This window comes from Nostoc sp. LEGE 12454, assembly GCF_056620565.1.
The window spans coordinates 1-41,832 of the sequence record NZ_JBWQXL010000054.1 but is presented as its reverse complement, the minus strand read 5'-3'; the positions used below and the strand labels follow the sequence as shown (position 1 = coordinate 41,832).

The window sequence follows — 41,832 nt, the reverse complement described above, 5'->3', positions numbered from 1 at the left end:
ACTGATGGCGCTCAACTGGTAACTATTACTCGTGGAGCATCTGCTACCCAGCCAGCAGGACAGGGGGATGCAGGCAATGTCAATGTTAAAGTAACAGGTGCTGTTGACATCTCTGGGGAGAAAAACGATTTTTCCAGTGGGATTCGCAGCAATGTGGAAACGGGGACAAGTGGCAATGGAGGTAACATTTTCATCGATTCTGGTGACTTTTCATTACGAGATAGCGCTCAACTTTCTGCCTCAACTTCAGGAGTGGGGAATGCAGGGAATGTGACAGTAAGTGCAAAAAATGCTATTTCCCTTGCAAATGGTGACATTTTCAGCACAGTGTCAGCGGGAGGCGTAGGTAAAGGAGGCAATATCAACATCAATGCTACAACACTGTCACTTACTGATGGCGCTCAACTGGTAACTATTACTCGTGGAGCATCTGCTACCCAACCAGCAGGACAGGGGGATGCAGGCAATGTCAATGTTAAAGTAACAGGTGCTGTTGACATCTCTGGGGAGAAAAACGATTTTTACAGTGGGATTGGCAGCAATGTGGAAACGGGGACAAGTGGCAATGGAGGTAACATTACCATCGATTCTGGTGACTTCTCTCTAAGTGATGGCGCTCGACTTTCTGCCTCAACTTCAGGAGTGGGAAATGCGGGGAATGTAACAGTGAGTGCAAAAAATGCTATTTCCCTTGCAAATGGTAACATTTTCAGCACAGTGTCAGCGGGAGGCGTAGGTAAAGGAGGCAATATCAACATCAATGCTACAACACTCTCACTCACTGATGGCGCTCAACTGCTAACCATTACTCGTGGTGCATCTGCTACCCAACTAGCCGGACGGGGGGATGCAGGCAATGTCAATGTTAAAGTTACAGGTGCTGTTGATATTGCTGGGGAGAAAAACGGTTTTCCCAGTGGGATTGGCAGTTTCATGGACACAGGAACAAGTGGGAATGGGGGTAGCATTACCATCGATGCTGGTGACTTTTCTCTAAGTGATGGCGCTCGACTTTCTGCCTCAACTTATGGACAGGGAAATGCAGGGAATATTCGCATTAATGCAAAAGATACAGTAACTGTTTCTAGAAGTAATCAACAGAGCAAATTTTCTAGTGGTTTATTCACATTTACTGATTCTAATTCCACTGGCATTGGTGGCGATATTACCATAAACACCAATATTTTTCGCATCTCCGACGGCGCTTTACTGGATGCACGCACTAGAAATAATCAAAAGGGCGGCGATATTACGGTAAATGCAAATGTCTTTGAAGCACTCAACGGCGGACAACTCACCACCACTACCTCAAGCAATGGACGTGCAGGTAAAATAACTGTCAATGCTATTGATAAAGTCATAATTAGTGGTAGTGACTTTAGTTATGATGACCGAGTTACTAACTTTCCTGAAAACGTAGCAAATATTGGCGCTAACAGTGGCTTCTTTGTCAGTTCCACTGGTTCAGGAATCACAGGCGACATCGAAATCAACTCACCTAAAATTACCTTAGACAACCAAGGCAAACTCAATGCCGAATCTGCATCTGGCAACGGTGGTAACATCAACCTCAACAGCGACTTACTCTTACTCCGTCGCAACAGTCAAATCTCCACCAACGCAGGAACAGAAAAATTAGGTGGCAATGGTGGTAACATCAAAATCAATTCAAGATTTATCGTTGCAGTCCCCAAAGAAAATAGCGATATCAGCGCTAACGCCTTCACAGGTATTGGTGGTAGAGTTGACATCACAACAAACGGTATTTTCGGTCTTGTCCCCCAAAAAAGCCCAACCCAAAAGAGCGACATTACAGCGAGTTCGGAATTGGGAGTGAGTGGGGAAGTAACTATCAACAGTCCAGATACTGACCCCAGTCGCGGCTTAATTCAACTACCCTCTAACCTCATAGATGCATCTCAACAAATTGCCCAAGGTTGCACTCCCAGAAGAGGACAAAACGCCAGTCGTTTTATCGCCACCGGACGCGGTGGATTACCCCAAAGTCCTAATGAACCGTTGCGAGGACGAGCAGTGATTACAGGTTGGGTAGATTTGCCCGCACAAGCAACAGCGATCGCGGATAAATCATCTATTGCATCTATGACCAAATCTACCGATCGCATTGTGGAGGCTCAAGGATGGGTTGTCGATGCTAATGGTGATATTATCCTAGTGGCTCAATCTCCTCAAAGTTTTTTTATTCCCTCTGCCATATCCTGTAGTCAATAATTCATTACTCCACGAGTCGGGGGAGGAATTACGATGAAACCCAAGAGCAATCAAAACAATCAGATACATTACCTAATTTTAAGTTTTAAAAAGTTTACTCCGATCTAGTTACAATATCTGCTGAAATTAATTGTAGAAAAATTGATCGGGACGGCTAGCTGAAAACCCTTGAAGATGTGGCTCAAAGCTGTGGCGTAAGAAAATTGCATATTCACAGGTAGGAAATGAGCAAGCGAGGCTGGTTCTGATATGACAACCTGTAAAGATAGGAATTGGCACTCAGATTTATTAGAAGTTTTTGGGATTATTGGAGTGCTTGCTCACGGCATATTTTGTTCTGAAAATCACGCCTTAGCCCAGATTACGCCTGATGGAACATTGGGTAATAACTCTTCAACGATCGCTCCCAATGTCAATATTAAAGGTAGTGCTGCTGACCGCATTGATGGTGGAGCAACTCGCGGTGCAAACCTGTTCCATAGTTTCCAGGAATTCAATGTCGGAGAATCCCAACGTGTTTATTTTGCCAATCCCACGGGAATCTCCAATATTCTCACACGGGTGACGGGAAGTAATATCTCCAATATTCTCGGCACATTGGGGGTAGATGGTGGTGCAAATTTGTTTTTGATCAATCCCAATGGCATTTTATTTGGAAACAATGCACGCCTGGATGTAGCGGGTTCCTTTGTAGGGAGTACGGCGAATTCTTTTGTGTTTGGCAATGGGTTGGAATTTAGTGCAACTAATCCTCAGACTCCTTCCTCATTATTAACAATTAATCCTTCCGCTTTGCTATTCAATCAACTTCAGGCTGGCAGAATTGAAAATAGGTCAATTGCACCAGCAGGAGATAATATCTTTGGTCTACGAGTACCAGATGGTCAGAGTTTACTATTAGTGGGTGGAGAAATTGCCATCAACGAAGGTAAATTGAATGCTCCGGGTGGGCGAGTGGAATTGGCAGGAATTGCAGGTGAGGGGACAGTCGGACTGAATGTGGATGGTAATAATTTGAGTTTGATTGTTCCTGATAGTGTAGCTAAAGCCGATATCTCACTCAGTAATCAAGCTTTGGTTAGTACCAGTGGCGAAAGTGGCGGCGCTATTCAGGTGTGGGGTAAAGGAGTTACAGTCAATGGAGGTTCCCAGATTGAAGCCAGCACTTTAGGAGCATTACCTGGAAAAGGATTGAGTGTAAATGCTTCCGAATCAGTGCAAGTCGTTGGAGAATCACCTATTGGAATTCGCAGTGGTTTATTTGCTGAAAGTTCTGGGACAGGAGATGCAGGAGACCTGACAATTAACACCAGACAGTTACAAATCTTAGCAGGAGGCAAGATTTCATCTAGTACAACGAATGCAGGTGTGGCAGGAAATTTGACCGTGAATGCCTCAGAATCAGTACAACTAATCGGTATTCCAGATAATCCCAATTTAGGTACTGGTATATTTGCTGCATCTAATGGAGTGGGAGACGCCGGAGACATCACAATTAACACTAGACAGTTACTCATCCAAAATGGAGCCGGAATCATAACCGATAACGAAGGTAAAGGGGTTGGAGGGAGTATAACCGTAAATGCCGAATCAGTGCAGCTAGTCGGTACTGCTATTCTTCCCCAGTTTCCTAATAGATGGTATCCTAGCAAAATAAGTTCTAACGCCTATGCCACAGGGCCCGCAGGAAAGATTACGATTAACACCAATCAGTTGTTAATCCAAGATGGAGCAGCGATTTCAGCTCGAACTAACGGTAGTGGGGCTGGAGGAAGTTTGACGGTAAATGCCTCCCAATCAGTTAAACTGATAGGATTTGCTACTAATAGTAATAGTCTTTTTCCCTTTCCCAGCAGCTTGGTGACTCAAACATCGAGTACAGGAACAGCAGGAGATTTGGCAATTAATACCAATCAGTTGATTGTCCGAGAAGGACAACTATCTGCCAGTACTTTTGGACAAGGGAATGCTGGCAATATAAACATTGAAACTGTCACGATGAATATCATTGATAGTCAAGTGGGAAGCAGTGTTTACCGCAAAGGGTTTGCAGGAAATTTGACTATTCACGCTGCCGAGTCAGTGGAAATCAGTGGAAAAATCAAATCATTTACATCTAATCTTGAAAATCCTGCTGGCTTATTTGCTCAGGTAAACCCTAGAGGTGAGGGTCGCGGTGGCAACTTGACCATTGAGACAAAACGCTTGAGTGTCAGTCATGGAGGCAAAGTGCAAGTCGCTACTTTTGGTCAAGGCGACGCTGGTAATCTCACAATTTGGGCTTCTGAGGTAGAGGTATTTGATACACCTGTTGATAACCTCTTTGCTACAGGTATCAATGCAGGTGTTGAAGTAGACGCAGACGAAACAGTGATTCCACCCAGAGGCAACGGTGGCGATTTAACAATCGAAACCGATCGCTTGAGTGTGAGAGGTGGTGCAATAATATCGGTTGGCACTGCTGGAGTGGGCAATGCAGGTAGATTGCGAATTCATGCATCGAAATCTGTCGAAGTCGTTGGGAAATCACCAAATGGTAACTTTAACAGCCAAATCAGCGCTGCGGTGACGCCAGAAGGTACTGGTAGTGGGGGAAGTTTAAAGATTGAAACTGAGCAGATGAGTGTTCGGGATGGAGGTGAAGTCACTGTCAGTAGTACCGGAACGGGGACGGCAGGCGACCTTGACATCCAAGCTCGTTCTCTGAGCCTGGATAACCAAGGAGCGATCGCCGCCATAACCAGAGCGGGGAATGGTGGTAATATTATCCTGAAGTTGCAAGACTTATTATTACTACGCAATCATAGTCAAATTTCTACTACTGCCGGCAGTAGCGAATTCGGTGGGAATGGCGGTAATCTGATCATCAATAGCCCTTTCATTGTCGCCGTTCCTAAAGAAAATAGCGATATCAGCGCTAACGCCTTCACTGGAACTGGTGGTAGAGTTGACATTACAACAAACGGTATTTTCGGTATTCTGCCGCAAAAACGCCCAACCGAAAACAGTGACATTACAGCGAGTTCGGAATTGGGGGTGAGCGGAGAAGTAACTATCAATAGTCCAGATACTGACCCCAGTCGCGGATTAACTCAACTACCCTCTAACCTCGTGGATGCATCTCAACAAATTGCCCAAGGTTGCACTCCCAGAAGAGGACAAAATGCCAGTCGTTTTATCGCCACCGGACGCGGTGGATTACCCCAAAGCCCTAATGAACCGTTGCGGGGACGAGCAGTGATTACTGGTTGGGTAGATTTGCCCGCACAAGCAACAGCCATCACCGATAAATTATCTACTGCATCTATGACCAAATCGACCGATCCGATTGTGGAGGCTCAAGGATGGATTGTCGGTGCTAATGGTAATGTTATGCTTGTGGCTCAATCTGTGCAAAGTTCTTCTATTCCTTCTGCCATATCCTGTAATCAATAATTCCTTACTCCAAGATTCAAAGGAGGAATTCCGATGAAACCCAAGAGTAATCAAAACAATCAGATGCATTATCTAATTTTAAGTTTTAAAAACTTTACTCTCATCTAGTTAAAATATCTGCTGAAATTAATTGTAGAAAAATTTATCAAGACGGCTAGCTGAAAACCTTTGAAGATGTAGCTACGAAGCAGTGGCTTCAGGAAATTGCATATTCATAGGTATGAAATGAACAAGCAAGGCTGGTTATGATATGGCAATTTGTGGAGATAAGAATTGGCGCTCTAATTTCTTAAGAGTTTTTAGTATTATTGGAGTGCTTGCTCATGTCATATTTTGTTGTGAAAATCACGCCTTAGCCCAGATTACCCCTGATAGAACATTGGGTAATAACTCTTCAAAAATCACTCCCAATGTTAATATTAAAGGACTTCCGGCTGACCGCATTGATGGTGGAGCAACTCGCGGTGCTAACCTCTTCCATAGTTTTCGTGAATTCAATGTCGGAAAATCTCAGCGAGTTTATTTTGCCAATCCCGCAGGAATTAAAAATATTCTCACAAGGGTAACGGGAAGTAACGTCTCGAATATTCTCGGCACATTGGGGGTAGATGGTGGGGCAAATTTGTTTTTTATCAATCCCAATGGGATTTTATTTGGGGATAATGCACGCCTAGATGTTGCAGGTTCATTTGTAGCAAGTACGGCGAATTCTTTTGTATTTGGCAATGGGTTGGAATTTAGTGCAACAAATCCTCAAACTCCTTCCCCATTACTAACAGTTAATCCTTCCGCTTTGCTATTCAATCAAATTACTGCTGCACCGATTCAAAACAACTCAGTCGCACCAGCAGGAATAGATCCCGCAGGTTTTAATGCATCTGGTTTACGAGTAGGAGATGGTAAAAGTTTGCTGCTAGTGGGCGGTAATATCAGCATGGATGGCGGGCAGTTAAATGCTTATGGTGGGAGAGTTGAATTAGGGGGGTTAGCAGCACCTGGAAATGTCAATCTTGTTTTTAGTGGGGATAATCTCAGCTTGAAATTTCCTCTTAATGTGACTCGTGCTTCGGTATCGCTTACCAATCAAGCAGTTATATATGTCGAAGGGGCTGGTGACGGTGATATTGCAATCAATGCCCGTAATTTAGAGATTTTAGGAGGAAGTGGGCTATCTGCTGGTATTGGGGTAGGTTTGGGTACACCTGAATTTGTTGCTGGGGATATTACGCTAAATGCTACCGGGGAAATCAAGATTGCAGGTTCTAAGAGCGGAATTCGCAATTTTGTAGGAGAAGGAGCAAAAGGTAAAGGAGGCAACATTACTATCGATTCTGGTGAGTTCTCATTACGAGATGGCGCTCAACTTGAAGCATCAACTTATGGACAGGGGAATGCGGGGAATGTGACAGTGAGTGCAAAAAATGCTGTTTCCCTTACAGGTCGGCAAACTACCATCTTTAGTAACGTGAAAGCAGGAGGTGTGGGTAAGGGTGGTAATATCGACATAAATGCAGCCACCCTATCACTAACTGATAGCGCTCAACTGCTAACTAGTACTAGTGGTGCATCTGATACCCAACCAGCAGGAAGAGGGGATGCAGGTAATGTCAATCTGAAAGTGACAGGTGTTGTTGATATTGCTGGGGAGAAAAACGGTTTCAAGAGTGCGATTCTCAGCGCAGTGGGAACGGGAACAGTTGGCAATGGTGGTAATATTTTCATCGATTCTGGTAACTTCTCATTACGAGATGGCGCTCAACTTCAAGCATCAACTTCTGGAGTGGGGAATGCGGGGAATGTGACAGTGGGTGCAAAAAATGCTGTTTCCCTTGCAAATGGTTACATCCTTAGCACAGTGGAAGCAGGAGGTGTGGGTAAGGGTGGTAATATCGACATCAATGCAGCCACCCTGTTACTAACTGATAGCGCTCAACTGTTAACTGTTACTCGTGGTGCATCTGCTACCCAACCAGCAGGAAGAGGGGAGGCGGGGAATGTCAATGTGAAAGTCACAGGTGCTGTTGATATTGCTGGAGAGAAAAACGGTTTGAAGAGTGCGATTTTCAGCAGAGTAGAAACGGGAACAGTTGGCAATGGTGGTAATATTTTCATCGATTCTGGTAACTTCTCATTACGAGATGGCGCTCAACTTGAAGCATCAACTTATGGACAGGGGAATGCGGGGAATGTGACAGTGAATGCAAAAAATGCTGTTTCCCTTATAGGTAGTGGCATCTTAAGTACGGTAGAAGCAGGAGGTGTGGGTAAGGGTGGTAATATCGACATCAATGCAGCCACCTTGTCACTAACTGATGGCGGTCAACTGCTAACCATTACTCGTGCATCTGATACCCAATTAGCAGGAAGAAGGGATGCGGGGAATGTCAATGTGAAAGTCACAGGTGCTGTTGATATTGCTGGAGAGAAAAACGGTTTGAAGAGTGGGATTTTCAGCAGAGTAGAAACAGGAACAGTTGGCAATGGTGGTAATATTTTCATCGATTCTGGTAACTTCTCATTACGAGATGGCGCTCAACTTTCTGCCTTAACTTTGGGACAAGTTGGCAATGGGGGTAATATTTTCATCGATTCTGCTAACTTCTCATTACAAAATGGCGCTCAACTTGAAGCATCAACTTATGGACAGGGGAATGCGGGGAATGTGACAGTGAATGCAAAAAATGCTGTTTCTCTTGCAGATACTTACATCCTCAGCACCGTGGAAGCAGGAGGTGTGGGTAAGGGTGGTAATATCGAGATCAATGCAGCCACCCTGTCATTCACTGATGGCGCTCAACTGCTAACCATTACTCGTGGTGCATTTGATACCCAACCAGGAGGAAGAGGGGATGCGGGAAATGTCAATGTGAAAGTGACAGGTGTTGTTGATATAGCTGGGCAGAAAAACGGTTTTAGCAGTGGGATTTTCAGCGCAGTGCAGACGGGGACTGTTGGAAATGGGGGTAACATTACCATCGATTCTGGGGACTTCTCATTACGAGATGGCGCTCAACTTGGAGCATCAACTTTTGGAGTGGGAAATGCGGGGAATGTGACAGTGGGTGCAAAAAATACTGTTTCCCTTGCAGGTCAACCAACTGCCATCTTCAGCACGGTAGAAGCAGGAGGTGTAGGTAAGGGTGGCAATATCGACATCAATGCAGCAAACCTATCACTAACTGATAGTGCTGGACTGTTAACCATTACTCGTGGTGCATTTGATACTCAACCAGCAGGAAGAGGGGATGCGGGGAATGTTAATGTTAAGGTAACGGGTGCTGTTGATATTGCTGGGGAAAAAAATGGTTTTGCCAGTAAGATTGCCAGTAATGTGGAGACGGGGACTGTTGGCAATGGGGGTAACATTACTATCGATTCTGGTGACTTCTCATTACGAGATGGCGCTCGACTTTCTGCCTTAACTTCTGGACAGGGAAATGCGGGGAATATTCGCATTAATGCAAAAGATGTGGTAACTGTTTCTGGAACTAGTCAAGAAAGCGGAGATTCTACTGGTTTATTCACATCTACTAATTCCACTTCCACTGGCATTGGTGGCGATATCACCGTAAACACCAATATATTTCGCATCTCAAACGGCGCTTTATTAGATGCACGCACTAGAAATGATCGCAAGGGTGGCAATATTACGGTAAATACAAATATTTTTGACGCCTTCAATGGTGGACAACTCACCGCCACTACCTCAAGCAATGGAGGTGCAGGTAAAATTACTGTCAATGCTGACGATAAAGTAATAATTAATGGTATTGACCCTAGTTACAATAACCTGATTACTAAATTTCCTAACAAGGTACAAAATATCGGCGCTAACAGTGGCTTATTTGTCAGTTCTACTGGTTCAGGAATCACAGGCGACATCGAAATTAACTCACCCAAAATTACCTTAGATAACCAAGGTAAACTCAATGCCGAATCTGCATCCGGCAACGGTGGTAACATCAACCTCAACAGCGACTTACTCTTACTCCGCCGCAACAGTCAAATCTCCACCAACGCAGGTACAGAAAAATTAGGTGGCGATGGCGGTAATATTAATATCAACTCAAGATTTATCGTTGCAGTTCCCAACGAAAATAGCGATATCAGCGCTAACGCCTTCACAGGAATTGGTGGTAGAGTTGACATTACAACAAACGGCATTTTTGGCATTCTCCGGCAAAAACGCCCAACCGAAAACAGTGACATTACAGCAAGTTCGGAATTGGGAGTCAGTGGCGAAGTAACTATCAACAGTCCTGATACTGACCCCAGTCGCGGCTTAATTGAACTACCCTCTAACCTCGTGGATGCATCTCAACAAATTGCCCAAGGTTGCACACCCAGAGGAAGACAAAACGCTAGTCGTTTTATCGCCACCGGACGCGGTGGTTTACCCCAAAGCCCTAACGAGCCGTTGCGAGGACGAGCAGTGATTACTGGTTGGGTAGATTTGCCCGCACAAGCAACAGCGATCGCGGATAAATCATCTACTGCATCTATGACCAAATCTACCGATCCGATTGTGGAGGCTCAAGGATGGATTGTCGATGGTAACGGTGATATTATGCTTGTGGCTCAATCTGGGCAAAGTTCTTTTATTCCCTCTGCCATGTCTTGCGGTCAATAATTCGTTACTCCAAGATTCAAGGGAGGAATTCCGATGAAACCCAAGATTCATAAAAACAATCAGTGGCAACGGATATGTGACGGATTTAATATATGGTTGATTCATCTCTTTAAAATCCATAAGTTACCTGTTTTCATGCTTTTGGTTGTGGTGACAGCTTTTTTGTGCGTTACTGCTTTTCCTGTCGCTGCAACTATAGAGACACAAAATATCGTAACTCTTGGAGTGTCAATCAAAAATCCTCCCGCACAAACGCAAGACTTGCTGCAACAGGGTAAAGTGCTGTATGAGGCAGGACAATTTGCAGAAGCGGTTAAAGTTTTACAACAAGCAGTTAAAAGTTTTAGCAGCCAAGGCAATGAATTGCAGCAAGCTGTGGCATTAAGTAATTTGGCGTTGGCATATCAAAAAATGGGTAATTTGCCACCAGCGCAACAGGCAATTACAGATAGCTTGAAGTTGCTCGAAAAATCCTCTAATTCCCAAAATCTTCAGGTTTTGGCTCCAATTCTAGATATTCAAGGTAGTATTCAACTAGACTTAGGACAAGCTCAACAGGCACTTAACACCTGGCAACGTGCGGAAGTTAGCTATAAGCAATTAGGCGATCGCAATGGCATTATCCGCGATCGCATCAATCAAGCTCAAGCATGGCAAGTTTTAGGATTTTACCGTCGGGGTTTGACAATCTTGACTCAATTGCAGCAGGAGTTACAATCAAAACCTAATTCAGTCAGTAAAGCAGTAGAATTACGGTCTTTCGGGAATGCTCTGCAATTAGCAGGAGATTTGAATCAATCCCGTCAAGTATTACAGCAAAGTTTGTCAATTGCCCAAAAATTGGATTCTCCCCAGGATGTCAGCGCGGCTTTATTCAGTTTAGGTAACACGGCACAAGTACAGCAAGATTTTAAGGGTGCAATACAGTTTTACCAGCAAGCTGCTGCGATCGCTCCTAACCCGATTAGCAAAGTTCAGGCTCAAGTTAATCAGTTGAATTTACTAGTGAACGCAAGACAAACAGCCGCCGTGCAGACACTATTGCCGCAAATCCAAACTCAACTGACACAACTACCTGCTTCTGTGACAACTATTTATGCGCAGATTAATCTAGCTCAAAGCTTGATGAAATTCGGAACTACACCCGAAGCGATCGCTCAAATCTGCGCCAGGGCCCTGCAACAAGCTGAAGATTTAGCAGATAAACGAGTCGAGAGCTTTGCCCTTGGGACTCTAGGCAGTGTATACGAACAAACTAAACAATGGTCAATTGCCCAGAACCTCACCCAACAGGCATTGAACATCGCCCAAACAATCAACGCCCCAGATATCGCTTATCGTTGGCATTGGCAGTTAGGACGCTTGTTAAAACAGCAGGGAGAGATTGAGGGGGCTATTGCCAGCTATGATACTGCGATCGGTGAGTTGCAGACTCTCCGTAGTGACTTAGTAGTTGTGAATCGAGATCTCCAGTTTTCCTTTAAAGAAAGTGTAGAACCTGTATATCGAGAGTCCGTAGAATTATTGTTGCAGTTTCAGCAAACTCATCCGAGCGAACCAATCCTAGACAAAGCTAGACAGAGAATTGAAGCACTGCAACTAGCTGAATTAGACGACTTTTTCCGGGAAGCTTGCATTAATGCCAAAACTGTTTTGCTTGACACAGTGGTAGATAAAGATAATCCCACAGCCGCGATCGTTTATCCAATTATTCTGCCTTCTCAACTGCAAGTAATTGTTAAAATTCCTAACCAACCACTGCGTAATTATACAGTAAATAAGTCCCAGAATGAGGTAGAAGGTACTATAAAAAAACTCAGAGAGTATCTATTAGAACCCGACCGGACTGAGGAAGTGCAAGCGTTATCACAGGAAGTCTATGGGTGGTTAATCAAGGAAATTGAGTCAGATTTAAAAGATAGTGGAGTCAAAACCCTTGTATTTGTACTGGATGGAATATTGCGAAATGTGCCAATGGCCATATTGTATGACGGTCAGCAATATCTGGTAGAAAAATACTCTGTAGCATTAAGCTTAGGACTCCAGTTACTCGCACTCAAACCCTTGACACAAACAAAACTCAATGTACTAGCTGCCGGGTTAGTGCAACCACCACAAGGCTTTCAACAGCAATTTCCACCCTTACCAGAAATTAAATCAGAATTCAATTCTATTTCCCAAGCGATCGCGTCTACCACCCAGTTACTAAATCGAGACTTCAACAGCAAAAACCTAGAGAGTAAGGTAAATACCGTACCATTTAATGTGTTACATCTGGCAACCCACGGTCAATTTAGCTCTAGTGTTGAGAATACTTTTATACTTGCAGATGATGGGCCGATCAACGTTACGCAATTTGATAGCTTGTTGCGCCGTCGAGATCAAACTCGCTCAGAAGCCTTGGAAATGCTGGTGTTAAGTGCTTGCCAAACTGCGACTGGTGACAATCGCGCCACGCTAGGGCTAGCAGGAGCATCCGTGAAAGCTGGCGCTCGTAGTACCTTAGCTTCACTATGGCATATCAGCGATAAATCTACTGCTATCTTAATTGGTGAATTTTATCGTGAGTTAGTTAAAACTGAGGTGACAAAGGCTGAAGCCTTGCGTCGTGCCCAAGTAAAGTTGTTAAAAGATTATCCCAATTACAGTCGTCCTGGCTACTGGGCACCTTATGTTTTAGTTGGTAATTGGCTTTGACAAATTCTATTCACTTATTGAAGTTTCTAGAGGTTGCCCTTTTGGAGAGTGATAGAAGCTGTTCATGAGCGATCGCCGCCTAATTGCAACGAGTTCTTATATCTGCCAACTACGGTGTACACACAAGTCTGAAATAACTGAGTAACCAAGGTTTTACCCCACCCTAACCCTCCCCTTATAAAGGGGCTACGGTGTACACACAAGTCCTAAAAACCTAGCTTGATAAGACTTTCCTCGTTTTTCCTCGTTCCCAGTCGGAGACTGGGAATGCATTCATTGAGTCTCTGACTCAATATCTGACTGGAGGCAGAGCCTCTAAATCAGGCATTCCCATGCAGAGCATTGGAACGAGATCAACGAGAAAACAATGGGAAATCAAGCTTTTTTCGACTTGTGCGTACACCGTAGCCCCTTGCCAAGGGGAGGGGTTCTTGAGGTTTAATAAGTAACCAAGCGGACATGATATTACTCAATAAAGAGTCAAGTTTCCTTGGCAAAATAATAGTAAAACGCGATACCGTTTAGGAGTAATATCTTTGATGAAAAATATCTTCATCTGTGTAGTTGTCATCTGCATAACTTGTATTTATCCAATTAAGACATTAGCAGGAGAAAAACCTTCTGCAATTTTTCATGCATTTGACCAGCAGTATACTGATATCGAAAAGTTTGTCTGTGAAATAGGGAAGCAAGGATATTCTCACATTCAAATTTCTCCAGCTCAAAAATCTAATCCTGCTCCAGAATGGTGGGCACGCTATCAACCTGTAGACTATAGCATTATCGAAGGTAGAGGTTCACTCTTAAATTTAAAAAAACTTATTAGTCAAGCCCACAGTTGTCAGGTCAAAGTGATTGCTGATGTTGTTTTCAATCACATGGCTAATTTAGATGGCAATGATGATTTTGAAGATTTAACTAAATTTCCAGGTCTTTCTATAAATGACTTTAATTCGGACTCAAACCGTCCAGGTAAAAAATCTTGTAACATTAATTATAGTGATGGCAACAGAGATTCAGAAATTAATTGTTGGTTAGGTGGACTTCCTGAATTGAGATTTACCAATAATGTTAAAAAAATCCAAAAAGCTCATTTAAAAAAATTGCTAGACTTAGGGATTGATGGATTTCGGTTTGATGCTGCCAAGCATATCCCAGCAGATGTTCTTAAAGAGTACATCAGCTATGTGGATCGACAAAGTCAAGGAAAAGCATGGAATTATCTTGAGGTAATCACAGATAGCGACACCAGTGCAGAAAATTATAACTGGATTGCTGCTGTCACAGATTTTGTTCTCTACAATTCAATGAAAAATGCTTTCAGCTTTGGTGGAAATTTGCGTTCTCTGCGAGTTCCCACAGCCATAAACGATCCGCGTAGTGTCACTTTTGGCAGAAACCACGATACTATCCGCGAGATTAATTCTAATGCCATTAACTCCTATAGCGATCCTTCTGACTCTTTCCTCGCAACAGCATATATCTTGGCGAGAGAAAGTGGCACTCCTTTAATACTGAACTGGGATAATAGAAATGCTGCTTTTATCAAATATGGTGTCAAATTCCGCCAAATTATGCATCAACGAGGAAATCAGGGAAGAAATACCAAAGAAAATATTTTAGCAGCAATTGATAGTCCGACTGTATTGCTAATGGAGCGGGGCAGTGAAGGATTTTTTGTTGTCAATAAAGGGGAGAATAAATTTAATATCCCAGCACTGGATTTGACTTTAACGAATTTAGATGGATGTTATCGGGAACTCCGTAATAATTTTACTGTTGCGATTGAACGTCGCGATCGCAATAAAAAATTTATAACTCGTTGGGGAAGCTGGAATAGAGGAGGTATGGAAGTTCAAAAACGCGATGCACTCTATTTTATTCGAGAACCTTTTAATCAATGTCAAGTGTAGATGCTCCCTCCTGCTCTTAGGCAAGAGACGCGATGAATCGCCGTCTCTACAATAATTAGTCTGGCAATTTATTGCGTCTTGGTGATGATTTATGATTATTGCAAGCGTACAGATACACTACCTGCATGGGCTGGCAAACCTTCTGCCTCTGCTAAAGTGACAGCTGGTTTGCCTATTGTCTGTAATGATTGTTTGTCACATTCTAAAAAAGTAATTCGTTTGAGAAAGTCGTAGACACTCAAACCAGAAGCAAAGCGGGCAGAACGGGCAGTTGGTAGTACATGGTTGGGGCCTCCTAAATAATCGCCAATCGCTTCTGGAGTATAGCGTCCTAAAAACACGCTGCCGGCACACTTAATTTGATTGGCAAGGAGTTGTGGGTTGTCCACACACAATTCCACGTGTTCTGGAGCTAGTTGATTGAGCAGTGGTATACTCTCGGCTAAATCGCTAACCAGAATCACGGCTGCATAATTTTGCCAACTAGCCCTGGCAACTTCTCTAGTAGGTAAATCGGTGAGAATTTTCTCAACAGCTTTTATTACTTGTTGCGCGAAAATTTCGGAATCAGTAATTAAGATTGACTGGGCACTAGGATCGTGTTCTGCTTGCGATAGTAAATCCCAGGCAATCCAATCTGGGTTGTTCTGGCTGTCGGCTACCACTAAAATTTCAGAAGGGCCAGCGATGCTATCAATGCCAACAGTGCCAAAGACTTGACGCTTGGCTTCAGCAACATAAGCATTACCAGGGCCAACAATTTTATCTACTGGGGCAATGCTTTCTGTACCATAAGCTAATGCTGCGATCGCTTGCGCCCCACCAATGCCATATATTTCTGTAACACCAGCAACTTGAGCAGCAGCCAATACAACGGGATTAATCTCACCACCAGGCATCGGTACTGTCATGACAATTCTTTCAACACCAGCAATTTTGGCTGGTAAAGCATTCATCAACAAAGAACTCGGATAGCTAGCCCGTCCCCCTGGTACATAAATTCCCACTTGCGACAGCGCTACCCAATTCAATCCCAGTTTTACCCCGACTGCATCGGTGTAGCCAATATCTTGCGGTAGTTGTTTTTGATGGAAAGCCACAATCCTCTCAGCAGCAAATTCCAGCGCCGCCAAGACATCGGCAGGACATTGGGCGGCGTGTTCGGCAATAAAGGTTTCGCTTAAATGCAAAGACTGAAGATTGTTGCGATCGAAACGGCTAGTATAGTCCTTGACTGCGGCATCACCACGCACTTTCACATCAGCTAGAATCTCGCGTACTGTCCCACTAACATCAACTGTAACTTCCCGGCGATCGCTTACAAGAGTTTTGAATTTGACAGAAAAATCTTTGTCGGTAGTTTGAAGTAGCTGCATGGACAGTACCTTAAAAGCAGTGAGGTCAATAATTAGTTTAACTCCTGATTAACTTGCTATATATGACTGTGGCTTATATGCATCACTCTTTTTCAGATGTAAGCTAAAAGCACAAAAGATTATGAGTTAACATCCTATGCAGCAATCCACAAGAGGCAATTACCGGGATCTTTGGCGGCAGCTTGTTACTTTGGCTGCAATCTTTGCTGCTTTCTTTATCAACGTAGTATCGAACGTTTTTCCGCTCAATGGACTTAGCATCGGGGAAATTTCCAATACTCTGTTTAAAAATGTCCTGATTATCCCTGCCAATTACGCCTTTGCGATCTGGGGGCTGATTTACCTTGGGTTGTTTGCTTTTGGGGTATACCAAGTTCTACCTAACCAACGAGATGAGCCTGATTTACGTAAGACAGGCTATCTGTTGGTAATTGCTTGTGTTGCTCAAAGTATTTGGGTGTATCTGTTTCTGTCTCGGCTTTTTGCTCTTTCTACAATTGCAATGCTCTTGATTCTGTTGCCGCTAATTGGTGTTTATGTGCAGTTAGAAATTGGCAAATCGCGTGTACCTCAACAAAAAAAATGGTGTATTCACTTTCCGATTAGCATTTATCTAGGCTGGATTAGCGTGGCGACTATTGTCAACGTAGCGTGTGCCTTAGATTTTCACAGGTGGAACGGTTGGGGAATTTCTGCCGTAATCTGGACTCTCATCATGGTATTAATAGCAACAGCAGTTGCAGCAGTTATAGTCATCCAGCGTCGAGACATCGCTTATGCAGGAGTAACAGTCTGGGCACTAGTAGCGATCGCACTTAAACACTTTGATAACTCAATGCTCAGAAATACCGTATTGGTTTTGGCAATTTTCCTAGTTTTAACCGCAACGATTAACAGCTTACGCACCCAACAAGAACATATTTAAGTATGATGACGTAGCTGTTGTGCATACAAGTTGCACAATTTCAATTGTAGGTAAAAACTTCAAACCCTCTCCCCTGTTCCCCTGCTCCCCTGCTCCCCTGCTCCCCTGCTCCCCTGCTCCCCTGTTCCCCTGCTCCCCTGCTCCCCTGCGGTCTCAACGTGTAAATTAAGTACTTAACAGCTTACCCACCCAGCGTTTCTCAAGAGAAAACTTTTAGAAGCGTTCGTTAAGCACGCACAATAATGGTCGGTTGTTACACACACCAGTCTGATTGTTATTAGCCAGAATAGATAGTTAGAGCCATAATCGTCTGACAAATTCAAAATTTATAAAAATGAAAAATATTATCTCGATTGGTTGGAATAACTGGTTAAAACGGCATAAAGAATCTGTTTTACTATTTGACTCAATTGCTGCTGCTAATGAGATTGCTCTAATGCTTAACGGTCAATGGGATGGCTGCAATGGTGTAATTGTGGCTTCTAGTGATGAGGTAGCTGTTAACACTGCTGCCAAACTATTACAAGCTACGTGGTGTTATCAAGGCGCATCAAAAGCCGTTTTAAACAGAGTAACAACTGATGAAATTTTACGCCGTTATGCAATCGGAGAAAGAAATTTTGTTAATGCTAATTTGAGGTGTGCAGTACTTGCGACCATGAAGCTGAGTGAAATTAACCTAAGTTATGCCTCATTGAGTTGGGCGGACTTAAGTCAAGCTAATCTAACTAAAGCTGATTTAACAGCAGCAGACCTCAGTCAAGCGAATTTAAGTGGAGCCGATTTAAGTAAAGCATACCTGATGAGGGCTAACCTAAGCGAGGCAGACCTGCAACAAGCTTCACTTCAGGGAGCTAACCTCAGTGGTGCTAACTTAAGTGAAGTCAATTTCACTGGTGCAGATTTAACAGGAGCTAATCTCTCACTAGCAGACCTAAGAGGGGCAAATTTTCACTTGTGTAATTTGAGTGGGGCTAACCTAACAAATGCCAAGTTAATTGAAAGTGACTTAGCTTTTGCTCAACAATAGACCTTTTGTAAAAATATATTTTTGTAAGAGAAGGAAAAGGGTGCATGTTGAAGGGAAAGGATTTTGATCGCTTGTGGTGTGGACGCGTTCGTGTAAAGTTGTGCCTTCAATTGTGTATTGATTATCGGTAAATTCGCCTGCACAAAACATCCGCCAACAGCGATGCGGACAACAGGCATATTGATTCAATGCTGCAATGGAAATATATTCAGTTTGATTCATAACTTAGGTGGTTTTTAAATGATGTTTGAAATTAGGGAGAATACAGGCGTCGCGTCATTCCCATACCCATTGTTGTTTTTCTGCCGACACCAGTATATAAAGCAAAGTCAGCTAAAGCGTTAATTTGCTTAATTTGTATTGGTTCAACTGCCCCTAAAACTTTATAGGTAACTTCGCCAAGAATGCCAATAAATTTGCTGCGGGAGTCAGCTAATATTTCTGTATGAATGTTGACAAAAGAAGGAAAGATTGACTCGATCGCAATCTGAGTAAATTCTATACCACTGTATTTATTCCACCGCGAAAGCAAGGAATTAAACACAGATTCTCTGCTAGGAAGGGTAGTATCATACTGTCCTTGACGGAAGGCGGTAGGCGTGCAGAAGCTAAGGTTAATCGAAGAATTGCGATCGCTAGCTTCTTCGTATAATTGAGCGTAAGTAGTGGCATTTGCCCAAGGTTGAATAGATTGGGGTGTGCCTTGAATGCTGGTAATATACAAGTCAGCCGGGCCAAGATGCCAAGAGCGATTGGGATTAAGATTTAACCAGAGTTGGGTAAGTTTGCCAAATAGAGTGTCATCTAATAAAGAGATGCGCCACCAACAAGGTGTCCCGGCGGGAATGAGTTGTTGATGTGAGTATTGCAATTTAGATCCCCCCTTACCCCCCTTCAAAAGGGGGGAGTTAGTTTGGAGGGGAGAAAGAGTGAAGGCTTTGTCTGCGGTGGAATCGTGCAAGCGATCGCCTAATGTGGTATCTACAGAACTAACGAGGGTTAAAAATAGGGCGTGTAGATGTCTACCTGTGAGATATTGTGGTGGAATGGGCGATTGAGGTAGCAAATTCAACACTAAACTATGAGGCATACTTTCTCTTTTTGGTTGTAGACTGAGTGCTTCTTGACTCTACAGTGAACTCAGGGATTTCCTGGAGTTCAGCATCACTCAAACTATACTGTTCGCAAACGAGACTTAGGCGATTTCCTGGGGTTTTGACAGCGTTAACCGAATGAGTTAAATCACCTTGAAAATAAACTAAAGTATTGAATTGGGGCTTAATTTGCCCAAGTTGGCGTTTGTGCGATCGCAATACCAGTTCTCCCCCTTCCATATCTGCTGGTACTCGCACATAAAGAACACTAACAACCGCAGGCGGTTCAATGGTTTTGGAGTAGGAACGTAAGGAGCGATCGATATGCGGATCGACGCGAGAGCCTTCCTTTAGCTGTAAAGGATTGAGGTAAAAAGCATTACAATCGGGCTGGAGAGCTAAATCTAGGTAAGGTTTGAAGTAGGGAAACTGCTGTTCTACTTTTGCTAATCCAGAACGCTGAAATACTACGGAAAATCCTTTCGTGGCGACAAAATCGCGGTTGAGGTTGTTGATAGCAAAGTAAGGACAAGCTTGGATTTCTCCCCACAAGTTATTTAGGTAATCGCTGGGGAAGGCGTTGGTTTGTTGTTGATAGTGTTTCACGATGAGTGTGGGGAGCGTACAGAACTAACAGGGGCTAAAAATTGTAACGTAATTTGTGGCTGGACGCTAGAACTTGCGAAAAAGAAAAAACGTGGTAAAGGTTTTAAAAAGTTATTAATTCCGAAAACGATATTCTATCCGAACTGGAATTTTTAAGTTTTGAATGCCATCAAATTGATAGTATTGACCTCGCATTTGGACATTAAAAAAATTCGCAAGTATCTCGAATTAAGTTGAGTTGACGACCTGCTAAACGAGCGCGATCGCCTCAAACAAAAACTCCTCACTCTATGCCAGTTATACGATATAGAAACCAGGAGTTAAGTCTTGTGGGATAGGCCGAAAAGTCTCCTCTGTTAATTAGTCAATCTAGGCGGCTAGAACCTATGAAAAGAAATCGGTTCGGCAGGGCAGAAATCCTCACACCCGATCGAATTAATCTCCTATTTACTGAGGGCTTTGTCAACCCCGCGATCGCCTACGGCGGAAAGCCTCTCTCCTCTTAGGAGAGAGGTTTGGAGAGAGGTCAGACTGTATTGCACCTAAACGAGAACCGCTATATTATGTTCCCGGACGAGAGCGAATACTATCGGGTATATGATGGCGATCGCCTAATATTTCTAATAAAGGGCCATTAACGTCAAATTTAACCATACTTACCGACGCGACCAAAATATTTACCCGATAGCGATAGCGTCCCAAATCAATTCCCAGTAAACTGCAAAGCATAATCCGAATCGTAGCTTTATGAGAAACTACTAAAACATTACCTTGGGGATGTTTTTCTTGAATTTCAGCAATTACAGGCATAGAACGGTTAGCAATATCTACCGCAGTTTCTCCACCTAGTGGTGCATTCCAAGCGGGTTCTGTCACCCATTTTAGATAGTTTTCTGCGTAATTCTCTTGGGCAAACGATTTACTCTTAGTTTCCCATTCGCCGTAACTACCTTCTCTAAGTCCGTCACGCAACTGCATATCTATACCGATAGCATCACAAAATGGCTTGGCAGTGGCAATTGCACGCTTCATCGGGCTAACATAAACCCCTTCCCACTTCAATTGTTGATAAACATCGGCAAAAGCGGATGCCATCTGCATCCCCTCTGTTGTCAACTCCGCATCAGTTTCACCGCAGAAATTACCACTTTGACTAAAGGTAGTTTCTCCATGTCGCAGTAAATATAAATTGAGTGTCATAGCTTGTATGCGATTGGGATAAAGGAGTTTGTGCAAAAATAAAGTACCATCAATCTCGCAATCGAGTCTGTGACACCAGGACAAATTCAGAAGGCAGAAGGGAACCCACGTTTTTAAGCGTGGGATTGAAGTAAGGACGCCGCTAGATGCTCCACTTGGGGCTTTGCCCAAGACCGCACTGGCTCCCTTGTGTCTCGTGGCACTTTCCGCGACGCCGTGTCACTAGTTTTACACTTTATTTAATCCGCATCCCTTATCGTAAAATCTGGTCAATCATCCTATTGGCTTGCGAATCGTAACTACCCCCAAATAAATTGAAGTGATTCAAAATGTGATACAGATTATAAAGCGTTTTTCTCTGCTCATAGCCTGCATCTAACGGAAATACCTCGTTGTAACCCTTATAAAACGCTGCGGGGAAACCACCAAACAATTCTGTCATGGCGATATCAACTTCTCTATCCGCAAAATAAGTTGCTGGATCGAATATCACTGGTTCTCCCGATGCAGTACACCCAGCATTTCCACCCCATAAATCGCCATGTACTAAGGATGGTTGCACTTGACGATCTGCCAATAGTTCAGGGATAGCTGCTAATAACTTGTCTTCTTTAGGGAAATTACCTCCCCGCCGCCTTGCCAACTGAAATTGATAACCCAGGCGATGTTTAATATAAAATTCCGTCCACTCTGCTGTCCAAGTATTGATTTGGGGTGTGGAACCAATGGTATTGTTAATTTTCCAACCAAAAACTTGACTATTGCTAGCTTTGTGCATCGCTGCTAACTTGCGTCCCATTTCTAGCCACGAATTGCTGTTACCGCTACCAAGTTCCAACCATTCCAGGACGATGTAGCTAGAATTATCAGCAGTACCCCAGCAAATTGGTTTGGGGATGCGAATACTAGCTGTTGCTAGCATTTCCTTTAAACCCAACGCCTCAGCTTCAAACATCGCAACTTGGGATGCAAGGTTTTGTTTGACGAAGTAGGTTATCTCACCATTAGAGACAGCATAACCTTGGTTGATGCACCCGCCACCAACCGATCGCCGTTGCTGACTCTGGAATTTTTCGCCAGTCACCTGGCTAATATGGGTGTCGATTTGAGTCCACATGATTAAAAAAAAGTTAGGAATTAGGAGTTATGAGTTAGAAGTAAGGAGCTAAATAAAAGTTAGGAGTCACAATCATGGCTTTTTACTCATAACTCCTCACTCTTAACTCCTAACTCTAAAAGGGCTTGACGAAAATTACACCATAAGCATCTGGAGATAGATACTCTTTGGCTGCTTGCATCAAGTCTGTTGCATCTTGGCTCTGAATTATCGCTGGGTAGTTAAAGGCGGGTTCCAAATCTCCCACCAAAGATTGATAATAACCATACAACCCAGAGCGATCGCTTGGTGTTTCGTTACCAAATATAAATCTGTTAGCTACTCGCTGCCGTATACGAGCAATTTCTGATTCTGCGATCAACTCTGTTTGTAGTTTGCTAATGTGTTGAGCGATCGCATTCTCTACAACTGGTAAATTTTCTACTGCGCATTTAGCTGAAATATAAAATACCCCTTGTAGCTCGTTGCTCATGTTGCTCACAGAAATTGAAGAAACTAATCCCCGTTCCTCCCGTAAATCCCTCACCAGTCTTGATGTCCGTCCGTGTCCCAAAATTCCGGCTAAAACATCCAATCCATAGGTACGATCTAACTGAGTCATTCCTGGAACCCGCCAAACCATTACTAGCCTTGCTTGTTGCAGACTTTCATCGATAAATTCTCGACGAACAATTTCTGTAAATGGTGACTCAGGATTGAGGGAGGAGTGAGGAGTAGGCTTGCCGTGACTTGTGCCGAGCGGAGCCGAGGTAGCGTAGCCGAACGGGAGTGGGGAGTGGGGAGTTTTAGTAGCTTTTGTAAATCCTTCCGCAACAGTTGTAATTAATTCTTCCACGGGCAAATTGCCCACAGCCACAGCCGTAATTGACTGGGGTTGATACCAATTAGCATGAAAATCTCGCATCTGCTGGGGTTTAAGTCCGGCAATCACTGATTCTGGCCCCAATACTGCACGGCGATAGGGTAGACGATCGAAAGCTGTCTCCATCGCCCGCCGATATGTACGCCGTTGGGGATTATCCTCTGAACGCCTAATTTCTTCCAAAACTACCAATCGCTCGCGTTCAAAGGCATCATCAGGAATACTCGCATTCGATACTACATCTATTTGTAATGGCGCAAGCTCGGCAAAATCTTTGGGGGCAGTAGTTATATAGTAATGAGTATAGTCTTGGCTAGTAGCGGCATTGGTGACAGCACCCCGTTCTTCAATTCGACGTTCAAACTCGCCGCTTGCCAGTCGTTCTGTTCCTTTAAAAATCATGTGTTCTAAAAAGTGAGCCATGCCGTTAATAGCATCAGGTTCAACAGCAGAGCCAACTTTTATCCACAAGTTGAGGTTTACGGCTTCAACTGGCATTTGCTCGGCAATGATTGTCAAACCATTGGGCAACTTGTGTAGCGTCGGAGCATTGAGACGGGGAAATTTCCGCAGGGTTGAGGTCATTGCTACTTGTGTGTGAGGAGCATGTTACTCTCTTATCTTATCTGCGACTATAAAATAAGCACTGCGATCGCTTCTCTACAAAAAAAGAAGCGATCGCATTAGCAAGATACGCAAAGAAGACTTGACAGCTTGTGTACTTCATCAACTTGAAATTAGCTGTATATACCCGAAACATCTATCCAAAGTTTTGAAACTTTGGATAAATGCCTACTAAACACGCACTCGAAAGCAATGTCTGATTAACATACATAGAAATCAATACCCTCTTAGAGTTGATAAGGGCTTTACTTATAAAAGTTAGCAGAAGTAAGTTTCTTAATTTCTGCCTAACTATCTATATTGATGCAATGCCCAGTCTCCTATCTGTCATATCTATCGTTGCGATCGTATCTGTCATATCTGTCGTTTCTATCATATCTATCGTTTCGATCGTATCTATCATTTCTGTCATATCTGTCGTTTCTGCGATCGCCAACTGAAAACTCAGCTCGGCAACCATTTCTCACCCAAATACGATTTCTCCGATAGCCCCAATTTCCTCTACAACTGGTGTTAGACAATTGCCTGACAAGCCTCACTCTGCCTCTTGTATCTACCGAACAAGTATTCCTTCGATTATTTTGGCTTGAACAAGTTATTATCTCTTCAGCCGAAGCTGGAGCAGCAATACTCAAAAGTGTACCGATACCAAGACTAGCAACCAGAAAGGTCGCAGCAATTGTGGGAAGGCGCATAATCATAATAATAAAATGCTAGATTTCTTCCAGATTTCAGAAACAAAAACTATAGTAATTCTAGCAAATTGCATTCAGAGCCAATGCATAAATCAGATTAAATGCAAAAAATATTTGCACTCCAAACTTCATCAAAGATAACAGGTTCTATCAAGCACTTAACCATTCTAAGGATTTGAAGTTTTTTGTGCTACAATATCTATTTCAAGTATTCTACAAAAATAGATACTATTAATTTTTATAAAGCTTTAAGAGGTGAAAAACTATCTAGTTCAATTGGAGATATTACATTTACAACCCATTATGTTGGGGAATTAATTATAACTTCAGGAAGATTAGTAGCTTGCGATCCACTTGCTTTTCCTGATAGTGAAGCTTTTCAAAAGTCTTTACCAATTGGTAAATATCCTGTTTTCTTAATTGTTGCTCATTATCCAAGAAATAATGACCAAAGAGTGGCTTATGCCATAATTCGTATTAGCGAAGAAACTCCCGTCAATTGGAAATTAGGTATTTGCTCTGATGAAGAACTAGCTTCGCTTACAGAAAATGACACCTTGGGTTATCCAGTTGATTCTGGAGTCGGTTGCTTTATGGATTTTGATGCAGTAAAAATTCTTGACGATTCAATATATAGCAGTCCTAAATCATTTGTGAAAATTATATATCTCTTTCTTTTTTCTTCCCTTTGCGTCCTTCTCTAACGAGACGCTACGCGATGGCGTTCTTGGCGGTTCGTTTCCTTATCATCTATATTTTTCACGACTCATTTAGGATTGCTATACTATGCATACATTGCTAATCCCCAAGAAGAAAGCTTGATAGACCTGATTCAAGATGAATTAAGAAAAAATTACAGACCTACATGGGATTGGGCAAATATTTGTATAGATAAATCTACCCAATTCAATATAATTGCCTTTTCATCAGGGTATGGAGATGGTATTTACCCAACCTACTTTGGATACGACACCGAAGATAAAATTGTTAACATTGTCACTGAGTTTTGAATATTAAAATAATCAAAATTGCCATTGGATTATACAAGTAGTACTCCAACCCAAAGAGCGCTCCAAAACACTGAGTGATAGAGCGCACCTTGGGTTGGCTTGTTTGGTATTGGCAATGAAACAAACGATATTGCTGTTTATGCCGCCTAATTGGATAAAGTCGAGTTAAGACTTTGGTTTATAAGTCGAAGCAACGTGTAATTCTTTCAACTGTTTAGCATCTACACTCGAAGGCGCATCTGTTAACAAACAACGTGCTTGTTGTGTCTTTGGAAAAGCAATGACATCCCGAATAGATTCTTCTCCAGCTAGCAACATTACCAAACGATCTAAACCGTAGGCGATGCCACCATGCGGCGGTGTACCATATTCAAATGCTTCTAAAAGAAAGCCAAATTTACTTTGTGCTTCTTCAGGAGATAATCCAATCGCTTCAAACACTTGCTGTTGAATTTCTCGCTGATAAATCCGCAGACTTCCGCCGCCAACTTCTACCCCGTTGAGTATTAAGTCGTAAGCTTGGGCGCGTGCAGTCTTTAAATCGCTCAAATCATCAGGATGTGGTGCTGTAAACGGATGGTGTAATGCTTCTAGACGCTTTTCGTCAGCATTCCACTCGAACATCGGGAAATCTGTGATCCACAGCAAGTTGATTTTTTCGGGATCGATTAAGTTAAATTCTCTAGCGATCGCTTGTCGTAATCTATCTAAAGTTTTATTAACTGTAGCAGCTTCCCCTGCCCCAAACAACAGCAAATGTCCAGCTTTTGCACCTGTAAGGCGTAAAATTTCTTGTTTTTGTTCTTCGCTTAAGTTGTCTTTAATCGCCCCAATGGTGTCAATTTCGCCATCATCCCTGACGCGGATATAAGCTAAACCTTTAGCACCGGCTTCGCTGGCTTCTTTAAATAAGTCGCCACCTGGTTTAATGCGGACATTAGAAATTACATCGTTACCGTTGGGAATGGGCAGAATTTTGACGATACCACCATTGGTAACAGTGTCCCGAAAGACTTTGAAACCAGAATCTTTGACGATATGTGAGACATCAACTAATTCCAAACCATAGCGTGTATCTGGTTTATCACTACCGTAGCGTTCCATCCCCTCAGCATAAGTGAGACGCGGGAAAGGGCGCTGTAACTCAATGCCTTTAACTGTTTTGTAGATATGGCAAATTAAATTCTCATTTAGTTCGATAATTTCTTCTTGGGACATGAAGCTCATTTCCATGTCCAACTGAGTGAATTCTGGTTGTCTGTCGGCGCGTAAGTCTTCGTCACGAAAACAACGGGCAATCTGATAATATCTGTCTAAGCCGGATACCATCAGCAATTGTTTAAATAGCTGGGGTGATTGCGGCAAAGCATACCATTCACCAGGATTGACACGACTGGGTAGAACATAATCCCGCGCTCCTTCTGGGGTAGAACGGGTAAGAATTGGGGTTTCGACTTCGATAAAACCTTCCAAATCTTCTAAATAACGACGCATGGCTTTGACAATTTGATGACGCAGTTGCAAATTTTGCGCCATACGTTCGCGTCGCAAATCCAAATAACGATATTTCAGGCGTAAGTCTTCTCGTACTGTCTCGGTGTCAGCTACAGAAACTTGGAAAGGTAACTGTTTGCGAACAGCATTGAGTAGTTCAATTTTATCGGCGTAGATTTCTACCTCGCCTGTGGGGATGCGGGTATTCAACGATTCTTCGGGACGTTGTGTTACCCTACCAGTGATTTTGACAACATATTCATTTCGCAGGGCGTTTGCATATTCGTAAGAATCTGGGGTGCGTTGCGGATCGCTGACGATTTGGACAATTCCAGAGCGATCGCGTAAATCTAAAAATATCACACCACCATGATCGCGGCGACGGTCTACCCATCCGTAAAAGGTAACAGTTTCTCCAATATGTTCTTTTCGGAGTTCGCCGCAATAGTGAGTTCGCATAAGTCTTAGTTATTGTTTCCGGGCTAGATTGGCAAGAAAATGTCAAAGCCTTCCCATTATCTAGCATCAATAGTAATTGTAGTAGTTCTGGTGAAAGAAAAAATCAAATAATCTCACACTATATATACAGCATCTTTCATGTATTTGAACTACACCCAATACTTGTAGGGTTTTGGGGGAAAGGGATTCATGTTAAAGGGGAAAAACCTTATATATTTAGCCTTCCACTCCTTTTTCCCTTTAACCAAGCAGCATTGGAACCACACCTGAATGGCACTAAGAAAAGCGTAAATCCCTGGTATTCCTGGATGAAAGGGTGTAGGGTGTCGGGTGTCGGGTGTGGTGAATTAAAAAGATGTTGAGCTCCTTGACGTACCTCGCATTCAATTATCTTAAGCACTACACCCTATACCCTACCCCCAACACCCTGCCCTCACTAGGTTTCACCTTTTATTCGTGCCATTCGAACCACACCTGTCGTAGGGGCGCAAGGCCCATTGGTGTCAACTTAAGCCGAAAACTATATCGGACAGGCGTTTTGCAAATCCCTCACGCCCTCATTCCCTAACCCCTTCTCCCAAAGAAGAAGGGGAATTGAATGTCTAGCTCCCCTCTCACGGATGCTACGGTGTACACAATAAGTTTGTTGACCTGCACCTTTAATGCATTGACCTGCACCTTTAATGCATTGACCTGCAAAAATTAATCTTCCCTACGTTACGCAACAACTCTAAAAGACTTGTGTGTACACGGTAGCTCACGGATGGGAGAGAGGCTGGGGTGAGGGCAAAACGTTCTCACCAAGCGGGTTTAGCGTTAAGTTGACACCTATGTGCAAGGACTTGCGCCCCTACCGCGTAGTCTATTTACTATTTTGGTTGATTAGGACGGTTTCCTTGGGGAGACGCTCCGCCATCGCCAGGAGGATGAGGTGGAACACCTAGCGCGTCGATCAACTGTTGTTCGGTGACACCCAGCTTTGCTGCTGCGGCTTTAAAATCAGGTCTGGGTGGGCGTTGACTGCGATCGCCTGGATTTGGGGGATTGGTTGGAACTCCTAACGCCGCTTTTAACTGGGCTTCTGTAACTCCTAATTTTGTTGCTGCGGCTGCAAAATCAGGTCTGGGTGGGCGTTGATTGCGATCGCCTGGATTTGGCGGATTGGCTGGAACTCCTAACGCCGCCTTTAACTGGGCTTCTGTAACTCCTAACTTTGTTGCTGCGGCTTTAAAATCAGGTCTGGGTGGGCGTTGATTGCGATCGCCTGGATTTGGCGGGTTGGCTGGAACTCCCAATGCTGCCTTTAACTGTGCTTCTGTAACTCCTAATTTTGTTGCTGCGGCTGCAAAATCAGGTCTGGGTGGACGCGGCCGTTCGTTTGATGGTTCGTTGGGCGGTTGTTGCGCCTGTGCAATTCGATCGAATTGATTAGCAGCATTTGCTTGATTGAGTGAAATAAAACCAAATGTGCCAACCACAACAGGAATCGCTGTTACTACTAGTACTCTACGAATATTCATCATTAAATCTCCAAAGGTTTATATTTCTAATTAAGTCTTCTCAAAATAACAGTTTGCCCTGTTTATAAATTACAAAACTGTAATTTATAAACAACAATACTCTGACGAGATCGCCGCTGAGGGCGAGGCGAAATGCAAGGGTGCATAAATTAACGGTTATTGCGTTCTACCCGGTTTTGAACTGCTTCTTGATTATGAGCCTGGGGACGTTGGTGAGTACGCTTTTTCTGATGGGGACGGGGTTTAGAATGTCTGATTTGTGGTTTTTTCTCAGATATTTCTGGTTTGTTGGGCTGTTGTGAAATCTCGGCGTTCCGATGAGATAGATTAGCGGCATTTGCCTGATTGGGTGCAACAAAACCGAATGTACCAATCAAAAAAGGAATCGCTGCTACGGCTAAGACTCGACGAATATGCATAAAAATCAACCTTCAAAAGCTAGGGTGTTCATATTTCTAATTAAGCCACCTCAAAATTACAGCTTTCTTATTTTCTAAATTACAGTTTTGTAATTTGAATAAAAAATAATGAATTTAGAATAGAAGAATATATGAATTAATAAATGCTGTGAATGTTCTGTTTGTTGAAGATGAAGCGAAAATTGCTAACTTTGTCCGGGCTGGACTAAAGGAGCAGGGATTTGTTGTAGACTACTGCGATAACGGTGATGACGGATATCTGCGGGCATTAGACAACGAATATGATGCGATAATACTCGACATTATGATGCCGGGAAAAGATGGACTATCAATTCTAAAACTATTACGGCGGCAAGGTCGGAATGCTCCGGTGATTTTGTTGACGGCTCGGAATGAGCTAGACGATCGCTTGCAAGGACTAAATTTGGGAGCGGATGACTATATCGCTAAACCGTTTTTTGTGGAAGAGTTAGTGGCTAGAATTCATGCAGTTGTGCGCCGGAGTGTGAGCGATGTCTACGACGGGCTACGCCTACGCCAAAATCTACTTTGCGTTGGCCCGATCAAACTCGATCGCATCACCAGGGAAGTCACTTGCGATCGCCAAGCGATAGAACTCACCAGCCGCGAGTTTAATCTTCTAGAATATCTCATGCGTTCTCCCGGACGGGTTTTCACTCGTACCCAAATTTTGGAACACGTTTGGGGCTACGACTTTAACCCCAACACCAATGTTGTGGATGTTTGTATCCAGCGAATTCGGAAAAAGATTGACCCCCTTGATGAAGCAGTCTGGATTGAAAGCATTCGAGGGGTTGGATATCGATTTCGCAAGCCAGATTCATCATCATGAAACTTCCTTCGTTTCGACTCCGCATTGCTCTGTTGTCTGCGGCTCTAGCTGGCAGCACATTAGTCGGATTTGGCGCGGTTTCCTGGTTTCAGATTTACAATGCTAAGATTAGCCGCCTAGATGCAGAACTATTAAATCACTTGATGCGGGCAACTCCGAACTTCCCTCCACGAGAGGAACCTCCCCCTGGCGCAGCCTTTCCCAGAAGAGAAAACTCACGAGAACGCTCCCGATGGCAGTTTTACGAAGATTCATTATCTTATGCTTTCGGAACCAATACAAAAACCCCCGTCGCCCTGGTGGTGCTGGACGCAAATAACAATATACTTTATCAATCCAACTCCCTACCTACCGATCTTGAGGTGAATCGTCTGTTGCTGAAGCGTCTTGAGTTGACACCTTTACCACCGCCCCCAAAGAGAGAACCACCACCTTTACCCTCCAATAGAAATCCATCCTTTGAGCGGCCACCACTGATTCGTCCACGCCCACCTCAATTTGTCACAGAGAATACGGCAACAGCAGTCTGGCGGATTGGCGCAACTAAATTTCCCAATGCTCAGGTTGCTATTGCCGTTAGCTTGCAAGCCGTAGATCGAGATATGGCTACCATTCGCAATATCTTCCTGGTTTCAATTCCGGGAGCGCTGCTGTTGGTTGCGGTGGGGGCATGGTTGGTTTCTGGCGGTGCTTTACGTCCCATTCGTCAATTAACTGGTGTAATTCAACAGGTAACTGTCAAAGGGCTAGATCAGCGAATTCCCATTGGGACAACTGATGTTGAATTTATCGAACTGATTCAGGTGTTTAACCTGATGCTGTCACGCTTGGAACGTAGCTTTACCCAAGCTTCCCGCTTTAGTGGTGACGCAGCTCATGAACTGAAAACCCCACTAACTATTTTGCAAGGCGAACTAGAACGAACACTCCAACAGGTCGATCCCGGTAGTGAAGTACAACAGCGCTTAAGCAATCTGTTAGATGAGGTGCGCCGCCTGAGTGGAATTATGCGAAAACTCTTGCTGCTATCTCTGGCAGATGCCGGAAAAATGAGCTTGTATCTAGTTGAAGTGGATATGTCTGAGTTAGTGATGGAGATGCTAGAAGATGTGGAAATGCTAGCTCCCCAGTTGACTGTACAAACTGACTTTATTGATGAGTTGTGGGTAAAAGGCGATCGCGATCTTTTAATTCAAATTTTGCAAAACCTATTTAGTAATGCAATTAAATACAATCTCGCCAACGGCTGGATACAGATTCGCACTCATCAAACTTCAACAACTTTTCACGTCACCATTGTCAATGCATCAAAAGATATTCCCCTAAGCGATCGCGATCGCATTTTTGACCGATTTTATCGCGGCGATCCCTCACGTAACCGCAAGGTAGAAGGAATCGGACTAGGACTGAGCCTAGCCCGAGAAATTGCCAGGGCACATCGAGGCGACCTTACCCTTGATTTAACACCTTCTGGTCAAACAGCGTTCACCCTCACCTTATCGATGAAGTAATCCCTCTTTTGTTACTACAGGAAGTCGGAAAAAATAAGTACAATACCGCCTTTGGGAGGGCGATTGATTCTCCGTGTCCTCTGCGCCTCTGCGGTTCGTTATTTTGTAACTCGCGCGTAAGTCCTAAAAGCGATCGCCTGGCACTTGCATTGATTAATTCAAAGCATCAGCGATCTTAATACCAAGGTGCTGCAATGCTTTTTCTTTGACAAATTCAGCTGCACTACGAGCCGATTCCGCCAAAATAGTATCGGTGTTTGGAGTCAGCTTCAGCGCTCCTCCCAGATATCCCAAAGCTTTGCAATAATCATCAGTCAAGTTGGTAGATGCCAGTCTCTTTACAGTTTGATAATCGCCACTTTGAAAAGCTGTTAACGCTTTGTGGTGTAAATCATTTTCTGGCTTTCCTAGTACTTCAAGAATTGCGCTCACAGCTTTATTGACTTTTTCTTGTGTTAGTTCTGTGGATACTGTTGCTTGCATATTTATCTCCTTTTGTTCATGAATTTGCAAGTTGTCGGTAGCGTTCTTGAACTTCCTGAATCGAAAACAAAGTTTCAAACTTCAACCCCGCTGACTGGTACAACTGACCTCCCCCTTGTTGTCGATCTACCAGTGAAATTACTTGATTTACGGTATAACCTGCATCTTTAAGACGCTCAACCGCTTTTAGAGCAGATTGCCCAGTTGTTACTACATCTTCCAAAACTACTACTTTTGCGCCCTCTGGTAAACTGGGGCCTTCTATATAAGCTCTTGTCCCATAACCCTTAGCTTCCTTGCGAATAATCAGCGCTGGTATTGGGCGGTTTTCATAAACAGAAACTATACTCACTGCTGTCACAATTGGATCGGCTCCCATTGTTAAACCACCTACAGCCTGTGTATCTACAGGTAATAAAGGAAATAGTAATCGTCCGACTGCTAAAGCACCTTGAGGATGGAGTGTTACCTGTGTCTTATTGACGTAATAAGAACTACGCAGCCCAGAAGATAGGAGAAAATCACCCTCTTGATAAGCAAGTTGGCAAAATAAATCTAGTAGCTTGTGGCGTAAAGTGGTCAAATCAGAAGTGGTTGCCCAAATATCTGAGTGGGTAAGAGTTTCAGTAGGATACGTCATTACAAAACATTAAAAGTTGTGCTACACCAAAGGTTGAACTCATAAGAGTTCTGAACTTCAGCATAAATTAAGATTCGCCCAAAGCAAAAGTTGAGGAGTCAAAAACGTGCGTATAAAATTTAAAACCTTTGGTGGTTTATTGGTGCTGCTTGCTGCTGGTATTGCTTTTCCCTCTATTGCATCCGCCCAAACGGCAACACCCAATTCTGAAACTTTGAATGATGTATTTGAACGAGCTTATTTTCGTCACGATCGCAATTTCTACGAAAATAGTAGCAGCCTCAAGCGTCAGCTAGACTCATTTTTTGGATCTGGTTCTAGTTTCGGTGGTTCCTTCCCAGAAAATGAAATTGCCCGCGATGCTAATTTGGTTAATACTTTATATCATGATGCCCTGACTCAGCAAGTTGGCAACGATCCTTATATTCGTACTCCTGATTTACCAAATCCTTATGACACATCGTTGCTCGTGTCTCCTCGCTATAGCAACAAACTTAAAGTAGGAACAGAATTCAGGTTTGAAACTTTACCATCTCGGTAAGATTGGGGAGTGGGGAGCAGAGGAGCAGAGGAGCAGGGGAGCAGGGGAGCAGGGGAGCAGAGGAAGAAGAACTATTAATTATTGATCGATTCCCAATTCCCAATTCCCAATTCCCACTTGCCCTGAGCGTTCGCGCAGCGTCTCCGTTAGGAGAAGCCGAAGGGATGCCCAATGCCCCATGCCCATTTTTGATGATTCAGTGCGCCCTGCTGGAATCGAACCAGCCTGAAAACGAATTATGAGTTCGTTGCCTCCCCAATCGGCCAAAGGCGCTTGTTTTTTTGGGTTGTGGGTTGCTACGAGAAAATTACTTCAACTCTTAGGTCAACCTTATTTACTAAATTTAGAGTGAGCAAAATACCTCACTCACTGAGTTTAGCCAATTCCATGAATATAGCACAAATTTACCACGTGTGAATACTGGACAATAGTTTATTAGATTTTTATACTACATAATTTGATCATAGATATAGTGCAAACTAATATTGATTAAGTTCCTTTAAGGATTGAGGTCAAAAGCTTCACTATTCTTAAATAGACCAGCATTCTATTGCGATCGCTTGTCAACGATGAAAATAAATTCTACTGTACTTCTTACTTTGATTTTGTTAATTCTGATGATGGGAGCAGGTTCTGTGAGCGCGTTTTTGGGCTTTGAACTGGGGAGTTCAGCACTTAAAGGCGTGACTACACCAGATGGGCGTCCTACAACTAAATTTGCCAGCAATAAGGCAAATAGCTCTCAACAAGGAGGGCTAGTGCTATTAAAAGAGGAAGAAATTCTGAAAATAGTCAAGGCGCGAATTGAGGGTAAGACCAAAGCCGCTAAATCGGAAAAACCCGAAGAAGATGATGAAGAAACCAATAGCAGCAAGCAGAAGCCAGAGGAAAAACCCCCAGAAGTAGTTGAAGAAAAGCCCCTACCAGGTTTTCCAGTTACTGCCCAAAGTCAGGGTGTAACAATGACTGTGCAATCTGCTCGCTACTCTGGTGGTGATTTACTACTGAAAGTGAAAATGCAGAACAAAGGTAAGGATTCTGTGCGCTTCCTGTATAGTTTTTTAGATGTTACCGATGACAAAGGACGAACCCTAAGTGCTAGTACAGAGGGTTTACCAACAGAATTGCCTGTAAATGGGCCAGCATTTTCAGGTACAGTGAGCATTCCTACAGCTTTACTTGATGATGTCAAGAAAATATCACTTGCTCTCACTGATTATCCCGCTCAACAATTGAAGTTAGAGGCATCGAATATTCCTGTAGAAAGGTAGATTGGCATTGGGCATTGGGCATTGGGCATTGGTAATTATCTACTATTCCCTATTCCCCCTAAATGGAGGACGTGAGTTTTACACGAGCTTTGGCGGTGAGTGTTTTTCCTAATTTAAGTTTGATAGAAGTGGCGCTGCGGTTGTTATCAGTGCTACTACTGATTGCCATAAATGCCTTTTTTGTGACGGCGGAATTTTCGATGGTGAGCGTGCGGCGATCGCGTATTCACCAGCTAGTTAAGGCTGGGGATATTCCCGCGATCGCTGTAGAAATGTTACAACGCAGTATTGACCGACTGCTATCTACCACCCAATTAGGCATTACCCTCTCTAGTTTGGCACTGGGATGGATTGGCGAAAGTACGATTGTTGTGCTAGTGAATGCCTGGTTAAGATCCTGGCCTTTACCCAGTGGTATGACTACCTTCCTCGCCCATTCCCTATCAATTCCTATCGCCTTTTTCTTAATTGCCTATTTGCAAATTGTGATTGGAGAATTATGCCCCAAATCCTTAGCCATGCTGTACTCAGAACAGCTAGCGAGATTTTTGGGGCCTCCGGTAAAAGCGATCGTGCGTTTTTTTGGCCCCTTCATCTGGATTCTTAACCAATCAACTCGTTTTTTATTACGGATTTTTGGCATCCAATACACAGGCCAAGGCTGGCGACCGCCTGTAACTCCTGAAGAATTACAACTGATCATCTCTACAGAATGGGGGTCTACTGGGTTACAGCGTGCAGAGCGAGAATTGCTCAATAATGTCTTCGAGTTTGGGGATGTCATGGCGCAAGATGTGATGATCCCGCGCACCAGTATTATCACACTCCCAAAAGATGCTACTTTCCAGACATTACTCAAGGAAATGGCTTCTACTGGTTACTCTCGCTATCCTGTGATTGGTGAATCTTTAGACGATGTTCGCGGTATTGTTTATTTTAAAGATTTGGCACAACCTTTGGCAGTCGGCAACCTTAGTTTAGAGACACAGATCCAACCTTGGATGCGTCCTGCTCGGTTTGTTCCCGAACACACGCCCTTGAGTGAACTTTTGCCCATGATGCAGCAAGAGAAACCCGCTATGGTCATGGTAGTGAATGAATTTGGCGGTACTGTGGGACTAGTGACAATCAAAGATGTGATTGCCGAAATTATTGGCGATCCCAGCGACCTTGAAAGCAGTGAAGACTTACTGATTCAGATGTTAGGTGAGCAAAAATTTTTGGTGCAAGCACAAATCAACCTTGAAGACCTCAACGAAGTTTTGCATCTCAATTTGCCCCTGACCAGAGAATATCAAACACTAGGGGGCTTTTTGCTGTATGAGTTACAGAAAATTCCTGCTAAAGGCGAAATCTTTTGTTATCAAAATCTCGAATTCACCGTGGTATCGATTGTTGGGCCACGCCTGCATCAAATTCAACTGCGGCGGTTAGAGGAAGAGGGGAGAGCAGAGGAGCAGAGGAGCAGGGGAGCAGGGGAGTAAGAATTTTAGATTTTAGAATTTGGGTTTTAGATTGAAATTTCATCCAAAATTGTCAATCCAAAATCTAAAATTGAATTGTCCAATGCCTCTACTGTGCATAGGCCACAGGATCGACAAGTCCCAATTCGGCAAAAGCTGCTAGCCGTAAGCGACAAGAATCACATACGCCGCAAGCAACATCATTACCAGCATAGCAAGACCAAGTTAGTTCCCAAGGAACTCCCAATTGGTTCCCCAGTTGGATGATTTCGGTTTTTTTCAGGTTGATTAGGGGTGCAACAATCTTAATTGGTTGTCCCTCACGCCCTTGTTTGGTTCCCAAGCGAAAAACTTCCTGCATTGCTTGAATATAGTCGGGGCGACAATCAGGATATCCTGAATAATCGAGGGCATTAACGCCGATATAGACGCGCTCTGCTGCGATCGCTTCGGCGTAACTAAGAGCAAAGCTTAAAAATATGGTATTACGAGCCGGAACATAAGTGACAGGAATATTTTGAGACATTTCATCAAGCGATCGCTCCTGGGGTAAATCAATGGCATTATCAGTAAGGGCCGAACCGCCCCATTGTCGTAAGTCAAAGTTAACTACCTGATGTTTTGCGATCGCAGCTTTTTGAGCGACACTGAGCGCTGACTGTAACTCTCGTCGATGTCGCTGCTGGTAATCAAAGGAAATAGCATGACATTCACAGCCATCAGCTTGAGCTTTGTACAGAATTGTGGAAGAGTCCAATCCCCCAGATAACAAAATTACAGCTTTCATCTCGGTTGCAAATTTTGGATTTCAAATCACTGCATCAAACCTTAACAAGGCGCCAGAAAGCGATGCCAAGGAGAATTTATACTTAAGTCTTACTGAAAGGTTTAAAATTAATAAAAATACATATATTTTTGTAGAAAGTGCAAAATCCAAAGCAAACTCGAAATATCTATACAAAAGATATTTAGATTACGGGAACCGATCGCAAACTTTGAAATTCTTCATAAACATAGGCTCTATGTTACCATCTGGATGGTTTTAGACGGATCGTAACCGGCTTTCGAGTATAAACGCCAACGGCCGTAGCGTCTCTAAATTTGGTGGTTGAGGAGAGAATAATAGTGCAAAATAGCATGTCAGTGGCAGAACCGAATCCATATACACAGCGCAACCAGCCACGACCAATCCGCATAGGCGTGATTGGAGTGGGTAACATGGGACAACACCACGCTCGCGTGCTGAGTTCAATGAAAGATGTTGAACTAGTCGGAGTGGCAGATATTAACGTCGAGCGAGGATTAGAAACTGCCAGCAAGTACAAGGTGCGTTTTTTTGAAGATTACTGCGATCTGCTACCCCTTGTGGAAGCAGTTTGTGTAGCTGTTCCCACCCGTCTGCACTATGCCGTGGGCATCAACTGTCTGTTAGCGGGAATTCATGTTTTGATTGAAAAACCGATCGCAGCCAGTATTTCTGAGGCAGAGTCTTTAGTAAATGCCGCAGCTGAGTCTGGGTGTATCCTGCAAGTAGGTCATATTGAGCGTTTTAACCCAGCTTTTAAAGAACTGAGCCAAGTTCTAAAAACAGAGGAATTGCTGGCGCTAGAAGCCCACAGAATGAGTCCTTACTCAGATCGAGCAAACGATGTTTCAGTTGTGCTGGATTTAATGATCCATGACATCGACCTACTTCTGGAATTAGCTGCTTCCCCAGTCACAAAATTGACTGCTAGCGGTACTCGCTCCCTAGACTCTGGTTATTTAGATTACGTAACCGCCACCTTGGGGTTTGCCAATGGTATTGTTGCTACTCTGACTGCTAGTAAAGTCACTCACCGCAAAATTCGCCGAATTGTCGCCCATTGCAAAAATTCATTTACTGAGGCAGATTTTCTCAAGAATGAAATTTTGATTCACCGACAAACGGCTGCCAATTCTCTCACCGACCACCGACAAGTACTTTACAGGCAAGATGGTGTAATTGAAAAAGTCTACACCAGCAATATTCAACCCCTAAGTGCAGAATTAGAACATTTTGTCAACTGCGTACACGGTGGCAATCAACCTTCAGTAGGTGGCGAACAAGCTCTCAAAGCCTTGAGGCTTGCAAGTTTAATTGAGCAGATGGCGCTAGAAGATCGAGTTTGGAATCCCTTAGACTGGCAATCTGAACCAAGGGTACAATCTTTGACCCCCACAGTCTAGAAGAAGAGGGGATGAGGGGGATAAGGGGACAAGGAAGGTGAAATTTTCTCCCTTCTCTCTCCGTACTACCCCACAGCCCTCAACTTCAGTAGAAAAGCTAGAATATGTTTTAAATTTGCCATCAAATCTTTAGATCCTTCTTAGTCCCTTTAAAAAAGCAGGCTAAGGGGGATCTAAAAAATTAGAAAACAAAACCTAGTAGTTCGTTTGATTAATTTTGTGAGGTTTGTGGTGAGCGATAAATCGTTCAATCTCAAAGGCTAGAGGTACTTACGAACTTTTATAACTCTCAACATTAATGAAGCAGACACCTAACTTCCACTTGTCTGACTCTGTTTTTCAGTTGTGATGCCAATTTTTAGTGCAGCCAAATTCCCTTGACTCTAGCAAGCGGGAATAATTACCCTTTAAAAAAGCTAAAGCGGAATTTAGCAACAAGACTAGTCCAGCAATTTCAGGAATTGACTCAATGCTTGAATGGATAACTAATACTATCAACTATTTTGGCTATTGGGGAATCGCCCTACTAATGTTTTTAGAGAACCTTTTTCCCCCCATTCCTTCAGAATTGATTATGCCACTGGCTGGATTTACAGCAAGTCCATATCAACCAGGAGAGGCAAAGCTGAATATTATTGGTGTATTTTTCGCAGGACTTTTGGGTTCTGTATTGGGCGCACTTATTTGGTACTATCCGGGTAAGTTTTTAGGTGAAATCCGTTTGAAAGCTTGGGCTGACAAGTATGGTAAATGGCTAGCTATATCCAGTAAAGATATTACTAAGGCCAAAGAGTGGTTTGACCGACAAGGTAGAACAGCAGTATTAATTGGTCGTCTTGTGCCAGGAATCCGCACCTTGATTTCTGTTCCCGCAGGTATTAGCAATATGCCTTTGCTACCATTTTTGTTTTACACAACATTAGGTAGCGCTGCTTGGGTAGGTTTGTTAACATACTCAGGATACATATTGGGTAGTCAGTATGAACTTGTGGACAAGTACCTTGCTCCTGTATCTAAAATCGTACTTGGCGGTTTGGTTCTAGCATTTGTTTTCTGGATATTCAAGCGCCAGTTAAGACGCACTAGACGCACTAGAAGATGAAACACGGACGCTTTTGGTTTGAAAGCAGTGAAAGCAGGGGTTACATCTGGCCAAAATTCGCCTACACTATGCCAAATAATACTAGATGTGCGTTGGCAGAGCTTACCAGAGGTATCGCCGGAATTAATTTTTGGCGTATTTCTAGCTACACTTGACGCAACCTAGAATTTCTGGTTGCTCGCATTTTTGTAAGATGAGCATGACAACTTTTTACAGTTAAGTTTGAACTAGGAGCTTTCATGACAGACCAACCTTCCGCCGCTACCCCCATCAATGCTGCTGCTATACCTATGAATAGGCAGCCGTTAGCATCGACTCCTATCAATGCTGTTAATAATAATCCTCCCACTAGCAAGCCAGCTGGTGGTTCTGGGAAAACCATTCTCAGTGTTGATTTAGGCAGAACTTCCACAAAAACTTGTGTGAGTCGCGAACCAGGCAGTGTGGTGTTCGTACCTGCCAACGTCAAGCAGATGTCAATCGAACAAGTACGCGGTGGTGTTTTTGAAGCCAGGGCTACCGATCCCTTAATGGATTTGTGGCTGGAGTATCAAGGAAATGGATATGCTGTTGGTCAACTGGCAGCCGATTTTGGGGCGAATTTAGGAGTCGGACAATCTAAGGTAGAAGCTGCACTGGTAAAAGTTTTAGCAAGTGCTGGCTACTTCAAACTCAGAGACGATATCTCAGTCGTACTTGGTCTGCCTTTTCTTTCCTTAGAGCAATTTGAAAAAGAAAAAGCACAATTGATTAGCCAAGTAGGTGGCCCTCATGTGTTGAACTTCCGAGGCGAATCTGTGTCGCTGAACGTCAGTAAGGTATGGGTAATGCCAGAAGGCTACGGCAGCCTGTTATGGTCTGAAGCTCAACCCAAGAAAAACCCTGGTAGTCCCGATTTTACAAAAATATCGGTGGCGATCGTCGATATTGGTCATCAAACCGTCGATCTTTTGATGGTAGATAACTTCCGTTTTGCCAGAGGTGCTTCTAAGAGCGAAGACTTCGGGATGAATAAGTTTTATGAATTGGTGTCTGCCGAAATTGAGGGAGCAGATAGTCAATCTCTAGCACTGATTTCTGCTGTCAACAAACCCAGAGGTGAACGCTTTTACCGTCCTAAAGGCGCTAGCAAGCCCACCAACCTAGATGATTTTCTTCCCAACCTCACAGAGATGTTTTCGCGCGAAATTTGTAGCCGTGTGCTAGCCTGGTTGCCAGAACGCGTTACCGATGTAATTCTTACTGGCGGCGGTGGTGAGTTCTTCTGGGACGACGTTCAACGTCTGCTCAAAGAAGCAAAGATTAATGCTCATTTAGCAGCACCTTCCCGTCAGGCGAATGCTTTGGGGCAGTATATTTATGGAGAGGCACAATTATCCTCCAATCGCGCTGCTAGGGCATAAAGCTGATGTTCCAATGGTCAAAAAAGGTAGTTAAATCCGTCACGTTCAACCCAGAGCTTGCTGATGAAAGCTTGTTAGCGCAAGTAGAAAGTTATTTGGAAAAACAACCAGACAAGACTTTCAGCGACCTCTGTAAAGAAGCCTTGTGGCAATCTTTATGTGTACCGGAATCTGTACAACCTGCTCCACAAACAGCAGTAAACACACCGATCGATCAACAAATCGGTGAACTGCAACGTCAAGTGGCTGGACTTGAGGAACGTTTTTTTGCCAAGGGATCTAATCGTTTGGAGGCGATGGAACATCATCTACTGCAACTTTCTCAACAAGTCGCACAACTGGCGCTCATAGTCAACGATCGATCGTTCATTCCGTCTCCAAGTCAATTAGAAGTAGTAAATAATACTTCTTATACTGTTGCTACCCCTCCTCAAGAGGTTGACCCCGTAATCAGTCGCCTTAGTCAGTTTCTCGATGATTTTTAAGGAAAAATCAGGTTTGTGAGCAGTTTTTGCTCATATTAACAATCCTTAATAGTATTAACTATTAAGGATTATTAATGTTTATTGATATTTTTTAAAAGTAGAATTTCTGGCGGGAAGCACCTTTAAGTCTTTGCAACTAATTAAGTTTGATAAAAAAGCGATCGCGCATAGAGATTTCGTGCTGATTGACATTATTGTAGCTGGGCGATCGCTCTTATTAGCAAGCAGATTTTACTTCACACTAACTGTGAGTAATAACCTCAAAATAACTTACATTCCCTACATAGTGTATGATTTTTTCAGAACTAGGGACAGTATGTTTAATGAGTAAAAAGGTTTATCTGTGGATAATCTAAAGCAGTATTACCAAGTTTTAGGTGTTTCATCTGATGCTTCTGTTGATGAGATTAGGAGTTATGTAAAAATAACTTGAACAATTAACTGACTACTTTGGGTTTGATAATATAGTTCCACTCACCATGAAAAGAATTTCGTTCGATTGCGATAGTATCAAGCTCTTGGTCTGTAACCTTG

At 43.4% G+C, this 41,832-nt stretch carries 31 protein-coding genes, 1 tRNA gene and 1 pseudogene; 18 read left to right on the top strand and 15 right to left on the bottom strand.

The features are described 5' to 3' along the window. From AC1F2U_RS30545 to AC1F2U_RS30525, 5 genes are all read left to right on the top strand, one after another. Window positions 1-2,232 (top strand): beta strand repeat-containing protein (locus AC1F2U_RS30545; protein ID WP_480264539.1); only part of this gene is annotated, 2,232 nt, incomplete at its 5' end. A 249-nt stretch (window positions 2,233-2,481) separates the two neighbouring features. After that, window positions 2,482-5,667: a two-partner secretion domain-containing protein gene (locus AC1F2U_RS30540; protein WP_480264538.1), complete on the top strand. Its 3,186-nt coding sequence runs from the start codon at window positions 2,482-2,484 to the stop codon at window positions 5,665-5,667. A 250-nt stretch (window positions 5,668-5,917) separates the two neighbouring features. After that, entirely contained in the window at window positions 5,918-10,297 is a 4,380-nt protein-coding gene (locus AC1F2U_RS30535) for a two-partner secretion domain-containing protein (RefSeq protein WP_480264537.1), read from the top strand. A gap of 135 nt (window positions 10,298-10,432) precedes the next feature. After that, a complete protein-coding gene (locus AC1F2U_RS30530; protein ID WP_480264540.1) occupies window positions 10,433-12,994 on the top strand; it encodes a CHAT domain-containing protein in 2,562 nt (853 codons plus the stop codon). 539 nt (window positions 12,995-13,533) lie between these two features. After that, window positions 13,534-14,907, top strand: coding sequence for an alpha-amylase family glycosyl hydrolase (locus tag AC1F2U_RS30525; RefSeq protein ID WP_480264536.1), 1,374 nt, complete (start codon window positions 13,534-13,536; stop codon window positions 14,905-14,907). Between the two features lie 95 nt (window positions 14,908-15,002). On the opposite strand, the gene hisD is transcribed toward AC1F2U_RS30525, so the two are convergent. Further along, complete coding sequence (gene hisD, locus AC1F2U_RS30520) at window positions 15,003-16,283, bottom strand: histidinol dehydrogenase (protein WP_480264535.1); 1,281 nt, start codon at window positions 16,281-16,283, stop codon at window positions 15,003-15,005. 136 nt (window positions 16,284-16,419) lie between these two features. Between hisD and AC1F2U_RS30515 the strand changes: the two genes are divergently transcribed. Both AC1F2U_RS30515 and AC1F2U_RS30510 read left to right on the top strand, forming a co-directional pair. After that, the gene (locus AC1F2U_RS30515; RefSeq protein ID WP_480264534.1) at window positions 16,420-17,208 is read left to right on the top strand and encodes a tryptophan-rich sensory protein; all 789 of its coding nucleotides are present in this window, start codon (window positions 16,420-16,422) and stop codon (window positions 17,206-17,208) included. Between the two features lie 334 nt (window positions 17,209-17,542). Continuing rightward, window positions 17,543-18,238: a pentapeptide repeat-containing protein gene (locus AC1F2U_RS30510; RefSeq protein WP_480264533.1), complete on the top strand. Its 696-nt coding sequence runs from the start codon at window positions 17,543-17,545 to the stop codon at window positions 18,236-18,238. A gap of 60 nt (window positions 18,239-18,298) precedes the next feature. Here AC1F2U_RS30510 and AC1F2U_RS30505 read toward each other — a convergent pair. The 7 genes and pseudogenes from AC1F2U_RS30505 to AC1F2U_RS30475 form a co-directional block, all read right to left on the bottom strand. Next, window positions 18,299-18,460, bottom strand: a pseudogene (locus AC1F2U_RS30505) (CRISPR-associated protein Cas4); the annotation flags it as partial. 31 nt (window positions 18,461-18,491) lie between these two features. Then, window positions 18,492-19,328, bottom strand: a complete 837-nt coding sequence (gene cas6, locus AC1F2U_RS30500) for a CRISPR-associated endoribonuclease Cas6 (RefSeq protein WP_480264532.1) — start codon at window positions 19,326-19,328, stop codon at window positions 18,492-18,494. Beyond that, window positions 19,318-19,938 (bottom strand): 2OG-Fe(II) oxygenase, encoded by a 621-nt coding sequence (locus AC1F2U_RS30495; RefSeq protein WP_480264531.1) that lies wholly within the window; start codon window positions 19,936-19,938, stop codon window positions 19,318-19,320. The genes cas6 and AC1F2U_RS30495 overlap by 11 nt, the downstream gene beginning before the upstream one ends. A 561-nt stretch (window positions 19,939-20,499) precedes the next feature. Continuing rightward, window positions 20,500-21,138, bottom strand: coding sequence for a histidine phosphatase family protein (locus AC1F2U_RS30490; protein WP_480264530.1), 639 nt, complete (start codon window positions 21,136-21,138; stop codon window positions 20,500-20,502). Window positions 21,139-21,391: 253 nt separating this feature from the next. Continuing rightward, a complete protein-coding gene (locus tag AC1F2U_RS30485) occupies window positions 21,392-22,255 on the bottom strand; it encodes a fructosamine kinase family protein (protein ID WP_480264529.1) in 864 nt (287 codons plus the stop codon). A 115-nt stretch (window positions 22,256-22,370) separates the two neighbouring features. Then, the gene (locus tag AC1F2U_RS30480; RefSeq protein ID WP_480264528.1) at window positions 22,371-23,702 is read right to left on the bottom strand and encodes a M16 family metallopeptidase; all 1,332 of its coding nucleotides are present in this window, start codon (window positions 23,700-23,702) and stop codon (window positions 22,371-22,373) included. A gap of 359 nt (window positions 23,703-24,061) precedes the next feature. After that, window positions 24,062-24,436 carry a DUF3011 domain-containing protein gene (locus AC1F2U_RS30475; protein WP_480264527.1) on the bottom strand — a complete coding sequence of 125 codons (375 nt, stop codon included), beginning with the start codon at window positions 24,434-24,436 and terminating at the stop codon, window positions 24,062-24,064. A gap of 185 nt (window positions 24,437-24,621) precedes the next feature. Between AC1F2U_RS30475 and AC1F2U_RS30470 the strand changes: the two genes are divergently transcribed. Together AC1F2U_RS30470 and AC1F2U_RS30465 are read left to right on the top strand one after the other, a co-directional pair. Further along, window positions 24,622-25,140, top strand: a complete 519-nt coding sequence (locus AC1F2U_RS30470; RefSeq protein ID WP_480264526.1) for a DUF4241 domain-containing protein — start codon at window positions 24,622-24,624, stop codon at window positions 25,138-25,140. Window positions 25,141-25,212: 72 nt separating this feature from the next. Further along, entirely contained in the window at window positions 25,213-25,446 is a 234-nt protein-coding gene (locus AC1F2U_RS30465) for a DUF4241 domain-containing protein (protein ID WP_480264525.1), read from the top strand. Window positions 25,447-25,611: 165 nt separating this feature from the next. Here AC1F2U_RS30465 and aspS read toward each other — a convergent pair whose 3' ends face one another. The 3 genes from aspS to AC1F2U_RS30450 all read right to left on the bottom strand — a co-directional run bounded on the left by aspS (window position 25,612) and on the right by AC1F2U_RS30450 (window position 29,338). After that, on the bottom strand, window positions 25,612-27,399 hold the full coding sequence (aspS, locus tag AC1F2U_RS30460; protein WP_480264524.1) for an aspartate--tRNA ligase: 1,788 nt from the start codon (window positions 27,397-27,399) through the stop codon (window positions 25,612-25,614). Between the two features lie 869 nt (window positions 27,400-28,268). Beyond that, the gene (locus AC1F2U_RS30455) at window positions 28,269-28,922 is read right to left on the bottom strand and encodes a hypothetical protein (RefSeq protein WP_480264523.1); all 654 of its coding nucleotides are present in this window, start codon (window positions 28,920-28,922) and stop codon (window positions 28,269-28,271) included. A 146-nt stretch (window positions 28,923-29,068) separates the two neighbouring features. Continuing rightward, window positions 29,069-29,338 (bottom strand): hypothetical protein, encoded by a 270-nt coding sequence (locus tag AC1F2U_RS30450; RefSeq protein WP_480264522.1) that lies wholly within the window; start codon window positions 29,336-29,338, stop codon window positions 29,069-29,071. Between the two features lie 148 nt (window positions 29,339-29,486). Between AC1F2U_RS30450 and AC1F2U_RS30445 the strand changes: the two genes are divergently transcribed. Both AC1F2U_RS30445 and AC1F2U_RS30440 read left to right on the top strand, forming a co-directional pair. Continuing rightward, the gene (locus AC1F2U_RS30445) at window positions 29,487-30,191 is read left to right on the top strand and encodes a response regulator transcription factor (protein WP_334838371.1); all 705 of its coding nucleotides are present in this window, start codon (window positions 29,487-29,489) and stop codon (window positions 30,189-30,191) included. Next, window positions 30,188-31,702, top strand: coding sequence for an ATP-binding protein (locus tag AC1F2U_RS30440; RefSeq protein ID WP_480264521.1), 1,515 nt, complete (start codon window positions 30,188-30,190; stop codon window positions 31,700-31,702). Before AC1F2U_RS30445 ends, AC1F2U_RS30440 begins: the two co-directional genes overlap by 4 nt. Window positions 31,703-31,855: 153 nt before the next feature. On the opposite strand, the gene AC1F2U_RS30435 is transcribed toward AC1F2U_RS30440, so the two are convergent. Both AC1F2U_RS30435 and pyrE read right to left on the bottom strand, forming a co-directional pair. Next, a complete protein-coding gene (locus AC1F2U_RS30435) occupies window positions 31,856-32,185 on the bottom strand; it encodes a hypothetical protein (protein ID WP_480264520.1) in 330 nt (109 codons plus the stop codon). 16 nt (window positions 32,186-32,201) lie between these two features. Then, window positions 32,202-32,825 carry an orotate phosphoribosyltransferase gene (gene pyrE / locus AC1F2U_RS30430; RefSeq protein ID WP_480264519.1) on the bottom strand — a complete coding sequence of 208 codons (624 nt, stop codon included), beginning with the start codon at window positions 32,823-32,825 and terminating at the stop codon, window positions 32,202-32,204. A 106-nt stretch (window positions 32,826-32,931) separates the two neighbouring features. Between pyrE and AC1F2U_RS30425 the strand changes: the two genes are divergently transcribed. Beyond that, the gene (locus AC1F2U_RS30425) at window positions 32,932-33,366 is read left to right on the top strand and encodes a hypothetical protein (protein WP_480264518.1); all 435 of its coding nucleotides are present in this window, start codon (window positions 32,932-32,934) and stop codon (window positions 33,364-33,366) included. A gap of 200 nt (window positions 33,367-33,566) precedes the next feature. Here AC1F2U_RS30425 and AC1F2U_RS30420 read toward each other — a convergent pair. Further along, window positions 33,567-33,639, bottom strand: a tRNA-Ile gene (locus AC1F2U_RS30420). 296 nt (window positions 33,640-33,935) lie between these two features. Between AC1F2U_RS30420 and AC1F2U_RS30415 the strand changes: the two genes are divergently transcribed. After that, entirely contained in the window at window positions 33,936-34,637 is a 702-nt protein-coding gene (locus tag AC1F2U_RS30415; RefSeq protein ID WP_322692395.1) for a hypothetical protein, read from the top strand. Window positions 34,638-34,699: 62 nt separating this feature from the next. Next, the gene (locus AC1F2U_RS30410; protein ID WP_480264517.1) at window positions 34,700-36,121 is read left to right on the top strand and encodes a hemolysin family protein; all 1,422 of its coding nucleotides are present in this window, start codon (window positions 34,700-34,702) and stop codon (window positions 36,119-36,121) included. An 88-nt stretch (window positions 36,122-36,209) separates the two neighbouring features. Here AC1F2U_RS30410 and queC read toward each other — a convergent pair whose 3' ends face one another. Continuing rightward, window positions 36,210-36,887 carry a 7-cyano-7-deazaguanine synthase QueC gene (gene queC, locus AC1F2U_RS30405; protein ID WP_480264516.1) on the bottom strand — a complete coding sequence of 226 codons (678 nt, stop codon included), beginning with the start codon at window positions 36,885-36,887 and terminating at the stop codon, window positions 36,210-36,212. A gap of 338 nt (window positions 36,888-37,225) precedes the next feature. On the opposite strand from queC, the gene AC1F2U_RS30400 reads away from it, so the two are divergent. From AC1F2U_RS30400 to fcmC, 4 genes are all read left to right on the top strand, one after another. Then, entirely contained in the window at window positions 37,226-38,308 is a 1,083-nt protein-coding gene (locus AC1F2U_RS30400; RefSeq protein WP_099102323.1) for a Gfo/Idh/MocA family protein, read from the top strand. 469 nt (window positions 38,309-38,777) lie between these two features. After that, window positions 38,778-39,410: a DedA family protein gene (locus AC1F2U_RS30395; RefSeq protein WP_480264515.1), complete on the top strand. Its 633-nt coding sequence runs from the start codon at window positions 38,778-38,780 to the stop codon at window positions 39,408-39,410. 239 nt (window positions 39,411-39,649) lie between these two features. Continuing rightward, the gene (gene fcmB / locus AC1F2U_RS30390) at window positions 39,650-40,813 is read left to right on the top strand and encodes a filament morphology actin-like protein FcmB (RefSeq protein ID WP_322673703.1); all 1,164 of its coding nucleotides are present in this window, start codon (window positions 39,650-39,652) and stop codon (window positions 40,811-40,813) included. Between the two features lie 5 nt (window positions 40,814-40,818). Continuing rightward, window positions 40,819-41,298 carry a filament morphology membrane protein FcmC gene (gene fcmC, locus AC1F2U_RS30385; protein WP_194042537.1) on the top strand — a complete coding sequence of 160 codons (480 nt, stop codon included), beginning with the start codon at window positions 40,819-40,821 and terminating at the stop codon, window positions 41,296-41,298. The last annotated feature ends 534 nt before the right edge of the window (window positions 41,299-41,832 follow it).

Excerpts from the sequence above, each read along its gene's own strand:
- AC1F2U_RS30540 (WP_480264538.1), top strand. The coding sequence starts at position 2,482 with ATGACAACCTGTAAAGATAGGAATTGGCACTCAGATTTATTAGAAGTT.
- AC1F2U_RS30535 (WP_480264537.1), top strand. The coding sequence starts at position 5,918 with ATGGCAATTTGTGGAGATAAGAATTGGCGCTCTAATTTCTTAAGAGTT.
- AC1F2U_RS30530 (WP_480264540.1), top strand. The coding sequence starts at position 10,433 with ATGCTTTTGGTTGTGGTGACAGCTTTTTTGTGCGTTACTGCTTTTCCT.
- AC1F2U_RS30525 (WP_480264536.1), top strand. The coding sequence starts at position 13,534 with ATGAAAAATATCTTCATCTGTGTAGTTGTCATCTGCATAACTTGTATT.
- hisD (WP_480264535.1), bottom strand. The coding sequence starts at position 16,283 with ATGCAGCTACTTCAAACTACCGACAAAGATTTTTCTGTCAAATTCAAA.
- AC1F2U_RS30515 (WP_480264534.1), top strand. The coding sequence starts at position 16,420 with ATGCAGCAATCCACAAGAGGCAATTACCGGGATCTTTGGCGGCAGCTT.
- AC1F2U_RS30510 (WP_480264533.1), top strand. The coding sequence starts at position 17,543 with ATGAAAAATATTATCTCGATTGGTTGGAATAACTGGTTAAAACGGCAT.
- cas6 (WP_480264532.1), bottom strand. The coding sequence starts at position 19,328 with ATGCCTCATAGTTTAGTGTTGAATTTGCTACCTCAATCGCCCATTCCA.
- AC1F2U_RS30490 (WP_480264530.1), bottom strand. The coding sequence starts at position 21,138 with ATGACACTCAATTTATATTTACTGCGACATGGAGAAACTACCTTTAGT.
- AC1F2U_RS30485 (WP_480264529.1), bottom strand. The coding sequence starts at position 22,255 with ATGTGGACTCAAATCGACACCCATATTAGCCAGGTGACTGGCGAAAAA.
- AC1F2U_RS30480 (WP_480264528.1), bottom strand. The coding sequence starts at position 23,702 with ATGACCTCAACCCTGCGGAAATTTCCCCGTCTCAATGCTCCGACGCTA.
- AC1F2U_RS30475 (WP_480264527.1), bottom strand. The coding sequence starts at position 24,436 with ATGCGCCTTCCCACAATTGCTGCGACCTTTCTGGTTGCTAGTCTTGGT.
- aspS (WP_480264524.1), bottom strand. The coding sequence starts at position 27,399 with ATGCGAACTCACTATTGCGGCGAACTCCGAAAAGAACATATTGGAGAA.
- AC1F2U_RS30455 (WP_480264523.1), bottom strand. The coding sequence starts at position 28,922 with ATGATGAATATTCGTAGAGTACTAGTAGTAACAGCGATTCCTGTTGTG.
- AC1F2U_RS30450 (WP_480264522.1), bottom strand. The coding sequence starts at position 29,338 with ATGCATATTCGTCGAGTCTTAGCCGTAGCAGCGATTCCTTTTTTGATT.
- AC1F2U_RS30440 (WP_480264521.1), top strand. The coding sequence starts at position 30,188 with ATGAAACTTCCTTCGTTTCGACTCCGCATTGCTCTGTTGTCTGCGGCT.
- AC1F2U_RS30435 (WP_480264520.1), bottom strand. The coding sequence starts at position 32,185 with ATGCAAGCAACAGTATCCACAGAACTAACACAAGAAAAAGTCAATAAA.
- pyrE (WP_480264519.1), bottom strand. The coding sequence starts at position 32,825 with ATGACGTATCCTACTGAAACTCTTACCCACTCAGATATTTGGGCAACC.
- AC1F2U_RS30415 (WP_322692395.1), top strand. The coding sequence starts at position 33,936 with ATGAAAATAAATTCTACTGTACTTCTTACTTTGATTTTGTTAATTCTG.
- AC1F2U_RS30410 (WP_480264517.1), top strand. The coding sequence starts at position 34,700 with ATGGAGGACGTGAGTTTTACACGAGCTTTGGCGGTGAGTGTTTTTCCT.
- queC (WP_480264516.1), bottom strand. The coding sequence starts at position 36,887 with ATGAAAGCTGTAATTTTGTTATCTGGGGGATTGGACTCTTCCACAATT.
- AC1F2U_RS30395 (WP_480264515.1), top strand. The coding sequence starts at position 38,778 with ATGCTTGAATGGATAACTAATACTATCAACTATTTTGGCTATTGGGGA.
- fcmB (WP_322673703.1), top strand. The coding sequence starts at position 39,650 with ATGACAGACCAACCTTCCGCCGCTACCCCCATCAATGCTGCTGCTATA.
- fcmC (WP_194042537.1), top strand. The coding sequence starts at position 40,819 with ATGTTCCAATGGTCAAAAAAGGTAGTTAAATCCGTCACGTTCAACCCA.